The organism is Fertoeibacter niger (genome assembly GCF_009380135.2).
Lineage (GTDB): Bacteria > Pseudomonadota > Alphaproteobacteria > Rhodobacterales > Rhodobacteraceae > Fertoeibacter > Fertoeibacter niger.
Map to the genome: position 1 here is coordinate 1 of NZ_WHUT02000004.1, position 56,442 is coordinate 56,442.

General features: G+C 66.8%; 53 protein-coding genes (1 of these 53 only partly in view). 30 read left to right on the plus strand and 23 right to left on the minus strand.

Translation table 11 applies throughout. The features are described from left to right. From GEU84_RS07645 to GEU84_RS07655, 3 genes are all read right to left on the minus strand, one after another. A partial coding sequence (locus tag GEU84_RS07645; protein WP_174539386.1) for an ATP-binding cassette domain-containing protein occupies positions 1 to 365 on the minus strand: 365 nt, incomplete at its 3' end. Further along, positions 365 to 1,525, minus strand: coding sequence for an ABC transporter permease (locus tag GEU84_RS07650; RefSeq protein ID WP_174539387.1), 1,161 nt, complete (start codon positions 1,523 to 1,525; stop codon positions 365 to 367). The genes GEU84_RS07645 and GEU84_RS07650, both read right to left, overlap by 1 nt. Positions 1,526 to 1,656: 131 nt before the next feature. Beyond that, a complete protein-coding gene (locus GEU84_RS07655) occupies positions 1,657 to 2,679 on the minus strand; it encodes a sugar ABC transporter substrate-binding protein (RefSeq protein ID WP_174539388.1) in 1,023 nt (340 codons plus the stop codon). A gap of 298 nt (positions 2,680 to 2,977) precedes the next feature. Here GEU84_RS07655 and GEU84_RS07660 point away from each other — a divergent pair, with 298 nt between their 5' ends. The 10 genes from GEU84_RS07660 to GEU84_RS07705 all read left to right on the plus strand — a co-directional run bounded on the left by GEU84_RS07660 (position 2,978) and on the right by GEU84_RS07705 (position 14,251). Further along, positions 2,978 to 3,412 (plus strand): RbsD/FucU family protein, encoded by a 435-nt coding sequence (locus GEU84_RS07660; protein ID WP_174539389.1) that lies wholly within the window; start codon positions 2,978 to 2,980, stop codon positions 3,410 to 3,412. 32 nt (positions 3,413 to 3,444) lie between these two features. Next, the gene (locus tag GEU84_RS07665) at positions 3,445 to 4,671 is read left to right on the plus strand and encodes an ROK family transcriptional regulator (protein WP_420899275.1); all 1,227 of its coding nucleotides are present in this window, start codon (positions 3,445 to 3,447) and stop codon (positions 4,669 to 4,671) included. A 245-nt stretch (positions 4,672 to 4,916) separates the two neighbouring features. Beyond that, positions 4,917 to 7,778: a monovalent cation/H+ antiporter subunit A gene (locus GEU84_RS07670; RefSeq protein WP_174539390.1), complete on the plus strand. Its 2,862-nt coding sequence runs from the start codon at positions 4,917 to 4,919 to the stop codon at positions 7,776 to 7,778. Beyond that, the gene (locus tag GEU84_RS07675; RefSeq protein WP_174539391.1) at positions 7,778 to 8,134 is read left to right on the plus strand and encodes a Na+/H+ antiporter subunit C; all 357 of its coding nucleotides are present in this window, start codon (positions 7,778 to 7,780) and stop codon (positions 8,132 to 8,134) included. Before GEU84_RS07670 ends, GEU84_RS07675 begins: the two co-directional genes overlap by 1 nt. Further along, positions 8,131 to 9,639: a monovalent cation/H+ antiporter subunit D gene (locus GEU84_RS07680; protein ID WP_174539392.1), complete on the plus strand. Its 1,509-nt coding sequence runs from the start codon at positions 8,131 to 8,133 to the stop codon at positions 9,637 to 9,639. Before GEU84_RS07675 ends, GEU84_RS07680 begins: the two co-directional genes overlap by 4 nt. Continuing rightward, positions 9,636 to 10,127, plus strand: coding sequence for a Na+/H+ antiporter subunit E (locus tag GEU84_RS07685; RefSeq protein WP_174539393.1), 492 nt, complete (start codon positions 9,636 to 9,638; stop codon positions 10,125 to 10,127). Before GEU84_RS07680 ends, GEU84_RS07685 begins: the two co-directional genes overlap by 4 nt. After that, positions 10,124 to 10,393 (plus strand): K+/H+ antiporter subunit F, encoded by a 270-nt coding sequence (locus GEU84_RS07690; protein WP_174539394.1) that lies wholly within the window; start codon positions 10,124 to 10,126, stop codon positions 10,391 to 10,393. Before GEU84_RS07685 ends, GEU84_RS07690 begins: the two co-directional genes overlap by 4 nt. A gap of 7 nt (positions 10,394 to 10,400) precedes the next feature. Next, positions 10,401 to 10,808, plus strand: coding sequence for a Na+/H+ antiporter subunit G (locus tag GEU84_RS07695; RefSeq protein WP_174539395.1), 408 nt, complete (start codon positions 10,401 to 10,403; stop codon positions 10,806 to 10,808). A gap of 97 nt (positions 10,809 to 10,905) precedes the next feature. Then, positions 10,906 to 11,904, plus strand: a complete 999-nt coding sequence (gene deoC / locus GEU84_RS07700) for a deoxyribose-phosphate aldolase (RefSeq protein ID WP_241427618.1) — start codon at positions 10,906 to 10,908, stop codon at positions 11,902 to 11,904. Positions 11,905 to 11,908: 4 nt separating this feature from the next. Next, entirely contained in the window at positions 11,909 to 14,251 is a 2,343-nt protein-coding gene (locus tag GEU84_RS07705; RefSeq protein WP_174539396.1) for an aldehyde dehydrogenase family protein, read from the plus strand. 77 nt (positions 14,252 to 14,328) lie between these two features. Here GEU84_RS07705 and GEU84_RS07710 read toward each other — a convergent pair whose 3' ends face one another. After that, a complete protein-coding gene (locus tag GEU84_RS07710) occupies positions 14,329 to 14,883 on the minus strand; it encodes a YqgE/AlgH family protein (RefSeq protein WP_174539397.1) in 555 nt (184 codons plus the stop codon). Positions 14,884 to 15,020: 137 nt separating this feature from the next. On the opposite strand from GEU84_RS07710, the gene GEU84_RS07715 reads away from it, so the two are divergent. Beyond that, positions 15,021 to 15,821 (plus strand): protein-disulfide reductase DsbD domain-containing protein, encoded by an 801-nt coding sequence (locus GEU84_RS07715; RefSeq protein WP_174539398.1) that lies wholly within the window; start codon positions 15,021 to 15,023, stop codon positions 15,819 to 15,821. Positions 15,822 to 15,827: 6 nt separating this feature from the next. Here the strand turns inward: GEU84_RS07715 and moaB are convergent, their stop codons facing one another. Both moaB and GEU84_RS07725 read right to left on the minus strand, forming a co-directional pair. Further along, complete coding sequence (gene moaB, locus GEU84_RS07720) at positions 15,828 to 16,370, minus strand: molybdenum cofactor biosynthesis protein B (RefSeq protein ID WP_174539399.1); 543 nt, start codon at positions 16,368 to 16,370, stop codon at positions 15,828 to 15,830. Positions 16,371 to 16,419: 49 nt separating this feature from the next. After that, complete coding sequence (locus GEU84_RS07725; RefSeq protein ID WP_241427619.1) at positions 16,420 to 17,208, minus strand: uracil-DNA glycosylase; 789 nt, start codon at positions 17,206 to 17,208, stop codon at positions 16,420 to 16,422. Between the two features lie 174 nt (positions 17,209 to 17,382). Between GEU84_RS07725 and GEU84_RS07730 the strand changes: the two genes are divergently transcribed. The 6 genes from GEU84_RS07730 to GEU84_RS07755 are packed head-to-tail and all read left to right on the plus strand — an operon-like array spanning position 17,383 to position 22,759. After that, a complete protein-coding gene (locus GEU84_RS07730; RefSeq protein WP_174539400.1) occupies positions 17,383 to 18,345 on the plus strand; it encodes an aspartate carbamoyltransferase catalytic subunit in 963 nt (320 codons plus the stop codon). Beyond that, a complete protein-coding gene (locus GEU84_RS07735; RefSeq protein WP_174539401.1) occupies positions 18,342 to 19,931 on the plus strand; it encodes a DNA recombination protein RmuC in 1,590 nt (529 codons plus the stop codon). The genes GEU84_RS07730 and GEU84_RS07735 overlap by 4 nt, the downstream gene beginning before the upstream one ends. A gap of 58 nt (positions 19,932 to 19,989) precedes the next feature. Beyond that, entirely contained in the window at positions 19,990 to 20,580 is a 591-nt protein-coding gene (locus GEU84_RS07740) for a hypothetical protein (RefSeq protein WP_174539402.1), read from the plus strand. 45 nt (positions 20,581 to 20,625) lie between these two features. Next, positions 20,626 to 21,903: a dihydroorotase gene (gene pyrC / locus GEU84_RS07745; RefSeq protein ID WP_174539403.1), complete on the plus strand. Its 1,278-nt coding sequence runs from the start codon at positions 20,626 to 20,628 to the stop codon at positions 21,901 to 21,903. 2 nt (positions 21,904 to 21,905) lie between these two features. Further along, positions 21,906 to 22,511, plus strand: coding sequence for a glycerol-3-phosphate 1-O-acyltransferase PlsY (plsY, locus tag GEU84_RS07750; RefSeq protein WP_174539404.1), 606 nt, complete (start codon positions 21,906 to 21,908; stop codon positions 22,509 to 22,511). Further along, positions 22,508 to 22,759 (plus strand): hypothetical protein, encoded by a 252-nt coding sequence (locus tag GEU84_RS07755; RefSeq protein WP_174539405.1) that lies wholly within the window; start codon positions 22,508 to 22,510, stop codon positions 22,757 to 22,759. The genes plsY and GEU84_RS07755 overlap by 4 nt, the downstream gene beginning before the upstream one ends. A 28-nt stretch (positions 22,760 to 22,787) precedes the next feature. Here GEU84_RS07755 and GEU84_RS07760 read toward each other — a convergent pair whose 3' ends face one another. The 4 genes from GEU84_RS07760 to GEU84_RS07775 are packed head-to-tail and all read right to left on the minus strand — an operon-like array spanning position 22,788 to position 26,412. Continuing rightward, positions 22,788 to 24,152, minus strand: a complete 1,365-nt coding sequence (locus GEU84_RS07760) for a glutamate--cysteine ligase (protein ID WP_174539406.1) — start codon at positions 24,150 to 24,152, stop codon at positions 22,788 to 22,790. A 54-nt stretch (positions 24,153 to 24,206) separates the two neighbouring features. Further along, positions 24,207 to 24,755: a hypothetical protein gene (locus tag GEU84_RS07765; RefSeq protein ID WP_174539407.1), complete on the minus strand. Its 549-nt coding sequence runs from the start codon at positions 24,753 to 24,755 to the stop codon at positions 24,207 to 24,209. After that, on the minus strand, positions 24,752 to 25,597 hold the full coding sequence (locus tag GEU84_RS07770; RefSeq protein WP_174539408.1) for a GNAT family N-acetyltransferase: 846 nt from the start codon (positions 25,595 to 25,597) through the stop codon (positions 24,752 to 24,754). Before GEU84_RS07770 ends, GEU84_RS07765 begins: the two co-directional genes overlap by 4 nt. Continuing rightward, positions 25,594 to 26,412, minus strand: coding sequence for a 16S rRNA (uracil(1498)-N(3))-methyltransferase (locus GEU84_RS07775; RefSeq protein WP_174539409.1), 819 nt, complete (start codon positions 26,410 to 26,412; stop codon positions 25,594 to 25,596). The genes GEU84_RS07770 and GEU84_RS07775 overlap by 4 nt, the downstream gene beginning before the upstream one ends. 29 nt (positions 26,413 to 26,441) lie before the next feature. Here GEU84_RS07775 and ubiA point away from each other — a divergent pair, with 29 nt between their 5' ends. The 3 genes from ubiA (at position 26,442) to GEU84_RS07790 (ending at position 30,289) form a co-directional block, all read left to right on the plus strand. Next, a complete protein-coding gene (ubiA, locus tag GEU84_RS07780; protein WP_241427620.1) occupies positions 26,442 to 27,416 on the plus strand; it encodes a 4-hydroxybenzoate octaprenyltransferase in 975 nt (324 codons plus the stop codon). 61 nt (positions 27,417 to 27,477) lie between these two features. Next, on the plus strand, positions 27,478 to 29,943 hold the full coding sequence (locus tag GEU84_RS21335) for an OmpA family protein (protein ID WP_174539411.1): 2,466 nt from the start codon (positions 27,478 to 27,480) through the stop codon (positions 29,941 to 29,943). Positions 29,944 to 29,959: 16 nt separating this feature from the next. Then, positions 29,960 to 30,289 (plus strand): hypothetical protein, encoded by a 330-nt coding sequence (locus tag GEU84_RS07790; protein ID WP_174539412.1) that lies wholly within the window; start codon positions 29,960 to 29,962, stop codon positions 30,287 to 30,289. Positions 30,290 to 30,485: 196 nt separating this feature from the next. Here GEU84_RS07790 and GEU84_RS07795 read toward each other — a convergent pair whose 3' ends face one another. Further along, positions 30,486 to 31,274, minus strand: coding sequence for an alpha/beta hydrolase (locus GEU84_RS07795; protein WP_174539413.1), 789 nt, complete (start codon positions 31,272 to 31,274; stop codon positions 30,486 to 30,488). A 208-nt stretch (positions 31,275 to 31,482) separates the two neighbouring features. Between GEU84_RS07795 and GEU84_RS07800 the strand changes: the two genes are divergently transcribed. Both GEU84_RS07800 and GEU84_RS07805 read left to right on the plus strand, forming a co-directional pair. Next, positions 31,483 to 32,961 carry an NAD-dependent succinate-semialdehyde dehydrogenase gene (locus GEU84_RS07800; protein WP_174539414.1) on the plus strand — a complete coding sequence of 493 codons (1,479 nt, stop codon included), beginning with the start codon at positions 31,483 to 31,485 and terminating at the stop codon, positions 32,959 to 32,961. Positions 32,962 to 33,119: 158 nt separating this feature from the next. Continuing rightward, on the plus strand, positions 33,120 to 34,394 hold the full coding sequence (locus GEU84_RS07805) for a CNNM domain-containing protein (RefSeq protein ID WP_174539415.1): 1,275 nt from the start codon (positions 33,120 to 33,122) through the stop codon (positions 34,392 to 34,394). A 132-nt stretch (positions 34,395 to 34,526) separates the two neighbouring features. Here GEU84_RS07805 and GEU84_RS07810 read toward each other — a convergent pair whose 3' ends face one another. Both GEU84_RS07810 and GEU84_RS07815 read right to left on the minus strand, forming a co-directional pair. Continuing rightward, positions 34,527 to 35,882 (minus strand): esterase-like activity of phytase family protein, encoded by a 1,356-nt coding sequence (locus GEU84_RS07810; RefSeq protein WP_174539416.1) that lies wholly within the window; start codon positions 35,880 to 35,882, stop codon positions 34,527 to 34,529. A 158-nt stretch (positions 35,883 to 36,040) separates the two neighbouring features. After that, positions 36,041 to 37,360 (minus strand): serine hydroxymethyltransferase, encoded by a 1,320-nt coding sequence (locus GEU84_RS07815; RefSeq protein ID WP_174539417.1) that lies wholly within the window; start codon positions 37,358 to 37,360, stop codon positions 36,041 to 36,043. Positions 37,361 to 37,464: 104 nt separating this feature from the next. On the opposite strand from GEU84_RS07815, the gene GEU84_RS07820 reads away from it, so the two are divergent. The 3 genes from GEU84_RS07820 (at position 37,465) to GEU84_RS07830 (ending at position 41,018) form a co-directional block, all read left to right on the plus strand. After that, complete coding sequence (locus GEU84_RS07820) at positions 37,465 to 38,334, plus strand: LysR family transcriptional regulator (protein ID WP_174539418.1); 870 nt, start codon at positions 37,465 to 37,467, stop codon at positions 38,332 to 38,334. 126 nt (positions 38,335 to 38,460) lie between these two features. Further along, positions 38,461 to 39,000 carry an RNA polymerase sigma factor gene (locus GEU84_RS07825; protein WP_174539723.1) on the plus strand — a complete coding sequence of 180 codons (540 nt, stop codon included), beginning with the start codon at positions 38,461 to 38,463 and terminating at the stop codon, positions 38,998 to 39,000. Continuing rightward, a complete protein-coding gene (locus GEU84_RS07830; protein ID WP_174539419.1) occupies positions 38,997 to 41,018 on the plus strand; it encodes a VWA domain-containing protein in 2,022 nt (673 codons plus the stop codon). The genes GEU84_RS07825 and GEU84_RS07830 overlap by 4 nt, the downstream gene beginning before the upstream one ends. Positions 41,019 to 41,152: 134 nt before the next feature. Here GEU84_RS07830 and GEU84_RS07835 read toward each other — a convergent pair whose 3' ends face one another. From GEU84_RS07835 to GEU84_RS07855, 5 genes are all read right to left on the minus strand, one after another. Continuing rightward, a complete protein-coding gene (locus GEU84_RS07835) occupies positions 41,153 to 41,623 on the minus strand; it encodes an Hsp20 family protein (protein WP_174539420.1) in 471 nt (156 codons plus the stop codon). Positions 41,624 to 41,770: 147 nt separating this feature from the next. After that, on the minus strand, positions 41,771 to 42,574 hold the full coding sequence (locus GEU84_RS07840; RefSeq protein ID WP_174539724.1) for a trypsin-like serine peptidase: 804 nt from the start codon (positions 42,572 to 42,574) through the stop codon (positions 41,771 to 41,773). Between the two features lie 81 nt (positions 42,575 to 42,655). Beyond that, positions 42,656 to 43,987, minus strand: a complete 1,332-nt coding sequence (gene glcF, locus GEU84_RS07845; RefSeq protein WP_174539421.1) for a glycolate oxidase subunit GlcF — start codon at positions 43,985 to 43,987, stop codon at positions 42,656 to 42,658. Positions 43,988 to 44,002: 15 nt separating this feature from the next. Then, entirely contained in the window at positions 44,003 to 45,097 is a 1,095-nt protein-coding gene (locus tag GEU84_RS07850; RefSeq protein ID WP_174539422.1) for an FAD-binding protein, read from the minus strand. 66 nt (positions 45,098 to 45,163) lie between these two features. Continuing rightward, entirely contained in the window at positions 45,164 to 46,597 is a 1,434-nt protein-coding gene (locus GEU84_RS07855; RefSeq protein WP_174539423.1) for an FAD-linked oxidase C-terminal domain-containing protein, read from the minus strand. Positions 46,598 to 46,678: 81 nt separating this feature from the next. On the opposite strand from GEU84_RS07855, the gene GEU84_RS07860 reads away from it, so the two are divergent. Beyond that, a complete protein-coding gene (locus tag GEU84_RS07860; RefSeq protein ID WP_174539424.1) occupies positions 46,679 to 47,374 on the plus strand; it encodes a DUF599 domain-containing protein in 696 nt (231 codons plus the stop codon). A gap of 25 nt (positions 47,375 to 47,399) precedes the next feature. Here the strand turns inward: GEU84_RS07860 and GEU84_RS07865 are convergent, their stop codons facing one another. The 4 genes from GEU84_RS07865 to GEU84_RS07880 are packed head-to-tail and all read right to left on the minus strand — an operon-like array spanning position 47,400 to position 54,110. Further along, positions 47,400 to 49,481, minus strand: coding sequence for a glutamine amidotransferase (locus GEU84_RS07865; protein ID WP_174539425.1), 2,082 nt, complete (start codon positions 49,479 to 49,481; stop codon positions 47,400 to 47,402). Further along, positions 49,478 to 52,237 (minus strand): DUF4159 domain-containing protein, encoded by a 2,760-nt coding sequence (locus GEU84_RS07870; protein ID WP_174539426.1) that lies wholly within the window; start codon positions 52,235 to 52,237, stop codon positions 49,478 to 49,480. The genes GEU84_RS07865 and GEU84_RS07870 overlap by 4 nt, the downstream gene beginning before the upstream one ends. Beyond that, a complete protein-coding gene (locus GEU84_RS07875) occupies positions 52,237 to 53,109 on the minus strand; it encodes a DUF58 domain-containing protein (protein WP_174539427.1) in 873 nt (290 codons plus the stop codon). The genes GEU84_RS07870 and GEU84_RS07875 overlap by 1 nt, the downstream gene beginning before the upstream one ends. Further along, positions 53,106 to 54,110, minus strand: coding sequence for an AAA family ATPase (locus GEU84_RS07880; protein WP_174539428.1), 1,005 nt, complete (start codon positions 54,108 to 54,110; stop codon positions 53,106 to 53,108). Before GEU84_RS07880 ends, GEU84_RS07875 begins: the two co-directional genes overlap by 4 nt. Positions 54,111 to 54,180: 70 nt before the next feature. Between GEU84_RS07880 and GEU84_RS07885 the strand changes: the two genes are divergently transcribed. From GEU84_RS07885 to GEU84_RS07895, 3 genes are all read left to right on the plus strand, one after another. Further along, on the plus strand, positions 54,181 to 54,774 hold the full coding sequence (locus tag GEU84_RS07885) for a DUF1285 domain-containing protein (protein WP_174539429.1): 594 nt from the start codon (positions 54,181 to 54,183) through the stop codon (positions 54,772 to 54,774). Positions 54,775 to 54,875: 101 nt separating this feature from the next. Further along, positions 54,876 to 55,097, plus strand: a complete 222-nt coding sequence (locus GEU84_RS07890) for a DUF2798 domain-containing protein (RefSeq protein ID WP_174539430.1) — start codon at positions 54,876 to 54,878, stop codon at positions 55,095 to 55,097. A gap of 69 nt (positions 55,098 to 55,166) precedes the next feature. Then, the gene (locus tag GEU84_RS07895; protein WP_174539431.1) at positions 55,167 to 55,346 is read left to right on the plus strand and encodes a zinc-finger domain-containing protein; all 180 of its coding nucleotides are present in this window, start codon (positions 55,167 to 55,169) and stop codon (positions 55,344 to 55,346) included. An 82-nt stretch (positions 55,347 to 55,428) separates the two neighbouring features. On the opposite strand, the gene GEU84_RS07900 is transcribed toward GEU84_RS07895, so the two are convergent. Continuing rightward, positions 55,429 to 55,833, minus strand: a complete 405-nt coding sequence (locus tag GEU84_RS07900) for a hypothetical protein (protein ID WP_174539432.1) — start codon at positions 55,831 to 55,833, stop codon at positions 55,429 to 55,431. A gap of 193 nt (positions 55,834 to 56,026) precedes the next feature. On the opposite strand from GEU84_RS07900, the gene polA reads away from it, so the two are divergent. After that, positions 56,027 to 56,442, plus strand: partial view of a DNA polymerase I gene (gene polA, locus GEU84_RS07905; RefSeq protein WP_174539433.1) — the start only. 2,401 nt of this gene lie beyond the right edge of the window; the window shows 416 of its 2,817 coding nt (coding positions 1-416); the start codon lies at positions 56,027 to 56,029; its stop codon lies beyond the right edge, outside the window.

Genomic DNA, 56,442 nt, shown 5'->3' on the forward strand with positions numbered 1-56,442 from the left:
GGGCGGTCAAGCTGGCGGAACACCGTGCCCATGATGCCGGGCTTGCGCAATTCGCGCCCCATGAACATGTTGTCGGCGATGGACAGCGCGGGCGACATGGCGAGCGTCTGATACACCGTTTCGATGCCATGGGCCCGCGCCTCGATCGGCGTCTTGAAGGCAACCTTCTTTCCCTCGAGAAAAATCTCGCCCTCGTCGGGGATGACCGCGCCCGACATCGCCTTGATCAGCGACGATTTGCCCGCCCCGTTGTCGCCGATCACGGCAAGGATCTCGCCCGGGTAAAGCTCGAAATCGCAATGGTCCAGCGCCGTTACCTTGCCGTACCGCTTTACCAGATTGCGGCCTTTGAGAATGGGTTCCATTATGCGGCTGCCTTTCTGATCCACTGGTCCACGGCCACGGCGAAGATGATAAGAACGCCGATGAGGAAGAACGTCCATTGCGGGTCTGTGCCGACCAGACGCAGACCCATTTCAAACACGCCCACGATCAGCGCGCCAAAGAACATGCCCACGATGCTGCCCCGCCCGCCGAACAGCGATATCCCCCCGATCACCACGGCGGTGATGGACTGGATGTTGCCCAACTGCCCCGTGGAGGCGGTGGGCGAGACCGATCCGAACCGCCCGATCATCACCCAACCCGCGATGGCGCAGAACAGCCCGGCCAGCGCATAGACCTGGATCAGCACCTTTTGCGTGGGCACACCGGCCAGTTCGGCGGCCTGCGGGTCGTCGCCCGTGGCATAGACATGCCGGCCCCAGGCGGTATGGCGCAGCACATAGGCCATGACCGCCACCAGCGCGATCATCAGGAACACGGCGTAAAGCACCTTTACGCCCGTGCCCGCCGCGGCATTCGTCGTCAGGATCACGGTCTCTGCCGTCGCCAGATCGGGGCGCGATCCGTCGGGCAGCATCGGCACGCCCCAGAAGGTCACATCCCCGCCCCAGAACCCCAGCGCAGGGGCCTGCGCCTCGACATCCGAGGATCTTATGGTTTCATTGGCCGAAAAGATGAAGTTCGAGGCCAGCAGCACCTGCCATGTGCCCAGCGTCACGATGAAGGGCGGCAGTTTCATCTTGGCGATCAGAAAGCCGTTCACCGCGCCCATGGCCGTGCCAAGCACAAGACCGATGGCAATGGAAACCTCGGCCGGGATGCCGTAGCGAAAGCTCATCTGCCCCATCAGGACCGAGGAAAACACCGCAATCGCGCCGACCGACAGGTCGATGCCCGCCGTCAGCACCACGATGCTTTGGGCGCAGCCCAGAATGCCCACGATGGCGATCTGTTGCAGGATGGTTGACAGCGTGCCAGCCTTGAAGAAGTTCTCAGACAGAACGCCAAAGATGATCAGCGCAACGACCAGCACGATCATGGGCACTGCCGAGGGCGTCTGATGCAGCCAGTGTTGCAGGCGTTTCAGCAGGCCCTTGTCTTCCTTGAATTCGGCAACTTTCTCGGAGGCGCCTTTCAGCCCCTCTTCGAAACTCGATGCCGTCTTTGCATCTACAGCCATTCCGGTCCCCTCCACTTCACGCCCGCGCCACCGCCGGGCCGCAGTTATGACAAGGGCGGCGCGATGGCCGCCCTTGCGCAACAATGTTCGGTCAAGCGCCGTTGCAAATCAACCGCGCTGTTTCCGCTGCGTCAGCCCCAGCAAAGCTCGGTGCCTTTGGTGCTGTCGATGGATTCCACACCCTCGACCGGGGCGTCGGTGATCAGCGCCACGCCGGTGTCGAAGAAATCCTTGCCTTCGCTGGGGACGGGCTTGCTGCCGTCGGCGGCGAATTTGGCAATCGCCTCGATGCCCAGCGAGGCCATCAACAGGGGATACTGCTGGCTGGTCGCACCGATCACGCCATCCTTCACATCGGCCACGCCCGGGCAGCCGCCGTCAACCGAAACGATCAGCACGCCTTCCTTGCCCGCAGCCTTCAGCGCCTCATAAGCACCGGCAGCCGAGGGTTCGTTGATCGTGTAGACCACGTTGATGTCGGGGTCTTTGGCCAGCAGGGCTTCCATCGCCTTCAGCCCGCCCTCTTCGTTGCCGGCCGTCACTTCGTTGCCGACGATGCGCGGATCGGTCTCGTCGCCCCATTTGTTCGGGTCGGCCAGGTCGATGCCCATGCCTTGCAGGAAGCCCTGGTCGCGCAGCACGTCAACCGACGGCTGGCTGATGGCCAGATCCAGCAGCGCGATCTTGGCATTGGCAGCTTCGGCGCCCAGCGTGGCATTGGCCCACTGGCCGATCAGCAGCCCGGCGCGGAAGTTGTCGGTGGCAAAGGTGGCATCAGCCGCGTCGATCGGGTCAAGCGGGGTGTCCAGCGCGATGACCAGAACACCGGCGTCGCGGGCGGCCTTCACCGAATCAACGATGGCCTTGGTGTCGGAGGCGGTGATCAGGATGCCCTTGGCGCCATCTGCGACACAGGCCTCGATGGCCGCGACCTGCGATTCATGATCGCCGTCGATCTTGCCGGCATAGGATTTCAGCGCGACGCCCAGTTCGGCGGCCTTGGCCTCGGCACCCTCTTTCATCTTCACGAAGAAGGGGTTGGTGTCGGTCTTGGTGATCAGGCAGGCGGCCACGGCATGCGATTCCGCAAAGGCCGGAGCGGCGGCAAAGGCAAGCGCGGCTGCCCCCATGCACAGGGTCGTTTTCAGTTTCATTGCGTATATCCTCCCAAGTGGCGGGGTTCCCCGCCGTTTCGCTTCACTCCCGCCAGCAGTGTCCTCCCGCTGCGATGGGCACAAAAAACCCGATTCCCGGCGCTGCGTCAAGTTAATTAAATCACTCTGATTTATTATTGACAGAGGCCGCTATCCTGCGCACTCTCGGGGTTCATGATGACGCGGTGCGCGCCCCCAAGACCGGGCAAAGACCGCGCAAGGGGAGGAGACTGCCACGGGGAAAGACGGCGCAGCCATGGCAGCGCCCCTGCACCCGACGGCAAGGAAAGTTTGCAAGATGCTGATCGGACTACCATCCATTCTTGGGCCGGAATTGCTGTTCACGTTGCGCTCGATGGGGCATGGCGACGAGATTGCCATTGTCGATGGCAACTACCCCGCGCAGGAGCATGCCCGCCGTCTGGTGCGCGCCGATGGCCACGGCCTGCCGGCCCTGCTGGATGCCATACTGACGGTGCTGCCGCTGGATACCGCCACCGATCACGCGATCTTTCGCGCGGCGCTCAACAACGACCCGGCGCAAGCCGCGACAATCCACCACCGGATCGACGCAATCTGCGGGGCCCGGCATCCGGGCTTTGCGGTCAGGCCGCTGGGCGGTGCTGACCTCTATCCCCGCATCCGCGCCGCGCATACTATCGTGGCCACCTCTGAAACCGCGCTTTTCGCAAATGTCATCCTGCGCAAAGGCGTGATAGCCGACCCGACCTGACCCTGTTCCCAGCGCCCGAGGAAGCCCCGACCGTGCCCCATGCAGCGGAGACCGCCACCGACCGCCCCGCCACCGACAGCGTGGGGCTGCGCGGCTCCAACCAGTCGGGAATGCGGGCGCATAACGAGCGGCTGGTGCTGTCTTTGGTGCGTCAGCATGGCGCGCTGGCAAAATCGGATATCGCGCGCATCACCGGCCTGTCGGCGCAAACGGTGTCGGTCATCATGCGCGCGCTGGAATCCGACGGGCTGCTGCAGCGGGGCGAGCCGATCCGGGGGCGTATCGGCCAGCCCTCGGTGCCGATGTCGCTGGCGGCGGATGGCGCCTATTTCCTGGGGCTGAAGATCGGGCGACGTTCGGCGGATCTGACGCTGATCGACTTTCTGGGCGGGGTGATCACCACGCGCCGCCGCATCTACCGCTTTCCCACCCCGGGCGCGGTCATCGCCTTTGTGGCCGAGGCCCTGCCCGAGGCGCTGGCCGCCCTGCCCGAGGCCGCGCGGGGCCGCGTGGGTGGCATGGGCGTGGCCATGCCCTTTCAGTTGTGGAACTGGGTGCGCTCCATCGGTGCGCCGCAGGCCGAGATGGACGCCTGGCGCGACCGCGACATCCAGGCCGAACTTGCGGCGCTGACCGGCATGCCGGTCTATGTGCAGAACGATGCCACGGCGGCCTGCGGGGCGGAACTGGTGTTCGGCACCGGCGAGCGGCCCAAGGATTTCCTCTATTTCTATTTCGGCACATTCATTGGCGGCGGGCTGGTGTTGAATGGACAGTTGTTCACCGGGCGCACCGGCAATGCGGCGGGGGTTGGCCCCATGCCGGTGCCGGGGCCGGACGGGCGGATGCAGCGGCTGTTTGATGCCGCGTCGATGTCTGTGCTGGCAGGCATGATGGATGCGGCGGGCGAACCGTCGGACCATCTGTGGGAAAGCCCGGACCGCTGGCATGTCAGCGCGCCGATCCTGTCGGCCTGGATGGACCGCGCGGCCATGGGGCTTGCCAGCGCCACGCTGAGCGCGGCCACCCTGATGGAGCTGGAAACCGTGCTGATCGACGGCTGGATGCCAACCGACGTGCGGGCCGAGGTGACGCGGCGCACCCATGACGCGCTGCACCGGCTGGATCTGTCGGGGGTCGAGGCGCCGGTGATCCGCGAGGGCACGGTGGGGGCGCAGGCCCGGTCTCTGGGCGCGGCGGCGATACCATTGTCGCAGCGCTATCTGATCGACCAGAACGCGGCGATGCGGGAAGGTTAACGCACGACGGCCGTGCCACACCGGCGGAAAGGATTTTTCGCAGAAAAATCGTTGGGCGGGGTGCGACGATTTTTCTGCGAAAAATCTGTCAGGGCCGGTTGGCATCCGGGGTTGTTGCGGGCAAACAGGGTCACAGCGCCTTGACAGGCTTGGCCTTTGCCCCCGACAAAGGCCGGGCCCGGACCACAGGGCAACCCGCCGCGACCCGCACGACCGCACATAACCAGAACGGAAACCGCCCCGGTATGTCTCTCGCCCTGATCGCCGCGCTGCCGTTTCTTGGCGCGCTTCTTCCCGGCCTCATGATCCGCGCGGGGCGCACTGCCTGCGCCGTCAGCACGGGTGCCGTCACGGCGCTTGCCCTGCTGCTGCTGGGGCTGAACGCCCCCGCCGTGCTGCGCGGCGAGGTGGTGCAGACCCGCATCGAATGGCTGCCGCAACTGGGCCTGAACGCCAATTTCATGCTGGACGGGCTGGGCCTGCTGTTTGCGGGGCTGATCCTGGGCATCGGGCTGCTGATCATCCTTTATGCCCGGTTCTATCTGGCCAAGGCCGATCCGATGGGCCAGTTCTACACCTATCTGATGCTGTTCCAGGGCGCGATGCTGGGTATCGTCCTGTCCGACAACATCCTGCTTTTGCTGGTGTTCTGGGAATTGACCTCGCTGTCGTCGTTCCTGCTGATCGGCTATTGGAAACATCTGCCCGAGGGGCGGCAGGGCGCCCGCATGGCGCTGACCGTCACCGGCGCGGGCGGGCTGGCGCTGATCGGGGGCATGCTGATCCTGGGCAATATCGCGGGGTCTTATGACCTGTCGGTGATCCTGACGCAAAAGGTCGCCATCCAGTCATCCGACTGGTATCTGCCCGCGCTGCTGTTGATCCTGCTGGGGTGTTTCACCAAGTCGGCGCAGTTTCCGTTCCATTTCTGGCTGCCGCATGCGATGGCCGCGCCCACGCCCGTTTCCGCCTATCTGCACTCGGCGACCATGGTGAAGGCGGGCCTCTTTCTGATGGCGCGGCTGTGGCCGGTGCTGGCGGGCACGCCCGAATGGTTCTACATTGTCGCCACCACGGGCCTTGTGACGATGCTGCTGGGGGCCAAGATCGCGCTGTTCAAGCATGATCTGAAGGCGCTGCTGGCGTTTTCCACCGTCAGCCAACTGGGCCTGATCACCATGCTGCTGGGCTTTGGCACCAAGGCGGCGGCGACGGTGGCGGTGTTTCACATCATCAACCACGCCACATTCAAGGCCGCGTTGTTCATGACCGCAGGCATCGTGGATCACGAGGCGCATACCCGCGACATCCGCCGTCTGGGGGGCTTGCGCGTGCTGATGCCCGTGACCTTTGCGATTGCCACCCTCGCTGCGCTGTCGATGGCGGGCATTCCGCCGCTGAACGGGTTCCTTTCCAAGGAACTGATGCTGGAAGAGGCCGCGCATACCGTCTGGTGGCAGAACCCCTGGCTGGTGGGCGTGCTGGCGACCATCGGGGCATTGTTCTCGGTAGCCTACAGTTTCCGCTTTGTGGCGCATGTGTTCCTTGGCCCGATGCGTGACGATTACCCGCACCGCCCGCATGACCCCGGTTTTGGTCTTTGGGCGGCCCCTGCCCTGCTGGCGGGGCTGGTGGTTCTGATCGGGCTGGCGCCGATGGCGACTGCGGCCTGGCTGGTCGATGCGGCGGCGGGGGCAGTGACCGGCGCGGCGGTGGAGGTAAAGATCAGCCACTGGCACGGGCTGGAGCCTGCGGCGCTGTGGATGTCATTGGCGGCCATTGGCGGCGGGCTGATGCTGCTGGGCCTGTTCGCCCCCTTGTCGCGGCTGTGGGAGGGCACCCCCCGCCCCGAGGCCAAGCGCATCTTTGACGGGCTGGTGGAGCCCTTGGCCACCCTTTCCCGCCGCATCACCGATGCGTTGCATGACGGGGCAGTCACGCGGTATTTCGCCATCGCCACGCTGGCCATTCTGGCCGCCGGGGTCTGGGCCTTTGTCTCGGGCACCCATCAGCAGGGCGACCATGCACTGACGCCTGTAGCACTGGTGCCTGCCGCCGGCTGGGCGCTGCTGATGGTGACTACCTGCGCCATCGTCGCCCTGCACCGCCAGCGGCTGCTGGTGTTGATACTGGTGGGGGTGGTGGGGCTGATGGTGTCGGTGGGCTTTGCCTATCTGTCGGCGCCTGACCTTGCGCTGACCCAGATCAGCGTCGAGGTGGCCACGGTGATCCTGCTCTTGCTGGCGCTGAACTATCTGCCGAAAACCACGCCGGCTGAATCGGGCGGCGCGCGCCGGTTGCGCGACGGGGTGATTGCCACGCTGGCGGGTCTGGGGGCAGGCGGCCTGATCTATGCGCTGATGACGCGGGATTTCGCCTTTGACACCATCGCGGCCTATCATCTGGCCAATGCCAAGACCGAGGGCGGCGGCACCAATGTGGTGAACGTGATCCTGGTGGATTTCCGCGGCTATGACACATTCGGCGAGATCACGGTGCTGGGGATTGCCGCGCTGGTGATCTATGCGCTGACCGAATCCATCCTGCGGCCCGGCCCGGCGAATGACCGGCTGCGGCTGTGGAAGGCGGAATCGCAGGATGCGGGCGACCGTCACCCCTTGATGCTGGTGGTGGCGACGCGGCTGATCCTGCCCTTGGCCATCATGGTGGGGGTGTTCATCTTCCTGCGCGGGCACAATCTGCCGGGGGGCGGCTTCATCGCCGGGCTGGTGGTGGCGATTGCGCTGGTGATGCAATACATGGCGTCCGGTTTCGAATGGACCGCCGCGCGGCAGAAGATCGACTATCACGCGCTGATCGCATCGGGCGTGCTGGTTGCTGCTGCCACCGGCATCGGGGCGTGGTTCAACGGCCTGCCCTTCATGACCTCGGCCTATGGCTATGTGACGCTGTGGCCGCTTGAGACGTTCGAGCTGGCCACCGCCGCGCTGTTCGATCTGGGCGTGTTCCTGACGGTGCTGGGCGCGGTGATGCTGTCGCTGGCATCCCTGTCGCGCATCGCGCTGCGCGCGGGCGAGACGGTGAACCTGGCCCCTTATGACATCGACCCGGCGGCGGGCCGGACAGTGAAAGAGGAGGCCCGCTGATGGAGGCTTTGATAGCCAGCGCCGTGGGGCTGATGACGGCGGCGGGTATCTACCTGATCCTGCGGCTGCGCACCTTCCCGGTGATCGTGGGTCTGTCGATGCTGACCTATGCGGTGAACGTGTTCATCTTTGCCTCGGGGCGGCTAACGGTGGGGCTGCCTCCCATCCTTGACTCGACGGCGTCGGGCTATACCGACCCGCTGACACAGGCCTTGGTGCTGACCGCCATCGTGATTTCATTCGGTATGACGGCGGTGATCGTGATGATGGCGTTGGGGGCGTTCCTGTCGACCGGGTCTGACCGGATTGATGATGCGGCGGAAGACCGGGCCGAAACCGGGGGGCGCGCAGAGTGACCCACTGGATCATTGCCCCCGTCGTGCTGCCCGCCATCATCGGCGCGCTGATCGTTCTGGCGATGCGGCGCGACCTGCTGTTGCAGCGCATCTTCGGGCTGGCGGCGACGGTGGCGCTGCTGGCCATCGCGCTTGCGCTGCTGGTCGCGTCCAGCCGCAACCCGCCCGAAGTGTATTTTCTGGGCGACTGGCCCGCGCCGTTTGGCATCGTGATGGTGCTGGACCGGCTGGCCGCGCTGATGCTGGCGCTGACCGCCTTTCTGGCGCTGATGGTGCAGCTTTACGCCGTGGGCACCGGATGGGACGCGCGGGGTCGGCATTTCCATGCGCTGTTCCAGTTTCAGTTGATGGGCATCTGCGGGGCGTTCCTGACCGGCGATGCCTTCAACCTGTTCGTGTTTTTCGAGGTGCTGCTGATCGCCAGCTACGGGCTGATGATCCATTCCGGCGGGGCGCAGCGGCTGCGGGCCGGGGTGCAGTACATCGCCTACAACCTTGTGGGATCGACGCTGTTCCTGTTCGGGCTCGCCACGCTCTATTCCGTGACCGGCACGCTGAACATGGCCGATCTGGCGGTAAAGGCGGCCACGCTGCCTGCGGGTGACGCCGCCCTGCTGCGGGTGGCCGGGGTGCTGTTGTTGCTGGTGTTCGCCATCAAGGGCGCGCTGGTGCCGCTGCATTTCTGGCTGCCCAACACCTATGCGCAGGCCCCCGGCCCGGTATCGGCGCTGTTCGCGGTGATGACCAAGGTGGGCGCCTATGCCGTCCTGCGCATCTACACGCTGATCTTTCCGCCCGGCACCGAGGCCACCGGCACCCTGTTTGCCGACCTGCTGATGCCCGCCGCACTGGTGACGCTGGTTGTCGGGGCAATCGGCGTGCTGGGGGCGTCCAGCCTTGCGCGGCTGGTGGCCTTTGCCGCCGTCGCGTCGATGGGCACGCTGTTCATCGCCATCGCGGCCTTCACCCCGCAGGCCACGGCCGCGGCGCTGTATTACATGCTGCATTCCACGCTGGCCGCCGCCGTGCTGTTCCTGATCGCCGATCTGGTCACAGCCCGCCGTGCCGGAGACAGCCTGCACCACGCCCTGCCCGCCATCGCGCAGCAAGGGCTGATCGCGGCGCTGTTCTTTGCCGGGGCCATCGCCATCGCAGGCATGCCGCCGCTGTCGGGCTTTCTGGGCAAGTTGCTGATACTGGATGCCAGCCGGGGCGCGGGCATGGCGCTGATCTGGTCCACCATCCTGATCACCTCGCTGGTCATCATCATGGGCTTTGCCCGGGCGGGCAGCGTGCTGTTCTGGAAATCGCACGCCAGCCCGGCAGAGCCTGATGCGCGGCCAGCCGAGCCTTTGGCCTTTGTGGCGGTGTTTGCCCTGCTGGCCGGGCTGGCGGCCCTGACCATTTTCGCAGGCCCGGTGATGGAGATGATGCAGGCCACGGCGGCGCAGCTTTATGCGCCCGCAGGCTATATCGGGGCCAATGCCCTGCCCGGGGGTGTGTGATGCGCAGGCTGTTCCCCCACCCGTTCCTGACGCTGACGCTGATCATCACCTGGCTGCTGCTGGTCAACGGGTTCAAGATCGGCAGCCTGGTCATGGCGGTGATCCTGGGCACGGTCATTCCGCTGCTGACTGCCGCCTATTGGCCCGACCGCCCGCCGCTGCGCAACCCGCGCGCCGTGATCGGCTATGTGCTGCTGGTGATCTGGGATATTCTGATGGCCAATATCGCGGTGGCGAAAATCGTGGTGTTCATGCCCAAGGCGCAGCTGCGCCCGGCATGGATCACCGTGCCGCTGGAACTGACCTCACCCGAGGCGATCACCGTATTGGCGGGCACCATCACCCTGACGCCCGGCACCGTCACCGCCGACATGTCGGCCTGCGGGCGCGCGCTGCTGGTGCATTGCCTGCATGCCCCCGACCCCGACGCCGTGCGCGACGACATCAAGGCGCGCTACGAATCCCGCCTGCTGAGGATATTCGCATGATCGCCCTCGCCCTGAATTTCGCCTTTTGCTGTTTCGGCCTGGCGCTGCTGTTCAACCTTTACCGCGTGATCCGCGCGCCCGTGCTGACCGACCGGGTGCTGGCGCTGGATACGATGGTGATCAACATGATCGCGCTGCTCGTGCTGTTCGGCATAAAGCTGGGGTCGGGCATGAATTTCGAGGCGGCATTGCTGTTTGCCATGACGGGCTTCGTGTCCACGGTGGCCTACTGCAAGTTCATGCTGCGCGGCGACATCATCGAATGAGGTTCCCATGCCCCTGATCGCGGAAATTGCCATATCCGTCTTGCTGGTCGTGGCGGGCCTGTTCGGGCTTGTCGGCAGCTATGGCCTGTTGCGCCTGCCTGACGCCATGACCCGCCTGCATGCGCCGACCAAGGCCACAACGGTAGGCGTGGGCGGGGTGCTGCTGGCCTCGATGCTGTATTTTGCCGTGAATGGCAGCGTCAGCTGGCATGAGCTGCTGATCGCCCTCTTCCTGTTCCTGACCGCACCGATCACCGCAAACCTCGTCGCCAAAGCGCACATGCACCGCGAAATGTCACAGGGCGAGCTGCCCGACAGTGACACGGGCCGGGTCTGGGCCACGTTTGAGAGGCCAGGCGCGCCGATCGCGCCGGTTCTGACATCGGCGGCACCCGTGGAATCGGCGAAATCCTGACCATCCGGTAAAATTTCCAGACGCGCCGTTGCAGCGACACTTGCCCGCAAGGCCCGCGCCGTGCAAACCTGCGGCGTCATTCGGGCTGGAGGCCGCGTTGCAGACCCATCTTTCCCCCACCGCGCCGCAAGCAGCGCATCTGCCGCAGCTGGCCCACCCGCGCAACCCCGGCATGGCGCTGGATCTGGATTGGGTGGCGGCGGTGCAGGCCAACACATCGGCCATCGAGCGCCGTGCCGCGACCCTGCCCGGGCGGCGGTCGGTGAAGAAGGATTTTCAGGCGGCCTGGCTGTGCAAGGCGATCTCGCTGATCGACCTCACGACTTTGGCGGGGGATGATACCGAAGGCCGGGTGAAACGCCTGTGCGCCAAGGCGCGGCAGCCCGTGCGCGCGGAACTGCTGGAAAAGCTGGGGATGACAGGGCTGACAACCGGGGCCGTCTGCGTCTATCATGACATGGTGGAGGCTGCCGTGCGCGCGCTGGAGGGCACGCATATTCCCGTTGCCGCCGTATCCACCGGCTTTCCGGCGGGGCTGTCGCCCTACAAGCTGCGGCTGGCCGAGATCGGCGAAAGCGTGAAGGCCGGTGCGCGCGAGATCGACATCGTGATTTCCCGCCGCCATGTGCTGACCGGCGACTGGCAGGCGCTGTATGACGAGATGCAGGAAATGCGCGCGGCCTGCGGGCAGGCGCATGTGAAGGCGATTCTGGCTACCGGCGAATTGGGCACCCTGCGCAACGTGGCGCGCGCGTCACTGGTCTGCATGATGGCGGGGGCCGATTTCATCAAGACCTCCACCGGGAAAGAGGGGGTGAACGCCACCCTGCCCGTCAGCCTGACCATGATCCGCTGCATCCGCGACTATATGGACCGGACCGGGGTGAAGGTGGGCTACAAACCCGCCGGCGGCATCGCCAAGGCCAAGGATGCGCTGGTCTATCTGTCACTGATGAAGGACGAGCTGGGCCACCCTTGGCTGCAACCCGACCTGTTCCGTTTTGGCGCCTCCAGCCTGCTGGGCGACATCGAACGCCAGCTGGAACACCACCTGACCGGCCATTACAGCGCCGCCAACCGACATGCGATGGGGTAAGCCGATGAATGTGAAAGAGATATTCGACAGCATGTCCTATGGCCCCGCCCCCGAATCCAGCGCCGAGGCGATGGCGTGGATCACCCGTCACAATGGCGCGTTCGGCCATTGGATCGACGGGGCCTTCACCAAACCCGGGGCAAGCTTTGCCACCAGCAACCCCGCCACCGGACAGGTTCTGGCGCAGGTCTCGCAAGCGTCGGAGGCGGAGCTTGACGCCGCGGTCAAGGCCGCCCGTCGTGCCCAGCCAAAGTGGGCGAAACTGCCCGGCCACGCGCGCGCGAAAATCCTCTATGCCCTCGCCCGGCTGGTGCAGAAACATGCGCGCCTGCTGGCCGTGCTGGAAACGCTGGACAACGGCAAGCCGATCCGCGAGTCGCGCGATATCGACGTGCCCTTGGTGGCCCGGCATTTCTACTATCACGCCGGTCTGGCGCAGTTGCTGGGCGCGGAACACCCCGACCTGGCCCCGCTGGGCGTCTGCGGTGCGGTGATCCCGTGGAACTTTCCGCTGCTGATGCTGGCGTGGAAAGTGGCCCCCGCGCTGGCCGCAGGCAATACCGTGGTGCTGAAACCCGCCGAATACACCCCGCTGACCGCCCTGCTGTTTGCCGAAATCACCCGTGAGGCGGGCTTGCCCAAGGGCGTGCTGAACATCATCACCGGCGATGGCGATGTGGGTGCGGCGCTGGTCAACCACCCGGACGTGAACAAGATCGCCTTCACCGGATCCACGGCCGTAGGCCGCAAGATCCGGCAGGCCACGGCGGGCACCGGCAAGGCGCTGACGCTGGAACTGGGCGGCAAATCGCCCTACATCGTGTTTGACGACGCCGATATGGATTCAGCCGTCGAAGGGCTGGTCGATGCCATCTGGTTCAACCAGGGGCAAGTGTGCTGCGCAGGTTCGCGCCTGCTGGTGCAGGAAGGCATTGCCGACCGTTTCCACGCCAGGCTGAAACGCCGGATGGACGGGCTGCGCATCGGCGACCCGCTGGACAAGTGCATTGACGTGGGCGCAATCATCGACCCCGCGCAACTGGCCACGATCACCGCGATGGTCGATGCCAATGCCGAGGGCGAAACCTACCGCGCCGCCACGCCCCTGCCCGCAGGCTGTTTCTACCCGCCCACGTTGATTTCCGGCCTGTCCGCCGCATCGCCGCTGATGCAGGAGGAAATCTTTGGCCCGGTGCTGGTGTCCATGACATTCCGCACGCCGGAAGAGGCAGTGGCACTGGCCAACAACACCCGCTACGGCCTTGCGGCGACGGTCTGGACCGAGAACATAAATCTGGCGCTGGATGTGGCACCGAAACTGAAATCCGGCGTGGTCTGGGTGAATGCCACCAACCTGTTCGACGCCGCCGCAGGTTTTGGCGGTGTGCGCGAATCGGGGTTCGGGCGCGAGGGCGGATGGGAAGGCTTGCTGGCCTATCTGAAACCCGCCGCGACGGCCAAACCGCTGAAACCCGTGGCCGCATTTCCAGCCCCGAAAGACCCCGAAACCCCCGGCCTGGACCGCACGGCCAAACTCTACATCGGCGGCAAGCAGGCGCGGCCCGATGGCGGCTATTCACAGCAGGTCTGGTCGCCCAAGGGCAAGCTGCTGGGCCATGTGGGCACCGGCAACCGCAAGGATATCCGCAACGCGGTTGAGGCTGCGCATGCGGCAAAGGGCTGGGCCAAGACCACCGCCCATGCGCGCGCGCAAATCCTTTACTACATCGCCGAAAACCTGTCGGCCCGCGCCACCGAATTTGCCGCCCGCCTGCGTGACCTGACCGGGGCCAATGGCGCTTCCGAGGTGGAGGCATCCATCCAGCGGCTGTTCACCTATGCCGCCTGGGCCGACAAGTTCGACGGCGCGGTGAAAGCGGTGCCGATCCGGGGCGTGGCGCTGGCGATGAATGAACCCTGCGGTGTGATCGGTGCCCTGTGCCCCGATGACGCGCCGCTGCTGGGGCTGATCAGCCTGATGGCCCCGGCAATTGCGATGGGCAACACCTGCGTGCTGGTGCCGTCAGAACCCTTCCCGCTGGCCGCGACCGACCTCTATCAGGTGCTGGATACATCCGACCTGCCGGGCGGTGTGGTGAACATCATCACCGGCGGCCATGCCGAACTGGCGAAAACGCTGGCGGGGCATATGGATGTGGATGCCGTGTGGAGCTTCTCGTCCAGCGACATTTCGGCACTGGTCGAGCGCGAATCGGCGCAGAACCTGAAACGCACCTGGGTGAACAACGGGCTGGCGCGCGACTGGGCGGGTGCGGCGGGCGAAGGCCGGGCCTTCCTGCGGCAAGCGACCGAGGTGAAAACGGTCTGGGTGCCCTACGGCGAATAGAACCGCGTAACCCTTTGGCGCAACGCGAATTCTATCGCAAGACCTTGCACAGTCCTGCGAAGGATCCTGTGTCGCGATCAGGCCCGCCCCGCCGTGCCTGACAGTGATACCGGATCAATGCCCATGTGGCGCAGCACACCGCCCCATTTCGCGCCATTGTCGGGTGAAAACACCAGATCGGCGGGGGCGGGCGCGGTCAGCCAGTCGTTCCGGGCTATCTCGGCCTCCAACTGCCCCGGCCCCCAGCCGGAATAGCCCAGCGCCAGCAGCGCCGATGCCGGCCCCTCGCCCCGCGCCAGCGCCTGCAAGATATCCAGCGTGGCCGTCATGCCATAGCCGCCCGCCACCTGCATCGTGGCGCGGCCCGCCGAATAATCCCGCGAATGCAGCACGAAACCGCGCCCACGCTCTACCGGGCCGCCGACATGCACGTTGATGTCGCGCCCGCCCGGCGCGCGCGGGATGCTCAGCTGGTCCAGCAGCCCGGCAAAATCCAGATCAGGCGAGGGTTTGTTGACGATCAGACCCATCGCCCCCTCGGGCGAATGGGCGCAGATCAGGATCACGGCATGTTCAAACCGCGAATCCCCCATCGCGGGCATGGCCACAAGCGTCGATCCGGCAAGGTCCATCTGGCATATCCCTTTTCGCAAATATGGCGCGGTCCTGCCGCACCCTCAAGAGGTGGCCGTGCCACATCACGCAGCCATCAGCGGTCTGTCGCCGGATTGTGATTTTCGTTTTGCCGCTGTCTGCCTATGTTTGCGGCATGATCAAAAGCATCGCCCTTTCTGCCCTCCTCGGGCTTTCCGCCCTGCCCGCCTTGGCCTGGCAACCCGCCGACATCGTGCAGGCCGACCTGCTGCCGGGCTGGCGCGAGCCGGATGGCCGCCACATGGCCGCCCTGCGGCTGAGTCTGGCCCCGAAATGGAAAACCTACTGGCGCAGCCCGGGCGAGGCGGGCATTCCGCCGCAATTCGACTGGGCGGGTTCGCAGAACCTGAAGTCAGTGAGGTTTCACTGGCCGCGCCCCATCGTGTTCCATCAGAACGGCATGCAGACCATCGGCTACAGCCGCGAACTGGTGCTGCCGCTGGAACTGACGGCAATTGACCCCGCAAAGCCGATCCTGCTGCGCGGCACGGTGGATCTGGGCGTGTGCCGTGACATCTGCATGCCTGCCACGCTGGATGTGCGGGCCGATCTGCCCGCCAAAGGTGCCCCCGATGCCGCGATCAGCGCGGCTTTGCGCGCGGCCCCCACAACGGGCCGCGCCGCCGGTCTGGCGCAGATCTCGTGCCGGGTAGAGCCGATTGCCGACGGGCTGCGCATCACTGCCGTGATCGACATGCCCAGCATGGGCGGTGATGAGGTTGTGGTGGTCGAACCCGGTCAGGCATCGGTCTGGACGGCGGGCGCAGTCAGCCAGCGCGACGGCAACCGCCTGACCGCCACGACCGAAATGGTCGGCCCCGGCGGTGCACCCTTTGCGCTGGACCGTTCTGCGCTGACCCTGACCGTGCTGGGCGAGGCGCGGGCGGTGGAGATCAAGGGCTGCCCCGCACCCTGAGCGGGGTCATTTCCGGCGCAGATGCTCATCCAGCCGGGGCATGATTTCCACGAAGTTGCAGGGGCGGTGGCGGATGTCGAGCTGCCAGCGCAAAATCTCGTCCCAGGCATCGCGGCAGGCCCCCGGGCTGCCCGGCAAGGCGAACAGATAGGTGCCCATCGCCACGCCGCCGCAGGCCCGGCTTTGCACCGCCGATGTGCCGATCTTTTGCATCGAGACGATGGTGAACACCGTGCCAAAGGCGTCGATCTCTTTCTCATAGACATCACGGTGCGCCTCGACAGTCACATCGCGCCCGGTCAGGCCGGTGCCGCCGGTGGTCAGCACCACATCCACGCCCGGATCGGCGCACCACAGGCGCAGTTGCGCGGCAATCGCCGCGCGGTCATCGCGCAGGATGTCGCGCGCCGCCAGCAGATGCCCGGCCCCGGTCAGCCGTTCGACCAGCGTGTCGCCGGACCGGTCATCGGCGGCGCTGCGGGTGTCGGATACCGTCAGCACGGCGATCCGCACCGGCAGAAACTCACGCGATTCGTCGATGCGGCTCATCGGTCGGTTCTCCGGGCAAAAAGGTTGCGAAGTCGGGCGCAGGGTCCGGTCATGCCAGCCCCCGCAGCCGCGCCTTCAGCGCCAGCAGGTCGGCCCAGGCCTCGCGCTTGAAGGCGGGGTTGCGCAGCAGATAGGCCGGGTGGACCATCGGCAGCAGCGGGCGGCCATAGCCGGTTGTCCATTCGCCGCGCAGCCGGGTGATGCCCTTGCGGCCTAACACCGCCTGGCAGGGTGTGTTGCCCATCACCACGATCAGATCGGGGTCGGCAAGCTGCACATGCCGTTCCAGAAACGGCTGCATCATGGCAATCTCGGCGGGTGACGGGTCGCGGTTCTGCGGGGGCCGCCAGGGCATGACGTTGGTGATATATAGCGCCGCCGCCGGGTCGGGGCTGCTGCGCGCCAGCCCGATGGCGGCAAACATCCGGTCCAGCAACTGCCCGGCCTTTCCCACAAACGGGCGGCCCTCCATATCCTCATCCCGGCCCGGGGCCTCGCCGATCAGCATCACGCGGGCGGAAGGGTTGCCATCACTGAACACGGTGCTTTTCGCACCGCGCTTCAACTCGCACAGGTCATAGCCCTGCATCGCCGCATGCAGGCCCTCCAGCGACGCAGCCGCCGCCGCCATCTGCCGCGCCACCGCAACCGGATCGGCAGAGGCCAGTGGGGCGGGTGCCGCAGCCTGCGCAGGTCGCGGCAGCGGCGGGGCCGCATCGGCCAGATCATAGCGGTTCAAGGGCGCATCGCCCATCGCCTCGGTCGCGCCAAGGTCAACCTGCCACAGCAGCATCGCCGCCGCCGTGTGGTAATCGATGTCATGCAGAATGCTTTCCATTCCAGCAGGCTAAGCCGGGCGCGGGCCGGGGTAAAGGCTTTGCCGCCGCCGCCCCGATTGATCGTTGCCGCACCCCCCGCTATTTGCCATAAGCACCCCGGACCGCGCCGCGCCGTGACGGGCCGCAACGGCAGCGCAGGGCACGATCTGCCCCGACAGCGACAGGAGATTGCGATGACCTTCCGCGCCCGCCACCTGCTCGGCATCGAACACCTGGCCCCGGACGAGATTCGTGCCGTGCTGGATCTGGCCGACCGCTATGTCGATCTGAACCGCCGCACGGTGAAACAATCCGACGTGCTGGCGGGCATGACCCAGATCAACATGTTCTTCGAGAACTCCACCCGCACCCAGGCCAGCTTTGAGCTGGCGGGCAAGCGGCTGGGGGCCGATGTGATGAACATGTCGGTGGCGCAATCCTCGGTGAAAAAGGGCGAGACGCTGATTGACACCGCGATGACGCTGAACGCCATGCATCCCGATCTGCTGGTGGTGCGGCACGGGGCCTCGGGCGCGGTCAACCTGCTGGCGTCAAAGGTGAATTGCGCGGTGCTGAACGCGGGCGACGGGCGGCACGAACACCCCACACAGGCGCTGCTGGATGCGCTGACCATCCGCCGCGCCAAGGGCCGCATCCAGCGGCTAACCGTGGCGATCTGCGGCGACATCGCGCATAGCCGCGTGGCGCGCTCGAACCTGATCCTGCTGGGCAAGATGGAAAACCGCATCCGCCTGATCGCGCCCCCCACGCTGATGCCTCCGGGCGTGCAGGATTTCGGCTGCGAGCTTTATGACGACATGAAGAAGGGGCTGGAAGGCGCCGATGTGGTGATGATGCTGCGGTTGCAGAAGGAACGGATGGACGGCGGTTTCATCCCCTCGGAACGCGAATATTATCACCGCTTTGGCCTTGATGCCGAAAAGCTGGCCTATGCCAAGGAAGATGCCATCGTGATGCACCCCGGCCCGATGAACCGCGGGGTCGAGATTGACGGCACGCTGGCCGATGACATCAACCGTTCCGTGATTCAGGATCAGGTGGAAATGGGCGTGGCGGTGCGCATGGCCTGCATGGACCTGCTGGCGCGCAACCTGCGGGCCGAACGCGGGGCGAAACTGGCCGGGGTGATGGTGTGATCGCCGACCTGCAGGAACGGCTGCGCGCGTTTGTCGCGGCACATCCGGCGCTGTTCGACCAACCCACGCTGATCGTGGCCGGTGTGGCGCTGCTGGTGCTGATCCTGGCGCTGGTGCTGCGCGGGCGGCTGGCCGATGCACGGGCGCAGCGCGATGCGGCTTTGGCCCTGGTGGCCACGCGCGACGCGGCCCTGCGCGACGCGGCGGAACAGGCCCGCATGGCAGAGGCGCAGATTGCGCGCCTGGCTGATGCCGAGGCCGCGCGGACCGAGGAGATTTCCAGCCTGACCCACCGCCTGCGCGCCGTGGAACTGCACGGCGCGGCACAGGCCACGCTGGCCGAACAGCGTCAGAAATCTGTCGCAGAACTGACCGATGAGCGCCAGCGCCTTGGCGCTGACCTTCACGCCGAACGGGGCCGCGTGCTGGATCTGGCGCGCCGGGTATCCACCCTGACGGCCGACCTTGCCTCGGAACGCCAGCGCAGCGCCGAAAAGATCGAGCTGTTGCAAACCATCCGCAAGGATATGGAAGACCGCTTCAAGCTGCTGGCCGACGAATCGATGCGCCAGCATGGCGAGGAATTGTCAAAGCAGAACCGCGAGCGGCTGGAGGCCACGCTGAACCCGTTGAAGGAACATGTGGGCCGGTTCGAGGTGGAACTGCGCGCCGTGCATGAGGGTGCGGTGAAGGAACGCCAGCAGTTGAAAACCGAGATCGACCAGTTGACCCGCCGGTCCGAGGAAGTGTCGCGCGAGGCTCTGGCCCTGACCCGGGCGCTGAAGGGCGACAAGCAGCGGCAGGGGGCCTGGGGCGAAATGATCCTGGCCACGCTGCTGGAACGGTCGGGGCTTCAGCAGGGCGTGGAATATGAATTGCAGGCGCAGCGCATGTCGGATGAGGGCGGGCGCTACCGCCCCGATGTCGTGGTGCGCATGCCGGGCGACAAGCGGCTGGTGATCGACAGCAAGGTGTCGCTGGTGGATTACGAACTGGCTGTGAATGACGATGCCGAGGATCTGCGGCTGGCCGCGCGCAAGCGCCATGTGGCGGCCATCAAGCGGCACATCATGCTGTTGTCTGACAAGGCCTATCAGACAATGGAAGATGGCTCGGTCGATTATGTTGTGATGTTCATCCCGATTGAAGGGGCGCTGTCCGAAGCCCTGCGTGAAGCCGACGACCTGACCACCTACGCCATGGAAAGGAACGTGATGATCGGCACCCCCACCACGCTGATGATGGCGCTGCGCACCGTGTCGCATGTCTGGGCCATTGAGCGGCGCAACCGCAATGCCGAGGAAATTGCCCGGCGCGCGGGGCTGCTGTATGACAAGGTGGCGGGTTTCGTCGATGCGATGCAGGCCATGGGCAAGAATCTGGGGCAGGCGCAGAAATCCTATGGCGATGCGATGGACCGGCTGACGCGGGGCAGCGGCAATGTGCTGGGCCAGGTGGAAAAGCTGAAATCGCTGGGGGCCAAGGCCAGCAAGTCGATTGCCACCGGCTTTGACGGCGACGAGGGCGATGGCGGCTTGCCCGATCTTTTGCCCCTGACCGATACGGCACGGGGCGACGGATCATGACGCGCCCCCTGATGCACCCCGCCGCGCCACCGGGCGCCCTCACGCGATGGAGCAACCCATGACCGATGCGCTGCATGTGCCGCGCGGCGAACGCGGTATCCTTCGCGTCTTTGTCGCCGATCTGACATTGGCCGAAATGGCCCATATGCGCGACCCCGGCCCCACGCCCGGCGCGGCCTTCTCGGGCGACGATGCGCCGCAGGACAGCCACGATCCGATGGCAGCCCTGCTGGGGCTTGACCATCTGGACCCGGATTTTGTCGAACTGTTCCACAGTGATGACATCGCAGCCATCGGCCTTGCCGCCTATCTGGCCGAGGGCAATGGCGTGGCCGCGGATCAGATCGCCGCCGATCAGGCCCGGCTGGATGCGGTGCAGGGCCCCCTGCTGATCGTGTTTTCCGCTGCCTTCGCAGGCCAGCCCGCCACCCTGCGCCCCGACCCAAGGCTGACCCTGATCGGCGCTTACGCGCAGGAAACCCCGCCCGTGCGGTTCGAACCCCTGCCCGATGCCTCGGCCCGCGGCGTGACGGATCGGCCAGCGCCCCGCCCGCCCATGTCAGATGCCCGCGCGGGCGGCATGGTGGCCACGGCGGCGCTGCTGGTGATGTTCGCCCTTGTCGCCCTTGTTGTGTGGATCGCAGGTTGATGCCCACGCCCCTTTGCCGCCACCCTTTTTGCGGGACCGCCTGACATGATCACCTTCCTTGCCAATGCCCGCATCATCGACCCCGAAAGCCTGACAGAACGTGAGGGCAACGTGATCCTTGATGGCCGGCTGATCGCCGCCATCGGCTCGGCGCAGGCGCCGAAACATGCGCGGGTGATCGATTGTGGCGGCATGGCGCTGGCCCCCGGCATCGTCGATCTGGGCGTGAAAGTGGGCGAACCGGGCGACCGGCACAAGGAATCGTTCCGCTCGGCCGGGTTGGCGGCGGCGGCAGGGGGCGTGACCACCATCATCGCGCGGCCCGACACCAACCCCGCCATCGACACGCCCGAGGTGCTGGAATTCGTGACCCGCCGGGCCGAGGCCGCATCGCCGGTGCGCATCCTGCACATGGCCGCGCTGACCAAGGGCCGGGCGGGCCGCGAAATGACCGAGATCGGCTTTCTGCTGGATGCCGGGGCCGTGGCCTTTACCGATGCCGATCACGTGACCACCGACACCAAGGTTCTGTCGCGCGCGCTGACCTATGCCCGCAGCCTTGGCGCGCTGGTGATCGGGCATCCGCAAGACCCCGGCCTGTCGGCAGGGGCCGCCGTGACCAACGGCAAATTCGCCAGCCTGCGGGGCTTGCCCGGCGTGCATCCGATGGCCGAACGCATGGGGTTTGACCGCGACATGGCCTTGGTGGAAATGACCGGCGCGCGGTATCACGCCGACCAGATCACCACCGCCCGCGCCCTGCCCGCGCTGGAACGTGCCAAGGCCAACGGGCTGGACGTGACGGCGGGCATCAGCATCCACCACCTGACGCTGAACGAGCTGGACGTGGGCGATTACCGCACATTCTTCAAACTTACCCCGCCGCTGCGGGCGGAAGAGGACCGGCTGGCGATGGTTGATGCCGTGGCATCGGGCCTGATCGACATCATCTGTTCCATGCACACCCCGCAGGACGAGGAATCCAAACGCCTGCCGTTCGAAGAGGCGGCATCGGGCGCGGTGGCGCTGGAGACGTTCCTGCCCGCCGCGATGCGGCTTTATCATGCGGGGCATCTGACGCTGCCACAGTTGTTCCGCGCCATGGCGCTGAACCCGGCACGGCGGCTGGGCCTGCCGCAGGGCCGCATGGCCGAGGGTGCCCCCGCCGATCTGGTGCTGTTCGACCCCGACGCGCCGTTTCTGCTGGACCGCGCGACCCTGCGGTCAAAATCCCGCAACACCCCGTTTGACGGGCAGCGGATGGAAGGTAAGGTTCTGGCCACCTTTGTCGGTGGCGCACAGGTTTTCGGCGAAAGGGACTGACGATGCCCGAGATCACAAGCACGATGCAGATTCTGATCCTGACCGGGCTGCTGGCCTACCTGCTGGGGTCGGTGCCCTTTGGCGTGGTCATCACCCGCGCGCTGGGGCTGGGCGACCTGCGCAGCATCGGATCGGGCAATATCGGGGCCACCAACGTGCTGCGCACCGGCAACAAGGGCGCTGCGGCGGCCACACTGCTGCTGGATGCCGCCAAGGGCGGGGTGGCCGTGCTGCTGGCCCGCTGGCTGGTGGGTGAGGATGCGGCCCAACTGGCGGGACTGGCGGCGTTTCTGGGCCATCTGTTCCCGGTCTGGCTGGGGTTCAGGGGCGGCAAGGGGGTGGCCACGTTCCTGGGCATCCTGCTGGCGCTGGATTTCCCGGTGGGTCTGGCCTGTTGCGCCACATGGCTGGCCGTGGCCTTCCTGTCGCGGCTGTCGTCGCTGGCGGCACTGGCGGCGGCCTCGACCTCGACCCTGTGGATGATCGGGTTCGGCGACATGCGGATGATCGTGCTGGGCGCGGCGCTGACGCTGCTGATATTCGTGCGCCACGCTGCCAACATCGCCCGCCTGCGCGCGGGCACCGAGCCGAAGATCGGCAAGAAGTGACCTTCCGCGCGGCGCTGGATGCCATTCCTGCGGGCTATTCCGAGGGGGTGTTTCAGGGCCGCCGCTACCGCATCGAAAAGACGCTGCTGGCGGGCGGGCGCAGCGTGAAGCTGGTGGCATGGGAACTGGGCGGGGCCGATTACATCAGCCTGAACGTCTACGCTCTGGCCGCTGGGGATGCGCTTAGGCCCTGCGAGATGCCGGAGGACAAGGTTCGGGATTTTGTGTCAGGCGTGGCGATCGGATAGAAACCGGGCACGGCTGCCCGGTTGCCCATCAATAACTCATCTCGGCATAGACCCGCGTCAGATCGCCGCCCCACTCACCCTCATACCGGGCCACCAGATCATCGGCCAAGGTCCGCCCCGAGGCCACGCTTTCGGCCAGCACGTCCAGATAGCCGCTTTCATCCGCCATCCCGGCCCCGGGCCGGGCGCGCGCCTTCAGGCCGGCCTGTGACAGCGCCAGCACCTCGCGCGCCAGATCCAGCATCTTGACCCCGCCCGCCTCGGCCCTGAGGCCAGAAACCGAGGCTGCCACACGCAACCCCTCGCGCGTTTCCGCATCCCAGCCCTTTGCCAGATCCCAAGCGGCATCCAGCGCGTTCTGGTCATACATCAGCCCCACCCAGAAGGCGGGCAGCGCGTTCAGGCGGCTGACCGGGCCGGCATCCGCGCCGCGCATCTCGATGTATTTCTTCACCCGCGCTTCGGGGAATACCGTGGTCATGTGGTCGGCCCAGTCGGAAAGCGTGGGCTTTTCGCCGGCCAATGCGGGCAGTTCACCCTTCAGGAAATCGCGGAAGCTTTGCCCCAAAGCGTTGATGTAATGCCCGTCGCGGTAGACGAAATACATCGGCACATCCAGCACATAGTCAACGTAGCGCTGAAAGCCGAAACCATCCTCGAACACGAAGGGCAGCATGCCGGTGCGCACATCATCCAGCCCCCGCCAGATGCGGCTGCGCCACGACTGATGCCCGTTCAGCCGCCCCTCAAAGAACGGCGACGAGGCGAACAGCGCCGTGGCCACGGGTTGCAACGCAATCGCTACGCGCATCTTCTGCACCATGTCGGCCTCGGACGCGAAGTCGAGGTTCACCTGCACCGTGCAGGTGCGATACATCATCTGCGTGCCATGGGTGCCGACACGGCCCATGTAATCGGTCATCAGCCGGTAACGGCCCTTGGGCATCACCGGCATCTGGTCATGCGTCCATTCGGGTGCCGCCCCCAGCCCCATGAACCGCGCGCCGATCCGGTCGGCCACCACCTTGACCTCGGCCAGATGGGTGGCCAGTTCCGCCGCGGTCTGGTGCATGTCATCCATCATGCCACCCGAAAGCTCAAACTGCCCGCCCGGCTCCAGCGACACATTGGCACCGTCGCGTGTCAGGCCGATGATCTTGCCCTGCTCCTCCACCGGGGCCCAGCCGAAACCGTCACGCAGCCCTTCCAGCATGGCACGGATGCTGGCGGGGCCTTCATACGGCAGCGGCAGCAGGGTGTCGGGGGTGTAGCCGAACTTTTCATGCTCGGTCCCGATGCGCCACTGGTCCCTGGGCTTGCTGCCCGAGGCCATATAGGCCGCCAGTTGGTCAAAGCTTTCGATCAGCCCGCCGCCGGATTGTGGAATGGACATGCGTGCTCCGATCGAGGGCTGTTTACGGCTGCAAGACCTGTCCCGAAGTGCGGGTCAAGTCAAGGCCACCTTCGCAGCGCGGTGCCAGATCACCGGGCCGACGACCGAGCCTTGCGCTGGCAATCCTGCAATGCCGGGTGCGGCGGGCGACAGTGCCGCCACCAGCGCCTGCGTATCCATGCCGGGCAGCGTGGCAAAGGCATCGAACAGCCGTTCCGCCCCCGCCGCCGCCACGGGGATCAGCAGCACCTGGCCATCCTGCTGTTTCAGCCGCCACATCCGCTGGCCGTGCAAGGTCAACAGGCGCAGTTCGGCCAGGTCGGGCAAGGCCACGAACCCGCCAAAGCTGGGCCCCATGTAGCCGATCTGGCCTTCGTCCACCTCTACCAGCCCCGGCGCTGTCGTGGACTGGGCAAAACGCATGCGGCGCAGGGCCAGCAGGCCATAAAAGGCCGCCAGTGCCGCCAGCGCCAGCCCCAGCGGAATCAGCAGCAGACCGCCCTGGCTGGCCAGCCAAAGACCCAGCACGGCCACCACCGCAGCCGCGATCACCTCGCGCCAGCGGTGAAGGGTGGCCAGGGCCTCGGGGCGCAGCACGGTCATGCGGTGATCCTTTGCGGGGCGTGAAACTGCACGATGGCCATGCTGCCCTGCCGCTGAAAGCCGATGGCGCGATAGGCCGCCGCCGCAGCGTCATTGGCGGCAAACAGCACGGCGCGCTGCGCGCCCTGCGCGCGCGCCCAGGCCAGATGGCCCCCGACCACACGCCGCGCCAGCCCCTGCCCGCGCACCGCAGGCGGGGTATAGACGCCCCCCACCTGCACCACGTCCGGCAGACGGGCGTTGAAGCCGGACATGGCCAACGCAACGCCGCCCCGCATCAGGATGCAGTGGCTGCGCTTTTCGATCCAGCCATCCACGTCTTTTGCCGCCTGCGACGCGGCTTCGTCGGCGGGCAACGCGAAAAGCTCGGTCAGATAGGCCGCGCGCCACGGCAGCACGACAGCCCTGTGCGCCACAGTCAACGGTTCGACGGTGCTTCCGTCAGGTTCGGGCAGGATCAAATCTGCCAGATCCAGCTGATAGCCCGGTTCTTCGTCATCGTGGCGGGCGGGCACAGCTTCCAGCCCCAGCGCCCTGCGCAGCAAGGGCACCTGTGCGCCGCGCCCGACAATCATGGTCACGTCATGGCCCGCCAGCGCGGCACGGACACCGGCCCAATCGCTTTGCGGCCATTGCGGCAGCAGGCCGCCCGCCCGTGTCAACCCCAGCATGCCCACGACCGTTCCGCCCTTTTCGGCAAGCCAGACGCGCATGCCATGCAAGCCGTTGGCAGAAAGCCCTTCCGCCGCCAGATTGGCCAGAGGGAACATCGAACCTGCCACGTCGGCATGCAACAAGGCCAGCAGCGCCGGAAGATCGTCAGGCGTGGCAGCGCGCATCATATCCAGTCCCCCAGGGTCATCTGCCACAGGGTCAGCGCCGCCACCGCCGCCGTATCAGCGCGCAGGATGCGCGGACCAAGACGCACCGGCACGATCTGCGGCATCGCGCGCAGACGCGCCTGTTCGGGCGCTGAAAACCCGCCCTCGGGGCCGATCAGCACGGCCCAGGGGCCGCGGGGTTCCCCGAATCCGCTTGTCAACCCTGACGGGTCGCCACGCTGCCCCCCCGCGATGTCGCCCGTCAGTGCGGAAGAGCCACCTGCCCCAGCGATGTCGCCCGTCTGGGCAAAAGGGCGGCCTGCCAGCGCCTCATCCGCCCACATCAGCCGCCGTTCGGCGGGCCAGGTGGCCAGAACGCGGTCGAGGGGGGCCAGATCCGCCACTTCGGGCACTGCGGTGGCGCCGCATTGTTCGGCTGCCTCCATCGCATGCGCCTGCAGCCGGTCCTGCCTGATTCGGTCAGCGTTGGTGTGCTGGGTCTGCACCGGCATGATGCGGGCCACGCCCATTTCGGTGGCCTTTTCCACGATGAAATCGGTGCGCGCCTTCTTGATCGGCGCGAACAGCAGCCACAGGTCGGGCGGCGGGCACAGGGGCGCCGTTTGCGTCTCGCAAACCAGCATGCCGCCGCGCTTGCCCGCCTCGGCCACCACCGCGCGCCATTCGCCGTCCCGCCCGTTGAACAGCAGCACCGCAGCCCCCGGCCCCAGCCGCATCACGCCAAACAGGTAATGCGCCTGATCCTGCGTCAGCGGAACAGGTTGCCCCGCAGCCAGCGGGTGATCTACAAACAGCCGTATCTTCGCATCTGCCATGAGGGCAATCTATGACCCCGCCGCCCCGAATGCCAGACCCACGGACCGCAGACCCCCACCCGCAGGGTTCCGTCGCCGATGCCGCCCCCGGCAACTGGGTGGACCGCTTTGCGCCACGCGCCACGCGCGGCTATCTGCGCCTGTCGCGCGCTGACCGGCCCATCGGCACATGGCTGCTGCTGATCCCCTGTTTCTGGGGCGTGGCGCTGGCCGCCATTGCCGATCCGAACGGGTTCAAACGCTGGGATCTGTGGATCGCCGTCTCTTGTGCCATCGGCGCTTTCCTGATGCGCGGCGCGGGTTGCACCTGGAACGACATCACCGACCGCGATTTTGACGCCGCCGTGGCCCGCACCCGCAGCCGCCCGATCCCTTCAGGGCAGGTGACACCCCGGCAGGCGGCGGTGTGGATGGTGGCGCAGGCGCTTGTCGCAGCCCTGATCCTGTTCAGCTACAATACCGCCACCATCGCTCTGGGCCTTGCCTCGCTGCTGCTGGTGGCGATCTATCCCTTTGCCAAACGGTTCACCTGGTGGCCGCAGGTGTTTCTGGGCCTTGCCTTCAACTGGGGTGCGCTGCTGGCCTGGACGGCGCATGCGGGCCGCCTGTCTGCGGCCCCGGTGGCGCTGTATCTGGCCGGCATTGCATGGACGCTGTTCTATGACACGATCTATGCCCATCAGGACAAGGAAGATGACGCGCTGATCGGCGTCAAATCCACCGCGCGGCTGTTTGGCAACCATACCCGCCTCTGGCTGCGCGGCTTTCTGGTGCTGGCGGTGGTGCTGATGACGCTGGCCGTGCTGCTGGCGGTGCTGCCCGGCGGGCGGGTGCTGCCGCTGGTTCTGGCGCTGGCTGGCGTCTGGGGCTTTGGCTGGCACATGGCCTGGCAACTGACCCGGCTGGATACCGAAGACCCCGCGCGTTGCATGCATCTGTTCCGGTCGAACCGCGACGCGGGGCTGATCCCTGCGCTGTTTCTTGCCGCTGCGGCGGCGGTCTGATTGAACCTGCCCCCCGAACCGCCTAAGCAACAGGCTTTGCGACCCAAGGAAAGCCCGACCCATGCCGATGAAACGCGCCCTGCTGGCCCCTGCCGCCTTTCTGTGCGCGGCCGCGCTGGCCTTGGGCACGGCGCAATGGGCCGCCGGTGCGATCGAGGAACGGTCGGTCGCGGCGGTCAACTCGCGGCTTCTGGCTGATGGCATCACCTTTGCCGATGTGTCCTCCGACGGGCTGGAGGTCTGGCTTAAAGGCACCGCGCCGAACGAGGCCGCGCGCTTTCGTGCCGTGAACCTGGCGGGCAGCGTGGTGGATGCGGCCCGCATCCGCGACGGGCTGGAGGTGATTCCCGTCCGCGCCATCGAGGCACCGCGATTCTCGGTGGAAATGCTGCGCAACGACGATGGCATCTCGCTGATCGGCCTTCTGCCCGAAGCGGGCGGCAATGCGGGGCTTGCCGAGGCTGCTGCGGCGCTTGGGCAGGGGCTTGAGGTGGCCGACATGCTGGAAACCGCCGCCTTCCCCGCGCCGGAAGGGTGGGATGCCGCGCTGGCTTACGGCCTTGAGGCGCTGAAACTGCTGCCACGCTCCAAAATCTCGGTGGCTGCCGACCGGGTGGCGATCACCGCGATTTCCGACAGCGAAAGCGAAAAGCGGCGGCTGGAGGGTGAGCTGGCCCGCAAAGCGCCCCCCGGGCTGACGCTGGCCATCGACATTTCCGCCCCCCGCCCGGTGCTGACCCCCTTTACCCTGCGCTTTGTGCGGGATGAGGCCGGGGCGCGGTTTGACGCCTGTTCCGCCGATACCGACAGGGCGCGCGACCGGATTCTGGCGGCGGGCGTTGCCGCGGGGGCCGAGGGGCGCACGCCCTGCACCGTGGGTCTGGGCGTGCCTTCGCCCCGCTGGTCCGAGGCAGCCGAGGCCGCAATAAGGGCTGTCGCCGAACTGGGCAACGCATCCGTCACCTTTTCCGATGCCGATGTGTCGCTGCTGGCGGGCGATGACGTGCCGCAAGAGGATTTCGACCGGGTGATCGGCGAATTGCAGACGGCACTTCCGGCGGTGTTCTCGCTTGCGGCAACCCTGCCGCCCAAGGCCGCCACCGTGCCGCAGGGCCCTGCCGAGTTTACCGCCACACTGGCCGAGGATGGCCAGGTGCAACTGCGCGGGCGGCTGACGGATGAGATGCAGCGCGCCGCCGTCGATGTTTACGCCCGGGCGCAATTCGGGGCCGCCAATGTCTATATCGCCACGCGGATGGATGCCGACCTGCCCGAAGGCTGGCCCGTGCGGGTGCTGGCGGGACTCGAATCACTGGCCCAACTGACCTCGGGCAGCCTGCGGGTGCGGGCCGACACGGTGGAAATCACCGGCGTGACCGGCGCGCAAGAGGCGCGGGCCCGCATCGCGCAGGTGCTGTCGGACAAGCTGGGGCAAGGCCAGACCTTCAAGGTTGATGTGCGCTATGACGAACAGCTTGATCCGCTGGCCGCCCTGCCCACCCCCGCCGAATGCGTGGCGGATGTGAATGCGGCGCTGGCGCTGCAAAAGATCAGCTTTGCCCCGGGTTCGGTGGAAATCGACGCATCGGCGCGCGAAACGCTGGATGCGCTGGCAAAAGTGCTGGGCGAATGCCCCGACGTGAAATTCGTGGTGGGTGGCCATACCGACAGCCAGGGCAGCGAAGATGGCAACCGCGCGCTGAGCCAGGCCCGGGCCGAGGCGGTGGTGCTGGCCTTGCAGGGGCGTCGCGTTTCGGTCGCGGGGCTGACGGCGCTGGGGTTCGGCGAGGCGCGGCCCGTGGCCGACAATGCCACCGAAGAGGGGCGCGAGGCGAACCGCCGCATCGAATTCACCCCGGTGGACCTGCCGGTGCAGGCCGAAGCCCCGGCCCGGCAATCGGGCGGTGCGGACGGCGCCGATGCCACGGCAGAGGCCGAGGCGGTGGAACCGGCAGCAAAAGAGGCCAGCGGCGAGAGCGCCGCAGATGCCGCGACCGAAGCCCCTGAGGCCGACGCCCCGGCTGCCGATACGCCCGCATCCGATACGCCCGCATCGGAAACGACCGGGTCTGAAACCGGGCAGCCCTATGGCGCAGAGGCTGGCGCAGCCACAGAGGGCGATGCGCCCGATGCCGATGCCGCCGCCCCGGCGGCTGCCGCCCCCGATGTCGCCCCCGCCCTGCCCGATGCTGATCAGCCGGTGGCCGGCGCTTCTGATGCCGCGCCGGAGTCCGAGACTGCCGATACGTCCGCAGAAGCGCCCGCAGCCATTGCCGAAGGCGCCCCCGCTGACGAAGCCCCGGCAGAGGCCGCAACCGAAGCAACCGAAGCCGAGGCCACGGCGGATACCACGGCCACAGGCGCAGAAGGTGGCACCGCGCCGGATGCAACCGCCGAAGGTGCGGCCGATGCAGCCACAGCCGATACCGCCCCAGAGGGCACCCCCGGGGTTGCCGCCGATGACGGCCCCTCTTTCGCGCCTACCGAAAACACCGTAAAGCCGCAACGTCGCCCCGCAACCGACTGACGCAGAAGGCCCGGCCATGAACCGCACCGAATTCATCATCGCCACGGCCATCATCCTGTTCCTGGCTTTCGGGCTGGGCTGGTTTGCCTGCTGGCTGGTCAGCCGGTTTTCCCGTATCGGCGGCGCGGACATGAGCGAGGTTGACCGGCTGGCCCAGCATCTGCACGAGGCCGAGGAAACCCGCGACCAGGCGCTGCTTTACATCGAGCAGCGCGAGGCGGAACTGACAAACCAGATCAGCCAGACCGAAGCCGAACTGCGCGCTGCGATGGAAGGCCTGCGCGACGCGCGCCACGAAGCCGAGGAAATGCGCCTGTATATCGAGCGCACCCGTTCGGGCACCTGACGGGCGCCTGCCGGTCAGGCGACGCGTTGGCCTGCGATCTTTCTGCGAAAGATCAGGGGGCTGTCTGCCCCCTCGGCGCTGCGCGCCTCACCCCCGAGGATATTTGACCATTGAGAATGCAAGCCGTGGGTCGGCCTAGCCCGCATTGTTCCGGGCAGTAGATTGCCAGAACGTGCTGCGTCGGCGCGGCAGCCTTTCACAGCCTGTCAAGCAGCACGGCCATCAGGGCGCTGCCGGGGTCGGCCAGATCGTCGATCACGTCGAAATGGTGGCGGTCCGGGGCTATGGTCCAGGGGCAGGCCCATTCTTCGGACAAAAGCCGGGCCTGCCACAGAAAGGCGGGGCGTTCCTGCGCGCCCACCCAGACATGGGCGGCACAGCCCGGGCGGCGCGGCAGGAAGGCCGGGCTTTCCGCTGCAACCTCTTCGGCATCCAGATCGAGTTTCGCGTTCATCGCGGTCTGCATCAGCGGTGCGAGGTCGGCCAGGGGCGAGATCGGCACCACGCGCTGCACCCGTTGCGCCACGTCGGGCGGCAGCGGCGCATCGGCGCAGCCCATGCGCGCGGCCAGATGCCCGCCCGCCGAATGGCCCGTGACCACCACCGGCCCGGGCACCCGGCCCGCGGCCGCCGCAACCGCCGCGCCAATTTCCTGCGTCATCGCGGAAATCCGGGCCTCGGGGGCCAGCGTGTAGCTGGGCATGGCCACGGCCCAGCCCCGCGCCAGCGCCCCCGCCGCCAGATGCGACCAAAGCTCGCGCCCGAAGGCCAGCCAATATCCGCCGTGGATGAACACCATCAGACCCTTTGGCGCATCCGCCGGATGAAACAGGTCGAACCGCTGGCGTGCGCCCGGGCCATAGGCCAGCCCCGGCTCACAGCGCCCGTCATCCCGAAACGCGGCAGCCGCCGCCGCCCAGCGCGGCGGATAAAGATCAGCCCCCGCGATGAAAGGGCCGTTCGCATAGGCACGGTCCAGATCCATGTTGTCTCCGATTTGATACACATCTTAAGCATACGGCGCGAGGCTGACAGAACTGGACACGCCCACCCACCCGTGCTTTCCATAGGCGTCCAGTCTGCCCCGACGCCGCGCCCAAGGCAAACCCGCGCGACGCCCCGGCAGGTTTTCCGCGTGTCACGCACGCAGACCCAACCCGGCGCCGCCCGCGCCCATCCGACCAGAGGCCCCCATGCTCGATTCAATCACCGACCTGCGTTCGCTGCTGAAAGACCCCAGCCTGCTGGAAACCCGCGCCTATGTGGCGGGCGAATGGATCGCCGCCGACACGGGTGCGACTTTCGAGGTCACGAACCCCGCGCGGGGCGATGTGATCTGCACAGTGCCCGATCTGGGCCGGGCCGAAACCGCCCGCGCCATCACCGCCGCCCATGCCACGCAGAAGCTGTGGCAGGCCCGCACCGCCAAGGACCGCGCCAATGTGTTGCGCGCCTGGTTCAACCTGATGATGGAAAACCAGCAGGATCTGGCGCTGATCCTGACCGCCGAAATGGGCAAGCCGGTGGCCGAGGCCAGGGGCGAGATCGCCTATGGCGCGTCCTATGTCGAATGGTTCGCCGAAGAGGGCAAGCGGGTGTATGGCGAGACCATTCCCGGCCACATGCCCGACAAGCGCATCACCGTGCTGCGCCAGCCCATCGGTGTCGTGGGCTCGATCACGCCGTGGAATTTTCCCAACGCGATGATCGCGCGCAAGGTGGCACCGGCGCTGGCGGCGGGCTGCGGCTTTGTCGGGCGGCCAGCGGCGGAAACCCCGCTGTCGGCGCTGGCGCTGGCGGTGCTGGCCGAACGCGCGGGCATCCCCAAGGGGTTGATGTCCATCGTCACCTCCACCCAATCCTCGGCCATCGGCAAGGAGATGTGCGAAAACCCGCTGGTGCGGAAGCTGACCTTCACCGGGTCCACCGAGGTGGGGCGCATCCTGCTGAAACAGGCCGCCGATCAGGTGCTGAAATGCTCGATGGAACTGGGCGGCAATGCGCCCTTCATCGTGTTCGACGATGCCGATCTGGATGCCGCCGTGGCGGGCGCGATGGCGTCGAAATTCCGCAACAATGGGCAGACCTGCGTTTGCGCCAACCGCATCTATGTGCAGGCCGGGGTCTATGATGCCTTTGCCGAAAAGCTGTCGGCGGCGGTGGCAAAGCTGAACATCGGCGACGGGCTGGTCGCCGGGGTGGACACCGGGCCCTTGGTGAACACCAAGGCGCTGACCAAGGTGGAGGATCATATCGCCGATGCGCTGTCCAAGGGCGGCGCGGTGCTGACGGGCGGCAAGCGGCATGCGCTGGGGGGCTCGTTCTTTGAACCCACGATCATCACCGGCGTGACGCAGGACATGGCCGTGGCCACCGAGGAAACCTTTGGCCCGGTGGCCCCCCTGTTCCGGTTCGAGACCGAGGAAGAGGTGATCGGCTATGCAAATGCAACGATCTTCGGCCTTGCCAGCTATTTTTACGCCCAGAACATCGGCCGCATCACCCGTGTGCAAGAGGCGCTGGATTATGGCATGGTGGGGGTGAACACCGGCATCATATCCAACGAGGCCGCGCCCTTTGGTGGCGTCAAGCAATCCGGTCTGGGCCGCGAGGGGTCACGGCACGGGCTGGAGGATTATATGGAGCTGAAATACATCTGCCTGTCGGTCTGAACGGCGCCGGCGCGACCCTGCGGCTGATTGTGCGGGATGATGTTTTCTGGCGGCGGGTGTGAGGCGGTCACACCCGCCGTTTCTTTTGGCGGGGGGAGTTGCACGGCCGCAAAGGAATGCCTAACTCGCGGCATCCGCAACAGCCAGAAGGCGACCCCGTGCTCACCGAAATCCTGATTGTCGCCGCGCTGATCCTGATCAACGGCGGATTGGCCATGTCGGAGCTTGCGGTTGTCTCGGCCCGCCCTGCCCGCCTGAAACCGCTGGCCGATGCCGGAAACCGGGGCGCGGCCAAGGCGCTGCGGCTGGGCGAAGACCCCGGGCGGTTCCTGTCATCGGTGCAGATCGGCATAACGCTGGTGGGTGTGCTGTCGGGGGCGTTTTCAGGTGCCACACTGGGCGCGCGCTTTGCCGATTATCTGGCCTTGCAGGGCGTGCCCGCCGAATGGGCGCATACCTTTGGTGTGGGCGCGGTGGTGGTGCTTTTGACCTATCTGTCGCTGATCGCGGGCGAGCTGGTGCCCAAGCAGATCGCATTGAAGAACCCCGAGCGTGTGGCGGCCCGCGTGGCCGGGGTGATGGTGCTGATCTCACAGGTGGCGGCCCCACTGATCTGGCTGCTGGACTGGTCTGGCCGCATCGTGCTGGCGCTGCTGGGTGTCGCGCGCGAGGGCAAGGCCCGCGTGACCGAGGAAGAGGTGCGCACCCTGCTGGCCGAGGCGCATGTGGACGGCGTGATCGAGGCCGAGGAACGGCAGATGCTGTCAGGCGTCATGCGGCTGGCCGACCGTTCGGCCACCGCCCTGATGACCCAGCGCCGCGATGTGGAAATGCTGGAGCTTGAGGCCAGCCATGCCGAAACCCTGACCGCCATGCAGAAAAGCGGGCGGTCGCGCCTGCCGGTGCGCAGCCGGGTGTCGGGCGATGTGGTGGGCGTGGTGTTTCTGACCGATGCCTTTGCCGCGCTGGCACGGGGCGAACTGCTGGATGTGGCCAAGCTCATGCGCGATGTGCCGGTGGTGTCGGATCTGGCCGATGCCTTGCAGGTGGTCGAGATCCTGCGTGCCTCGCCGCATGACATGGCGCTGGTCTATGACGAATATGGCGCGTTCGAGGGCATCATCACCACGGGTGACATTCTGGAGGCGATCACCGGCACGCTGACCGAAACCAGCGATGACGAGCCCTCGATGGTGGAGCGTGAGGATGGCAGCTGGCTGGTGGCGGGCTGGATGCCGGTGGATGAATTCTGCGAAAAGCTGCATCTGCCGCGCGATATTGCGGGCGACTATGAAACCGTGGCGGGGATCGTGCTGCACCAGATGCGGCAGATGCCGGGGCTTGGCGATCATTTCACCCACAGCGGCTGGCGGTTCGAGGTGATCGACCTTGACGACCGCCGCATCGACAAGGTGCTGGTCAGCCGCGCCTGAAATTCTTCGGGAAAAGCAAAGCCCCCGCCGTTACAGCGGGGGCTTTTTGGTAGGCGGGCATCGCCGCTCATCAAGCCTGCGGCCATCTTCGCTGCACGGGTGCCGCACAGCGAAAAGCGGCGCGTGACAGCGTTACTTCGCCGCCAGCAGTTCCGGCACGCTCAGCAGGATGAATTCGTTGTCTGCCGCTGCATCCAGTTGCCGGCCCGAGGAATAGGGCAGGTTGTTGTCGTTGGCGACCATGATATGCGTCTCGTCCACCAGCATCACATCCTCGATGGTGAAGAAGGGGAAGGTCATCTTGCCGGTCAGGTCGCGGTTGGCCACGGTGGGCAGGCGGTTCAGCCCCTGCGGGTCTGCGATATCCATCAGGTCGATATGGCCGATGCGGCGCACGAAACCATCGGCATCCACGGTGGCCGTGTCGATCAGCACGATCCGCTTCAGCATCGCGGGGGCGGGGAAGCAATCCGGCGCAGGATCGCCCGCGCATTTCAGGCTGGGGTCGCCCTCGCCATTGTCACGCTCGATCACCAGCGCGCGGGTGGCGTCGATGAAGTTGAAGTCGCCGATGGCGGTCGCCCCTTCGGCCAGCGCGAATTTGAAGCTTTGGCCTGTCCATGCCGCAGCAGCCGGGTCAAAGGCCAGCACTTGCAGGAAGTTGCCTTCGGGTTTGCCATCGGCACCCAGCAGCGGCTTTTCCAGCATGCCCCACAGCAGGCCGGTTCCGGGTTGCAGGGCCATGCCCTCAAACCCGCCGGACCGCGGCACGGTCCAGTCGGTACCCGCCACCGACAGGGCGCTGATACCCTGCGAATCGGGGCTTTTCAGCACGGTCTCGCCCATCATCGTGGGGTAGACGCCGGTGATGCGCCCGTCCAGCGTGGCGCTGAGCAGATAGGGGCCGAATTCCTCGCCGATCCAGACGGTATCACCGTTGATCTGGATGCTTTCGGGATCGAAATCGGCGCCGGTCAGATAGCGCGCCTCGGTGCCTTCATAGGCGATGCGGAACGGCACTTTCATGTCGGGGTCGTGCAGATAGATGGTGTCCTGAATGGCCACCGTGCCCGCCGCGAAATCGGGCAGCAGGCGGTGGAAGAACAGCAGCGCGTCGGGGCTGTTGCCCTTGGTGCCAAAACCGTTGTCGGTCAGCGCATAGATCGCGCCATCCTCGGCACGGTTCATGGCAAAGCCCGACATGCCCTGAAACGGCTGGCCGATGAAGGGCAGGCTGATGCCGGTGGCGCGCTTGCCATGGCTAGCGCCGGTGTCGCCCATCACGGTCATCGGCTGGGCGTTGCGGGCCGCGCCGGTGAACTTGCCGCTGATCCAGGCATCTTGCGGGGCATCGGCGGGCGGTGCCAGCAGGGTAAAGGCCGGGATCACGGCATGGCCCGCCAGCGTGGCAGGAAACAGGTCTTCGGCATGGGCGCTTGCGGCCATGGGCAGCAGGGCCACGGAAAGCAACAGGGCGGATCGGGTCATTGTCATACTCCTGCGGGGGGGGGCGGTCAGACCCGGACCTTCCGCCGCAACCGCAACGCGGCAATGACGCTGGCTTGACGCTTTGGCGACAGGTGACGGCGGAAAGGCCCGCCACCGCCGCCGGGCTGTGGCGCAGGCGGGTTGCAGCCGCTGGCCTGCTATCTGCGGATGTAATGCAGCCGGTCAAATCCCGCCCTCAGCGCCGCCACGCGGGGCGCCAGCGTTTCAGGTGCGTTTGACCGCAGCGCCTCGGCGATCAGCGCGGCAAGGGCGGGTGCATCCGCTTCCGTCACGCCCCAGCGCACCAGTTCGGGTGTGCCGATGCGCAGCCCGTTCAGGTCGCCCGCAACCGGGGCGATGGGCAGGCCGATGCCGCAAGCCAGAAACCCGGCGCGGCGCAGGGTTTTCGATGCCGCCTGCCCGCCGCCGAAGCCCGCCGCCACAACCGCGAACTGGTGCGATGTGGTATAGCCCCTCTCTGCCGCAAACACCGGCAGGCCCTCATCCGCCAGCGCCTTTGCCAAAGCCTGCGCCACCGCCACCATTTTCGCCCCGTAAGCCCGGCCATGTTCGCGCCAGTCCAGCAGGGTGATGGCCAGCGCGGCCGATTTGGCCGCGTCGAAATTAGCCGTCATGCCGGGGTAGGCAATCGCATCCAGCCGTTCGGCAATCGCCGCATCGCGTGTCACGATCACGCCACCCGCCGGGCCACCAAGGCTTTTGTAGGTGGAAAACGTCATCAGATGCGCGCCTTGGTCCAGCGGGTTGGCCCAGACCCCGCTGGCGATGATGCCGCACTGGTGCGCCGCGTCGAACAGCACCTGCGCGCCCACCTCATCGGCAATGGCCCGCACCGCGCGCACCGGATGGGCGAACAGGTTCAGGCTGCCACCCACGGTGATGATCTTGGGCCGCACCCGCACCGCCAGTTCGCGCAAGGCCGGAATATCCAGCGTATAGCCATCGGCATCCACCGGGGCGTTGTGCGTGACCAGCCCGTAAAGCCCGGCACAGCCCGCCGCGTGGTGGGTCACATGGCCGCCGATGCTGGCAGGCGGCGCGATGATCGCATCACCGGGCTTGGCCAGCGCCATGAAGCCATAAAGATTGGCCATCGCGCCCGAGGCGCAGCGAATCTCGGCGTGGGTCGCGCCAAAGATCTCGCAGGCCAGTTCGGCGGCAATCACCTCGATCTCCTCGATCGCCTCCAGCCCCATTTCATACTTGTCACCGGGATAGCCCAGCGACGGGCGCGACCCCAGACCGCGCGCCAATGCCGCCTCGGCCACCGGGTTCATCACATTGGTGGCCGGGTTCAGGTTGAAGCAATCGCGTTCGTGGATCTGCTGGTTCGCCACGATCAGCGCCTCGATCCGCGCGGCCACCGCATCGGACGGGGCGGCAACACGGGCGGCGATGCCCTGCATGTAGGTTTCGCAGGCAGCGGGCACCCAGGGGCGGGGGGCAAGGTGAGTCATGTTCGGCACTCCAGAAGGCGATGATTGCGGGCATCATCCGCATTGCGCCTTGCCCCGGCAAACCAGTTTTGCAAAACTTTAGGCGTAGAAAATCTGAGGCTGCCATGCCCGTCGCCCCGCCCCGCCCCAAACCCCCTGCGCTGAATGCCCTCAGGGCCTTCGAGGCTGCCGCGCGGCTGGGCGGCTTTGCAGCGGCGGCGGATGAGCTGGGCGTGACCCCCGGCGCGGTGGCGGCCCATGTCAAGGCGCTGGAGGATGATCTGGGGGCCATGCTGTTCCAGCGCCAGCCGCAGGGCGTCACGCTGACGCCATTGGCCCGCCGCGCCCTGCCCGGACTGTCGGAGGCGTTCGACCGGCTTGGGCTGGCGGTGCAGGGGCTGCGGGCCGAGGCGGCCCCCAGAACCGTGCATATCGCCACCCTGCCCGCCATCGCGCAACTGTGGCTGTCACCCCGCCTGCCCGCGATCCGCGAGGGCTTGCCCGGCATCACCGTGTCGATCACGGCACTGGAGGCCCCGCCCAACCTGAAACGCGCGCCCTATGACCTGAGCCTGTTCTACCGCCCGCCAAGCGAGGGCCGCATTCTGGCGCAGGATGTGATCTTTCCGGTCTGCGCCCCCGCCATGGCCGCGCGTCTGCACAGCCCCGCCGACCTGCTGGCCGTGCCCTGCCTGACCGACACCGCCTGGGCGGGTGATTGGGCGGCCTGGGCCGCCATCGCCCTGCCGGGGCAGGAATTTGCCCCGCGCGGGCCGGTGTTTTCGCTCTACGCGCTGGCTTTGGCCGAGGCGGTGAATGGCGCGGGCGTGCTGATCGGGCATGAGGCGCTGGTGCGCCCGGCGCTGGATGCCGGAACGCTGGTCGCCCCCTTTGCCCAGCGCGCGACCCTGCCCTGCCCCCTGGTGCTGTGGTCGGCCCGCCCGCCGCGCATTGGCAGCGCCGCGGCGCGGGTGGCGGCTCTGCTGGGCGGATAGCGCGGCCCCACGACGCCGCGATGAAAGCCGCGCAGGCTTGAAAAATGCCCTGCGGGCGCAAACGCAAAAGATTCACGCCACGCCAAGGATTGCCCCGCCCCCTGCGTCCAACCTATCGTGATGCTCATGGAAACGCCCGATGAATCCCTTGCCACAGCTGCCGCATCGGGCGACCGCGCGGCTTTCGGCGCGCTGCTGGCGCGGCATTACGACCGGGTGTTCGGGCTGGCCTACAGGCTTACCGGCAGCCGGGCCGAGGCCGAGGATCTGACGCAGGACATCTGTGCGGCCCTGCCCGCCAAGTTGCGGTCATGGCGCGGCGAGGCGCGGTTCACCACATGGCTTTACCGTGTCACGGTGAACGCAGCCCATGACCGGCGGCGGCGCATGGCCACGCATCTGCGGGCGGCAAATGGCTGGGGCGATTGGGAAATCGCCCGGCAGGACGAAATGCACGAGGCCCGCGCGGCACAGGATTGGCTGGCCAGCGCCATGGCCCGCCTGCCGCCCGACCTGCGCGACACGGTGGCGCTGACGCTGGGCGAGGAGCTGACACAGGGCGAGGCCGCCCTTGTGCTGGGCGTGTCCGAGGGCACGGTGGCCTGGCGCATGTCAGAGGTCAGGAAACGCCTGCGGGCCATGGCGGCAGAGGAGACCGGGACATGACCGATGATCTTGACGCCCTGCGCGCCGCATTGCGCGCCACACCCGCCCCCGATGCCGGGGCAAAGGCGGCGGCGCTGCGGCTGGCGATGGAAAATTTCGACCGGATTTCCAAGGCCGGGCTCCAAGAATCAACCCATGTCTCGCGTCCCAATCAGGACCGCCCTTCGCGGGCGGGGTTTCTGAAAGGATTGCAGACCATGTTTGACACCCTGACCTCGCGCGCCGCCCTTGCCGCCACCACATCGGTCGCGGCGCTGTGCCTTGGCCTTGTCGTCGTCTTGCCGCTGGCCGACGGGCCGCAGCCCACGGCCCCGGCGCTGCCCGAAATCGCCACCCTGCCCCAGCCCGCACCCGAACCGCAGGCCGATGCGGGCGCGGCCCGCAGCCGCATGGCCGCCGCCCCTGAATCGGAAGCCCCTTCCGCCGACATGCAGGCCACCGACTTGCAGGCCGCCGAAAGCGTGGTGGTGGGCGAAGTGGCCCCTATGGCTGCCGCCCCAGCCCCGCCGCTGGCAAAGCGCGGCGCCCCCGCACTGGCGCAGGACAGCGGCACCGGGGCTTTCATGCCCGAGGGCCGCACCATGGCCGCGCCGGATGGCATCGCCATGCCGATGCCCGAGGATACCGAGGCTTTCGCCAATGCCGATGCCAACCCGGTGAAGGTGACGGCGGAACAGCCTGTATCCACCTTCGCCATCGACGTGGATACCGCCAGCTATGCCATCATCCGCTCCAGCCTGAACGCGGGGGCGCTGCCGCCGCCCGATGCCGTGCGGGTGGAGGAGATGGTGAATTACTTCCCCTACGCCTATCCGGCCCCAGCCCCGGGCGAGGCCCCCTTTACGACCACCGTCACCGTGCTGCCCGCGCCCTGGAACACGGGCAAGCAACTGGTGCATATCGGGCTGCAAGGCCGCCTGCCCGCACAGGACGACCGCCCGCCGCTGAACCTGGTGTTCCTGATCGACACCTCCGGTTCGATGGACGAGGCCAACAAGCTGCCACTGTTGCAGCAATCGTTGCGGCTGATGCTGCGGCAATTGCGCCCCGAGGATCAGGTGGCCATCGTCGCCTATGCCGGGTCGGCGGGGCTGGTGCTGGAACCCACGGCGGCCAGCGAAAGTGCCACCATCATGGCCGCGCTGGACAGGCTGGCAGCGGGCGGATCGACGGCGGGGGCCGAGGGGCTGGAACTGGCCTATGCCACGGCCGCCAGGATGGCGGGCGCGGGCGAGGTCAGCCGTGTGCTGCTGGCCACCGACGGCGATTTCAACGTGGGCCTCAGCGACCCTGCGGCGCTGACCGATTACATCGCCCGGCAGCGCGATACCGGCATCTACCTGTCGGTGCTGGGTTTTGGTCGCGGCAATCTGGATGATGCCACGATGCAGGCGCTGGCGCAGAACGGCAACGGGCAGGCCGCCTATATCGACACCCTGTCCGAAGCCCGCAAGGTGCTGGTGGACCAGTTGACCGGCGCGCTGTTCCCCATCGCGGGTGACGTGAAGATACAGGTGGAATGGAACCCCGCAACGGTCGCCGAATACCGCCTGATCGGGTTCGAGACCCGCGCCCTGCGGCGTGAGGATTTCAACAAAGACGCCGTGGATGCGGGCGAGATCGGCGCGGGCCATTCCATGACCGCGATCTATGAGGTGACGCCGGTGGGCAGCCCTGCCCTGCTGAACGACCCGCTGCGCTATGCGGCGGAAACTCCCGCCGGAGACGCCAGCGAACTCGGCTTTCTGCGGCTGCGCTACAAGGCCCCGGGCGAGGAGACTTCGGCGCTGATCGAAACGCCGATCCTGCCCGAAACCGGGCCTGCAACCGACGACGTGCGTTTCGGCGTGGCGATTGCCGGCTTTGGCCAGTTGCTGACCGGGGCCACCTATCTGGGCGATTGGGGCTGGGATCAGGCGATTGCGCAGGCACTGGCGGCGCGGGGAGACGACCCCTTCGGCTATCGAATCGAGGCGGTGAACCTGATGCGGCTGGCGCAGGGGCTGGACGGGCGCTGATACGCAAAGGGCGCGCCGGAGTTGGCGCGCCCTGCACAACTTGTCTTGATGGCACGCTCATCAAACCTTGGCGGTTTTCATCGCTGGCTTGGCGAAGATTGACCGCCGGGGGATGATGAGCGCCGCCCGAAGCCTTACACCGTCACCGTCTGCGCCACGCCGTCAATCGCCTTGGGCTGATCCGGGCGGGCGATCTCGATCCGCCGGGGTTTCAGCGCCTCGGGGGTTTCGCGCACAAGGTCGATGTGCAGCATGCCGTGCTCATGCGCGGCACCCGTCACGCGCACATGATCGGCCAGCGCAAAGCGGCGCTCAAAGGCGCGGGTGGCGATGCCACGGTGCAGATAGCTGCGGTTCGCCTCGTCAGCCGCCTTGCGGGCGGTGATGTGCAACGTGCCTTCCTTGACCTCGACGGTCAGTTCATCCGGCGTGAAACCGGCCACGGCCACCGAGATGCGATAGGCATGTTCGGCCGTCTTTTCAATGTTGTAGGGCGGATAGGTGGGCTGGGCGACATCATTGGTCAAAACCCGGTCCATCAGATCGGCGATCCGGTCAAAACCCACGGTCGCACGGTAAAGCGGTGCAAAATCATAGCTGCGCATGTCATCCTCCAGGAGCGATGTCTGATGCCCTCCCGTCACGGGCAGGGCGGTTGTCCGGGCCCGTCATGGCACCCGGATACCGCTGATTTGGGAAACTGCGCCACAGGTTTCAAGAGGGAGGATGCCAGCGAAAGCGCGCCACCCCGGTCAGGGCTGGCCGGGTTTAACGAATTTCGCGCCGCCCTGCGCATTGCCCGCCAGACCGCCCGACAGGGTGCGCACCCCCGGCACTGCCCGCGCCGCCACGCCCCCGCCCCCTGCCAGTTCGGCCATCAGCACGGCCAGCGGCTCTTCCAGCGCGGTGCCCAGCGCCACCGGCTTGCCATCCACCTCGGCCTTGGCCGACACGACAGAAACCACCCGCGCCACACCGTCGCGCACCGCAAAGATCGGCGCGCCTGACGACCCGAAATCCACCGTGCAGGACAGCACCAGAACGCCCGGCTGGCGGCCCAGCACATGACAGACCTGTTGCAGGCTGGGCGCCTCGGACCGGTCCTGCGCATAGCTGACAACGCCCACCTCGTCGCCCTTCTGGGGTCGGGCATCGGTGTCAAACGGAATGACCGACGGCAGGCGGATCGGCTGATCCAGCTCCAGCAGCGCCAGATCGAACGCCACGCGGTCCAGCTTTTCCAGCCCGCCATAGACATATTCCGGGTGCGCCACGGCGCGGCGCACCTGGCGATAGGCAGCAGCCCGGCCGTTGCGCCATCCCGCCAGAAACTCGATCTCTGCCGCGTCGATGCGCGCGCCGGTCTCCTTGTCGAACAGGCAATGCGCCGCCGTCAGCACCAGTTGCGGCGCGATCAGCGCCCCGGTGCAAAACCCCTTGCGCCCCAGCGTCAGCTTGCCTACCGCTTCCCAGCCCCGGCTGTCATCGCCGGTCTGCAACGCGCGCAGCGCGGTTTCCTGTGCCTGAACCGGGGCCACCATCAGCGAAAGAACCATCAGCAACATACTGCACCGCACACGCAATTTCTGGCAACCTCCGCTGGACCAGCCCTTCACTAGGCCGGGTATACGGCGGATTTATGGCCTGTGGCCAGCAGCTTGTGGGCCAGCCGCGGCCAGTGCCCGGGGGCGCGGCCCGCCCGTCGCCCAGTCCAGCAATTCCACCGTATGCACCACCGGAATGCCGGTGCCCGAGCCGATCTGCATCATGCAGCCGATATTGCCCGCCGCGATGATGTCGGGGGCTTTGGCCTCCAGCGTCTGCACCTTGCGCGCCTTCAACTGCTGCGAGATCACGGGTTGCAGCAGGTTATAGGTGCCCGCCGAGCCGCAGCACAAATGGCTGTCGGCAGGTTCCACCACGGTAAAGCCCGCCCGTTTCAGCAGGTCTTTCGGCGCGGTTTTCACCTGCTGGCCGTGTTGCAGCGAACAGGCCGCGTGATAGGCCACCTTCACGCCCTTCGCCGTGCCAGATACAAAAGACTCGGGCGGGATACCCAACTTTGCCAGCAATTCGCTGATGTCCATCGCCATGCCCGCCACCATGGCCGCATCCGCCGCCAAGGGATCGTTGCGGAACATGTGGCCGTAATCCTTCACCGTCGTGCCGCAGCCGCTGGTGTTGATGACCACGGCATCCAGCCCCGCCGCCCGCTTTTCCGCCATCCATGCCGCGATGTTCGCCGCCGCCGATGCATGGGCCTGCGCCGCCTTGCCCATGTGATGCGTCAGCGCGCCGCAACAGCCCATGCCCTTGGCGATCACCACCTCGCAGCCCAGCCGCCGCAACAGCCGGATCGTGGCATCGTTGATGTCGGTGTTCAGCGCCTTTTGCGCGCAGCCGGTCAGCAGCGCCACCCGCATCCGGCGCGGGCCTTGCGCCGCAAACACCTGCGGGTCATCGTTGCGGCTGACCGGGGGGATGGTTTTCGGCGCCATCGCCAACATCGCCCGCAGCCGCGCATCGGGCATCAGCCGCGCAAAGGGACGACCCATTTTCGCCCCCAGCAGCGCCAGCCGGAACCGCGTGGGGTGCGGGATCACCAGCGCCAGCACCCAGCGCAGGGCGCGGTCGGTGAAGGGCCGCCGGTAGGTTTTCTCGATATATTCCCGCGCATTATCGACCAGATGCATGTAATGCACACCCGAGGGGCAGGTGGTCATGCAGGCCAGACACGACAGGCAGCGGTCGATATGTTTCACCGTCTGGGCATCGGCGGGGCGGCCTTGCTCCAGCATGTCCTTTATCAGGTAAATCCGCCCGCGCGGGCTGTCCAGTTCGTCACCCAGCACCTGATAGGTGGGGCAGGTCGCCGTGCAGAACCCGCAATGCACGCAGGACCGCAGAATTTCGTTCGACCGCTGGATGGCGGGGTCTTTCAACTGTTCGGGGGTAAAGGTGGTCTGCATGATGCCCTCCGGCGTTCAGGCCATCAGGCCGGGGTTCAGGATGCCGCGCGGGTCGAACTTGGCGCGCAGACCGGCGGTCAGCGCCGCCACTCCGGCAGGCTCCGGGTGGAAGGGTGCTACATGCGCCCGCGTCACCGCGGATGCCCTTAGCAGCGTCGCATGCCCCTGAAACGGCCCGACAACCGCTCGCAGATCGGTGCCTTCAGCCACCAAGGCCCAGACCAGCCCGCCACCCCAGTCATAAAGCACGTCACCCGGCACACGCGCGGCGATGCCCGCCGCATCCGACGGCTTCACCGACAGCCGCCACACGTCGCCCGCCCTCCCGTGAAACGGCGCCACATCGCGGATGCCGGGCCAGCGCGCAGCGCCCTCCTCCACCGTCACATCACCAAACGCCGCCAGCACATCTGCCAGCCGCCCGGCCCGGTAGGCAACCGATGCCGCAAAGCCCTCGATCCGCAGAAACGTGCCCTGCCCCGGCCAGTGCGCCGCGCCCGTCACCTCATAGGGTGATCCCAGCGCCGCCGCCATCGCCACCACCGCCTGCGCGTCGCCCAGCCCGTCCAGCACCAGCGTCGCCGCCGTCTCGGGCACCGGCAGCGTCTTGAAGGCCACCTCCGACAGAACCCCCAGCGTCCCCCATGACCCCGCCATCAGCTTGACCAGATCATAGCCGGTGACATTCTTCATCACCCGCCCGCCGTTTTTCACCACCATGCCCATGCCATCGACAAACCGCACCCCGATCAGGCTGTCGCGGCAGGCCCCCTGCAACCGCCGCGGACCCGAGGCATTGGCCGCCACCACCCCACCCAGCGTGCTGTCTCCCGCAGTGCCCAGCAGCCCCCGCATGTCCGGCACCTCGAACGGCAGACGCTGCCCCTCTGCCGACAGAGCCGCCTCCACCTCCGCCAAGGCTGTGCCCGCCCCCGCCACCAGCGTCAGCGCCCCCGGTTCATACAGCGAAATCCCGGCCAGCCCGCAAGTCTCCAGCACCTCGCCCGCCACCGCCCGCCCGATGCCGCGCGTGCCGCCCCCGACAATGCGCAAGGGGCCATTTGCCCCGCGCACCGCCTCGGCCAGTTCAGCCTCTGTCCCTGGCCGCATCCCACTTCCTCATTTTCTGTCTGAAAATATCCTCGGGGGTCCGGGGGCAGACAGCCCCCGGCGCTCTCAGGCTGCGCGCCGCCCGGCGGTCACGCCCAGCGGAAACACTTTTGCCGGGTTCAACAGCCACGCCGGATCGAACACATCCTTCACCCGCAACTGCGCCTCCATGTCATCGGCGGCAAACTGCACCGCCATCAGGTCGCGCTTCTCGATGCCCACGCCATGTTCGCCGGTCAGGCAGCCGCCGACCTCCACACACAGGCGCAAGATATCGGCCCCCATCGCCTCGCACAGTTCCAGATCCCCGGGCTTGTTGGCGTCGAACAGGATCAGCGGGTGCATGTTGCCATCGCCCGCGTGGAACACATTGGCCACGTCCAGCCCGTATTCCTTTGACAGCTCACCGATGCGCCGCAGCACAAATGGCAGCGCCGTGACCGGGATCGTGCCATCGAGGCACATGTAATCATTGATCTGGCCCATCGCGCCAAAGGCCGATTTGCGGCCCAGCCAGATGCGTTTGGCCTGATCTTCATCCGCCGCTTCGCGAAACTCCACCGGGTTGTGGCGCAGGGCGATGGCCTTGATCAGCGCCAGTTGCTCGTCGATCTCGGCAGGTGAACCTTCAACCTCGACAATCAGCAGCGCCTCGCAATCGGGATAGCCCGCCTTGGCAAAGGCCTCGCAGGCGCGGATGCAGGGGCGGTCCATGAATTCGATGGCCACGGGCAGCACGCCGGCCTTGATGATGTCCGACACGCAGGCCCCCGCCACCTCGTTGGCGTCAAAGGCGATCAGCACGGGCCGCGCGCCTTCGGGCTTTGGCAGAATGCGCAGCGTCGCCTCTGTCACCACGCCCAACTGCCCTTCGGACCCGCAGATCACGCCCAGCAGGTCCAGGCCCGGCGCATCCATATGCGCGCCGCCGATGTCCAGCACGGTGCCATCCATCTGCACCAGCGTCACGCCCAGCAGGTTGTTGGTCGTCACACCATATTTCAGGCAATGCGCCCCGCCCGAGTTCATGGCGATGTTGCCCGCAATGGCGCAGGCCAGTTGGCTGGACGGATCAGGGGCGTAAAAGAACCCATCAGATTCCACCGCACCCGTCACCGACAGGTTGGTGCGCCCCGACTGCACCCGAATGAAACGGTTGGCATAATCCGTCTCGATCACGCCGTTCATGCGCGCCACGCCCAGAATGACGCAATCGGCGGTGGGCAGCGCCCCGCCCGCAAGGCTGGTGCCCGACCCGCGCGGCACCACCGGCACGCCTTCCTCGAAACACACTCGCAGCACCGCCGACACCTCGGCCGTCGTGCGCGGCAGAACTGCGGCCAGCGGCGGGCAGCGGTATGCGGTCAGCGCGTCGCACTCATAGGCCCGCACCTCGTGAGGTTCATGGATCACCGCGTCAGCGGGCAGCACCGCCTGAAGGCGAGCCACGATCTGCGCCTTGCGGGCGATGATGGCGGGGTCTGGCTGTGGCATATCCATGGCGCAACTCCTCTATTGGTCAACTAATATAACCAATTTTGCCATTTGGCAAGCTACACCTTTCGCGCCTATGGTCGCGGCATGAACATGCTGCCCCTGCTTGGCCCGCTGGGCCCCCGCGACGCGCTGGCCTTTGGCCTGCTGGTTCTGGCCTGGGCCGGGATCGGCTGGATCATCGAACATCCGCCCGCCCGCCGCAAATCGGTGTCGGTGCTGATGACCGACTACCGCCGCGAATGGATGCGCCAGTTCGTGACCCGCCAGCCGCGCATATTCGATGCCAACGTGATCGACAGTCTGCGGCAGGGCACGGCGTTTTTCGCATCTGCCACCATGATCGCCATCGGCGGCGGCATCGCGCTGATCGGCAATTCCGAAAGGCTGGTGGGGCTGGCGCAGGATCTGACGCTGGCCGCCGAGGCCGTGGTGATCGAGATCAAGGTGATCGTGGTCCTGCTGTTCGTCGCCAATGCTTTCCTGAAATTTGTCTGGGCGCACCGGCTGTTTGGCTATTGCGCCATCCTGATGGCCGCCGTGCCGAATGATCCCGCCGATCCGCTGGCCTATATCCGCGCGGCGCAGGCGGCCGAAATAAACATCACCGCCGCGCGCAGTTTCAACCGTGGGCTCCGGGCGGTGTATTTCGCGCTAGGGGCTCTAGGCTGGCTTTTGGGCCCCGAGGCGCTGATCCTTGCCACGCTGGCCACCAGTGCCGTGACCCTGCGGCGCGAGTTCGCGTCGGTTTCGCGCCGCGTGATGCTGGGCGAGGGATTGTAACCCCGCGGCTGCGGCGCAGGGCGACTTAGCCCGGCCGCCCCGCCTTGCCGCCAAAACGCCCTTCGCGCAGCCATGCGGCCAGTGCCAGGCCTGCAGCCAGCAGCAGCCACGCCCAGCCGGGCAGAATCGCCGCCACGCGGATATCCTGCGTCACATAGGCCCCGCGCGGGGTGATGCCGATCCAGCCGCGGCCTGCCGCCACCCGTCCCTCGCCCACCGCGCGGATATCGGGCGCGCCGTCCTCCAGCCGCAGGATGCCGCCGCCGGTGGGTTCGGTCACGGGTTCCAGCTTTTCCCCGCTGGCGATGGTTTCCTCGAATTCCTTCGGCGCACTTGGCCCCACGGCAACGACAGCCGACAGATCGCCCTGCGCCAGCCGGTAAAGCCCGATCTCGGGCGCGTCCCAATCGGCGGCATAGCGGCCCGGGCTGACCTCGGGCATCGGCAGCACGGTTTCCGTGCCATCCGGCCCGGTGATTGTCACATCACCCGGGGCGTCCTTGATGGTGCGGCGACTGATGGTCAAGCTTTGCCCGGTGGCCAGCGCGGTCAGCGCCTCTTCCTCCAGCTCGGGTTCCTTCATCATCCAATGCGCCAGCCTGCGCAGCAGCTCCAGCTGCGGCCCGCCCCCTTCATACCCTCGCCCCCACAGCCAGGCATGGTCAGACGCCAGCACCGCCACCCGGCCTTCGCCCTCGCGCGCCAGAACCAGCAGCGGGGCATCGCTTGCGCCCTGCATCACCACCTGCCCGCCCTCTTTGGCCGAGATCTCGATCTGGCGGAACCAGCGGCCCCAGCCACCCTCCGGGGCCAGATCGTCCAGCCCCTCGGTGACGGGGTGGCGGCGGCCAAGGTCGGTCAGCGCCGGGCGGAAACCTTCCTCGATCACCCGGCTGGTCGCCTCCACCGGCAGGATATCGGCAAGGGGGCTGCGATACAGGCTGTCGGCCGAGCCGAACTCCGGTCCCGCCGCCACCAGAACCGTGCCGCCGTTGGTCACATAATCCCGCACGTTTTCAAGGTAGGATGTCGGCAGGATGCCCCGCAGCCGGTAGCGGTCAAAGATGATCAGATCGAATTCCTCGATCTTTTCCACAAACAATTCGCGCGTGGGAAAGGCGATCAGGCTCAGCTCGCTGACCGGAATGCCATCCTGCTTTTCCGGTGGGCGCAGGATGGTGAAATGCACCAGATCCACCGCCGCATCGGATTTCAAAAGGTTGCGCCAGACCCGTTCCCCCGCATGCGGTTCGCCCGAGACCAGCAGCACCCGAAGCCGGTCACGCACGCCGTTGATCTGCACGACGGCGGCATTGTTGCGGTCTGTCAGTTCGCCGTCGGTCACGGCGGTCTGGAATTGCAGCACGTTCATGCCGCCATGCGGCAGAGTGACGGGCAGTTCCATATCCTCACCCACCGGCACGCGGTAGGTCTGGGGTTCCGCGCCATCGATGGCAATGGTCAGGTCCGCCTCGGACCCAAGGGCTGCGGGCACTGCGCCCTGATCCTCGATGCGCAGGGTCAGGGTCACGGGTTCGCCGATGATGGCGAAGGCAGGTGCGTTGCGGATGATCAGGCGGCGGTCCCAATCGGCCTCGCGCCCCGTCAGCAGCACATGCAGGGGGGCGGGCATCTGCGGGGCCAAGGCCATGTCATGCGCCTGGCCGTCGGTGATCAGGATGGCCCCGGCCACCCGGGCGCGGGGTTCTTCGGCCAAAGCCTCGGCCAGCGCCGTCATCAGTTCGGTGCCGCCGTCGCCCTCGGCATCGCCAAGGCGCACCACGCGCAGCTCGGTATTTTCCAGCGATGCCACCTCTGCCTCGACCCGCGCCAATGCGGCTGCCGCCTGATCCGGCCGGTCGCCGATACGCTGGCTGGCGCTGTCATCCACCACGGCGATCACGATGTCGGTCAGGGGCTGGCGGTCTTCCTCCTGCAACGCAGGGTTGGCCAGCGCCAGCAGCAGCACCGCCAACGACAGCCCCCGCAGCCACCAGCCCGACAGGCCGCGCCAGATGGCAAAGGCCAGCATCAGCGCACCAAGCACGGCCAGCACGCCCAGCACCACCCAGGGCAGCAGCGGGTCGAAGATCACCGTTCCGGTCATTGGCCCAACCTTTCCAGCAGGGCGGGCACATGCACCTGATCGGATTTGTAGTTGCCCGTCAGCACATGCATGATCAGGTTCACGCCAAAGCGATAGGAAATCTCGCGCTGCCGCTCGCCCGCATAGCCGCGCCCCACGGGGAACATCGGCACGCCACGGTCATCCACCGCCCAGGCCGCGGCCCAGTCATTGCCACCGATCACCACAGGCGTCACACCGTCATTGAGGTTGCGGAATGGCATGCCTTCGGCCTGTTCGGCATCCGGCGGGGCGGCCTCGACCCACAGGGCGGGGCTGGTGTAGCGGCCCGGGAAATCCTGCAACAAATAGAACGTTCGCGTCAGCACATGGTCGGCGGGAATCGGTTCCAGCGGCGGCACATCCAGCCCTGCCGCCAGCCGCTGCAACTGCCGCCCCTCGGGTGACGCGCCGCCAAGGCCCGCCACATCGCCATCGCGCGTGTCGAACAGGATCATCCCGCCGGTGCGCAGATAATCATTCAGCTTGCTGTAGGCGGTGGGCGAGGGCAGCGGCTGCGTGGCTGTCACGGGCCAGTAAAGAAACGGGAAAAACGCCAGCTCATCGGATTCGATGTTCACCCCGATCGGGTTGGCAGGTTCCACCGAGGTGCGTTCGAACAGCCGCATGCCGATGCCGCGCAGCCCTGCGGCGGCAATGTCATTGACGCGCCCGTCATCGGTCATCACATAGGCCAGTCGCACCTCGGTCGTCGCCTCCAGCGCAAAGGCATCGTCCGGCAGCGGGGCTTCCTGCGCGCCGGCCTCGGGCATAGGCAGCAATGCCAGCAGCAGCAGGGCCACACCCACTTGCCGCCCCAGCCGCCCCGACACCCACAAAGCCGCCAGAATATCCAGCAGCAGCAACCCCAGCCCGCCCGCAAGGAACGCGCCCTTAAGCGCCTGTTCCTGCGGCGCTTCCAACCCTTCGATCACCACCTGCTGCGGCCAGTCGGCGGCGGCCAGCACCGTATCGGCCCCGATCACGTTCAGCGCCACCCGGCGATCCTCGCCCGCGTATAGCCCCGGCATCAGCCCCGGCCCCAGCGGCCCGCTGGCCAGCAACGTGCCATCAACCCCCGGCATGTCACCCGCATCCGAAAGCAGGCCAAAGGCATCCAGCACCACCTGCGGCGCCCAGATTTGCCCGGCCAGATCGGCTTCGTCCAGCGCAGCGGTGCGAGTCGATACCGCCAGCCGTTCCAGCATCTGCACGAACAGCCCCGACAAGGGCAGCGTGGACCATTCGGCATTGGCCGTCACATGCACCAACACCACCTGCCCCTGCCCCACCTCGTTGCGCGTCACCAGGGGCGTGCCATCGGCGAGTGCCGCAATGGTGCGCGAGGCCAGTTCCGGGTCGGGCTGGGCCAGCACCTGAGCGGTCACGGAAACCTCGTCCGGCACGGGCAGGCCAAAGAAGGGCGAGCCTTCGGCAAAGGGGGCCAGGGCCTTGGGCTCACCCCAGCTCATCGCGCCGCCCACGGTGCGCCCACCCTCGCGCAGCCTGACCGGCATCAGCGGATCGGCGGCATCGCGCGCCAGATCGCTGGCCGCCAGACGCGGCCCGGCAAAGCGCAAGAGCAACCCGCCCTCATCCAGCCAATCCAGTATGCCATCGGTTTCGGCCTGGCTCAGCCGCGCCACATCGGCCAGCACGATCACATCAGGGCTGGCCAGCAGCACATCGGCCAGCGATCCGTCGATCAGTTCGGCCACAGGCTCCAAAGCCTGCCGCAGGTAATGCGTGGGCGACAGCAGTTGCAATTCCTCGCGGTCGTCCCGGCCCGCGATCAGCGCAACCTTGCGGCGTTTCAGGCTGTCATCGGTCAGGCTGATGGCCCCGGCCGACCGGATGCCCGCGACTTCAAAGCGCGCGATGCGGTTGCGCAGTTCGGGAGGCAGCGACAGCGCCGCCTCAGCCTCGCCCGCGCCTGCCGTAAAGTTCAGCGGCACCCGGGCCAGTTCCCGCTCGATCCCCGCCGGGTCAAGGCCGCGCGCCGCCACATCCACCGTCACCGCATCGCCCGCAGGCAGGCGCAGCGCCGACAGTTGCACCTCGCCATCGGCAAAACCGGCGGGTTTCAGCGCCAGAACCGGGCGGGGGCTTTCAAACACCGTAACGGCACCGCGCGATTCCAGCGCGGCCAGCAATGTGTCGCGGCCCGGATGATCCACACCATCCGACAGCCAGAAGCTGCTGAAACCGCCCTCCGGCAGGGCTTCGGCCCAATCCGCCAGATCGGCAGGCGCCCAGGGGTTCGGCACCAGCCCCGCCAGCCGTTCACCCCAGGCATTCGCCGCCTGGAACACCGGCACCTCGGGCGCATCGGTCAGGCGGATGACGGCGACCGACCGGCCCTCGCGCCCCGCCTCGTCCACCAGCGCCTGCGCGCGGTCGATCCGGCGCGGCCAGTCGCGGGCATCGGCCCATGACGCATCGAACAGGATCAACAGCGGCCCGTCGCCCGCCTGCCGTTCCTGCGGGTTCAGCACCGGCCCGGCAAAGGCGATGATCGCCGCCGCCACCGCCAGCGCGCGCAGCAGCAAAAGCCACCATGGCGTCTTGTCGGTTTCCGTTTCGTCATCGGTCAGGCCCAGCAGCAGCGCCACCCCCGGAAAGCGCCGCCGGATCGGCGCGGGCGGCACGGCGCGCAGCAACAGCCACAGGATTGGCAGGGCGATCAGCCCCAGCAAAACCAGCGGCGCAGTGAAACCAAGGGGCCCGAGCATCCACATCAGCTTGTGCGCTCCAACGCCCGGTAAAGCCACAGCAGCGCAGGTTGCGCCCCAAGGCCGGTGTGATGGCAGTGATAGTGCCAGCCGGATGCCCGCGCGAGGGTTTCCAGCCGTGCTTTGCGTTCGGCGAGCCGTGCCATGTAGCGCCCGCGCAGGTCGCCCGCCCGCAGCGTTTCATGCCTGAGGCTGCCACCCATCGATTCGAATATCGTGCGCCCGTCAAACGGGAAATCTTCCTCGGCCGGGTCCAGCACCTGGACCAGCGCACCGCGCACGCCCTTGTCAGACGCCGCAGCAATTGCCGCCTCGACCCCCGCCAGATCGCCCAGAAAATCGGAAATGAACACCGCGCGCCCATGCGTCACCATGCCGGTGGCATCGGGTGCGCCGTAATCTGCCGTGCCGTCCTGTTCCAGCGCATCGGCCAACCGCAAGACCTGACCGCGCCCTGACCGTGCAGGCACCACCTGCCCCGCCAGCCCCACACGCTCGCCCCCGCGCAGCAGCAGCACGGCCAGCGCCAGCGCCAGCAGCCGCGCGCGGTCGGCCTTGGATGCGCGCGCCCTGTCGCCGGTAAACCCCATCGACCGCGCGGCATCGACCCACAGCGTCACCGTCTGCGCCGCCTGCCATTCGCGTTCGCGCACGAAATGCGCATCAGACCGGGCCGAACGCCGCCAGTCGATCATCCGGGCGCTGTCACCCGCATGGGCAGGCCGGTATTGCCAGAATTCGTCACCCATGCCCGCACGCCTGCGCCCGTGATCGCCAAGGATCACCGTGGCCGCCAGATGGTCGGCAGAAGCCAACAGGGGCGGCAAAGCCTGCCCCAAAGCCTCGGCCCGGGGGCGAAGGGAAAGGGTTTCGGTCACGCGGCGGCCTCAAGCCGCATCACGCGGGTCACAACACGGTCGATCACGCCGCCCAGATCTTCGCCCCGCGCCCGCGCGGCAAAGTTCAGCGCCATACGGTGCACCATCACCGGCCGCGCCATCGCCGCCACATCGGCAACCGACGGGGCCAAACGCCCGTCCAGCAGCGCCCGCGCCCGCACCATCAGCATCAGCGCCTGCGCCGCGCGCGGCCCGGGGCCCCAGGACAGCACATCGGCCAAAGCCGCGCCTTCGGGTTCGCCCGGGCGGCAGGCGCGCACCAGATCAAGGATCGCCTCGACCACCGTATCGCCCACCGGCATCCGCCGCAGCACCGCCTGCCCGGCAATCAGTTCCTCCCCCGCGAACACCTGATGCACCTGCGCATCCTCGGCCCCCGTGGTGGCGATCAGGATGTCACGTTCGGTCGCGCGGGTGGGGTAATGCACATCGACCTGCACAAGGAAACGGTCCAGCTGCGCCTCGGGCAGCGGATAGGTGCCTTCCTGTTCGATGGGGTTCTGGGTCGCCAGCACATGAAACGGGCGGCCGAGCGGGCGGTGCTGGCCCGCAATCGTCACCTCACGCTCCTGCATGGCCTGCAGCAGCGCCGACTGGGTGCGCGGGCTGGCGCGGTTGATCTCATCCGCCAGCAGCAACTGGCAAAAGATAGGCCCTTCGATGAACCGGAAAGCGCGGGAACCGTCGGCTGCGGAATCCAGCACTTCTGACCCCAAGATATCGGCGGGCATCAGATCGGGGGTGAACTGGATGCGGCTGCCTTTCAGCCCCATCACCGTGGCCAAAGTATCGACCAGCCGCGTCTTGCCCAGGCCCGGCAGACCCACCAGCAGCGCATGCCCGCCGCACAGCATGGCGCCAAGCACAAGGTCAACTACTGTTTCCTGCCCGATGAAGCGGCGGTTTATGCTGGCCTTGGCCGCGCCCAGCTTTTCGCCCAGTGCTTCGATCTCGGCGACCAGTGTGGCGGGTTCGGCCATGACAATTCTCCTCGTCAGGTTATATCCTTATCAGACCAAACTATGACGCCCGGCACAAATGGCAAAAAGCATGAGCGGACAAATGATCGTGAAACCCTCGGCAGAAAACCTGCTTGCCTCGGTGCAGGCCGCAAAAGCGGGCAAGGATGGCGGCGCGCCGGTGCATCTGTGGAACCCGCCCTATTGCGGCGAGATCGACATCCGCATCGCGCGCGATGGCACATGGTTCCATGACGGCACGCCGATTGGCCGGATGGGGCTGGTCAAACTGTTCTCCTCGATCCTGAAACGCGAGGGCGACAGGTTCTATCTGGTCACGCCGGTGGAAAAGGTCGGCATCGTGGTGGAAGACGCGCCGTTTGTGGCGGTGGATTTCGATGTGGCCGGGGCGGGGGATGCGCAGGCGATCACCTTCAGCACCCATGTGGGCGACCGGGTGACTGCCGGCCCCGATCACCCGATCCGGGTGGAACGCGACGCGGCAACCGGCGAACCTTCGCCCTATGTCATGGTGCGGGCGGGGCTGGAGGCGCTGATCGACCGCAAGTCGTTTTACCGGCTGGTCGACATCGGGGTGCATGACGCGGCGGGCGGCGACGCATGGTTCGGCCTGTGGTCGGGCGGCACGTTCTTTCCGGTGATCCCCTCGGCAGACCTTGGCTGAGGCCTGCCTTTCCGGACATCCCGCCACCATTGACCTTGGCTGCCTTGGCCACTACCCCTCGACCACGTATTTCGTCTGTTGGCGACCAAGGAGGATGCCGCATGATCCCCGCCCGTTTCGCGCCCGTGCTGTTTGGCCTGATCCTGTCGGGCCTGATGTCCTGTGTGGTGTCCGGCATCGCCACGGCACGCGCGCTGGGGCTGGGCGAGGGCTTTGTTGCGGACTGGTTCTTTGCCTGGCTGCCCTCATGGGCCGTGGCCTTTCCCACGGTGCTGCTGGTGGCACCTTTCACACGGCGCATCGTGGCGCGCCTGACACGCTGAGCGGCCCTTGCCGCATCTGCGCAACTCGCTATCATGCAGCCACCAGCCACGCCGCCAGAGGACGACCCCATGCCCATCGCCGCGCCCGAAACCGAAACCGTCTCCACCTGGAAAGTCGCCTGTGACGGTGGGGCGGGCGGGCATCCGCGTGTCTGGCTGACGATCCCTGCCGACAAGGGATGGGTCGAATGTGGCTATTGCGACAAGCGCTATGTGATCGACCGCGCCCATGCGGGTGACGACCACTGAGCCTTGCCTGCCCTGCCCGACAGGGTGGCACGGGGCTGCGCAGGCAGATGCCCTGCGCCCCGTGCCAGGCAACCGCGGCAGATCAGTAAGGATAAGCGCGCAGCTGCCAGACCTGATCGGGCGCGTTGAAACATTCGCCCATGTTCGCCACGAATCCCGACGGATAGGCGCGGCTGTCAAACCGCAAGGTGAACCGGCCCCAATTGGTTGACTGGATGCCATCCGGTCCCGTCAGCGATGCCGAACAGCTCCCGTCGCTGCCAGGCGCTATCCAATACCCTTCGTGGATGCCCCGCCGGTCAAAATTGCCGATCAGGTTTTCGATATACATCTCGGCGCGGCCCGGGGCGAAGGGGAAGGAAAACACCACAATTTCGCCGACGTCGCGCTCATAGATGATTTCACCCTGGTCCGAGGACCACATTTCATCGGCAACAGCAGGCCCGGTGCACAGCAGGGCCAGCAGCGCGGCGGCAATTTTCTTCATGTGTTTTCCATTTTATATTCGGCATTTAACTGCCACCGACTGTAGCCGGCCCGGACACTGCGTCAACCTGACCTTCAGGCGAAAGCCTGCGCTGACAGCATTTGTCATCTGCGCATGGCCACGCTGCAAGCTGGAAGCCGGGCACAGAACATGGCAAGACAGGCACAGGACCACAGCGGCAGGAGCATCGGGCATGACCACCACCTTCGGCAAGGGCCACCACCTGCACCTGATCGACGGTTCGGCCTATATCTTTCGCGCCTATCACGCGCTGCCGCCCTTGACGCGCAAGTCTGACGGGCTGCCGGTGGGGGCTGTCGCGGGGTTCTGCAACATCCTCTTCCGCTACCTTGAACGGAACAAGTCAGGCGATGCGCCCACGCATGTGGCGGTTATCTTTGACCATTCGTCGAAAACCTTCCGCAATGACATCTACCCGGCCTACAAGGCCAACCGCCCCGAACTGCCCGAGGATCTGCGCCCGCAATTCCCCCTGACGCGCGAGGCGACCCGCGCCTTCAACATCGCCTGCATCGAAACCGAAGGGTATGAGGCCGATGACATCATCGCCAGCCTGTCGTGCAAGGCGCGCGATGCGGGCGGGGCGGT

Bases quoted from the DNA above. Each gene is read 5' to 3' on its own strand.
- GEU84_RS07895 (WP_174539431.1), top strand. From the start codon at position 55,167: ATGCCCATCGCCGCGCCCGAAACCGAAACCGTCTCCACCTGGAAAGTC.
- plsY (WP_174539404.1), top strand. From the start codon at position 21,906: ATGCCCGAGATCACAAGCACGATGCAGATTCTGATCCTGACCGGGCTG.
- GEU84_RS07730 (WP_174539400.1), top strand. From the start codon at position 17,383: ATGACCTTCCGCGCCCGCCACCTGCTCGGCATCGAACACCTGGCCCCG.
- GEU84_RS07800 (WP_174539414.1), top strand. From the start codon at position 31,483: ATGCTCGATTCAATCACCGACCTGCGTTCGCTGCTGAAAGACCCCAGC.
- GEU84_RS07840 (WP_174539724.1), bottom strand. From the start codon at position 42,574: ATGGTTCTTTCGCTGATGGTGGCCCCGGTTCAGGCACAGGAAACCGCG.
- GEU84_RS07670 (WP_174539390.1), top strand. From the start codon at position 4,917: ATGTCTCTCGCCCTGATCGCCGCGCTGCCGTTTCTTGGCGCGCTTCTT.
- GEU84_RS07885 (WP_174539429.1), top strand. From the start codon at position 54,181: ATGAGCGGACAAATGATCGTGAAACCCTCGGCAGAAAACCTGCTTGCC.
- GEU84_RS07715 (WP_174539398.1), top strand. From the start codon at position 15,021: ATGATCAAAAGCATCGCCCTTTCTGCCCTCCTCGGGCTTTCCGCCCTG.
- GEU84_RS07890 (WP_174539430.1), top strand. From the start codon at position 54,876: ATGATCCCCGCCCGTTTCGCGCCCGTGCTGTTTGGCCTGATCCTGTCG.
- GEU84_RS07650 (WP_174539387.1), bottom strand. From the start codon at position 1,525: ATGGCTGTAGATGCAAAGACGGCATCGAGTTTCGAAGAGGGGCTGAAA.
- GEU84_RS07855 (WP_174539423.1), bottom strand. From the start codon at position 46,597: ATGGATATGCCACAGCCAGACCCCGCCATCATCGCCCGCAAGGCGCAG.
- GEU84_RS07795 (WP_174539413.1), bottom strand. From the start codon at position 31,274: ATGGATCTGGACCGTGCCTATGCGAACGGCCCTTTCATCGCGGGGGCT.
- GEU84_RS07825 (WP_174539723.1), top strand. From the start codon at position 38,461: ATGGAAACGCCCGATGAATCCCTTGCCACAGCTGCCGCATCGGGCGAC.
- GEU84_RS07725 (WP_241427619.1), bottom strand. From the start codon at position 17,208: ATGGAAAGCATTCTGCATGACATCGATTACCACACGGCGGCGGCGATG.
- GEU84_RS07695 (WP_174539395.1), top strand. From the start codon at position 10,401: ATGCCCCTGATCGCGGAAATTGCCATATCCGTCTTGCTGGTCGTGGCG.
- GEU84_RS07815 (WP_174539417.1), bottom strand. From the start codon at position 37,360: ATGACTCACCTTGCCCCCCGCCCCTGGGTGCCCGCTGCCTGCGAAACC.
- GEU84_RS07655 (WP_174539388.1), bottom strand. From the start codon at position 2,679: ATGAAACTGAAAACGACCCTGTGCATGGGGGCAGCCGCGCTTGCCTTT.
- GEU84_RS07765 (WP_174539407.1), bottom strand. From the start codon at position 24,755: ATGACCGTGCTGCGCCCCGAGGCCCTGGCCACCCTTCACCGCTGGCGC.
- GEU84_RS07830 (WP_174539419.1), top strand. From the start codon at position 38,997: ATGACCGATGATCTTGACGCCCTGCGCGCCGCATTGCGCGCCACACCC.
- GEU84_RS07870 (WP_174539426.1), bottom strand. From the start codon at position 52,237: ATGTGGATGCTCGGGCCCCTTGGTTTCACTGCGCCGCTGGTTTTGCTG.
- GEU84_RS07880 (WP_174539428.1), bottom strand. From the start codon at position 54,110: ATGGCCGAACCCGCCACACTGGTCGCCGAGATCGAAGCACTGGGCGAA.
- GEU84_RS07675 (WP_174539391.1), top strand. From the start codon at position 7,778: ATGGAGGCTTTGATAGCCAGCGCCGTGGGGCTGATGACGGCGGCGGGT.
- GEU84_RS21335 (WP_174539411.1), top strand. From the start codon at position 27,478: ATGCCGATGAAACGCGCCCTGCTGGCCCCTGCCGCCTTTCTGTGCGCG.
- GEU84_RS07710 (WP_174539397.1), bottom strand. From the start codon at position 14,883: ATGGACCTTGCCGGATCGACGCTTGTGGCCATGCCCGCGATGGGGGAT.
- GEU84_RS07760 (WP_174539406.1), bottom strand. From the start codon at position 24,152: ATGTCCATTCCACAATCCGGCGGCGGGCTGATCGAAAGCTTTGACCAA.
- ubiA (WP_241427620.1), top strand. From the start codon at position 26,442: ATGCCAGACCCACGGACCGCAGACCCCCACCCGCAGGGTTCCGTCGCC.
- moaB (WP_174539399.1), bottom strand. From the start codon at position 16,370: ATGAGCCGCATCGACGAATCGCGTGAGTTTCTGCCGGTGCGGATCGCC.
- GEU84_RS07850 (WP_174539422.1), bottom strand. From the start codon at position 45,097: ATGCGGCCAGGGACAGAGGCTGAACTGGCCGAGGCGGTGCGCGGGGCA.
- GEU84_RS07835 (WP_174539420.1), bottom strand. From the start codon at position 41,623: ATGCGCAGCTATGATTTTGCACCGCTTTACCGTGCGACCGTGGGTTTT.
- GEU84_RS07660 (WP_174539389.1), top strand. From the start codon at position 2,978: ATGCTGATCGGACTACCATCCATTCTTGGGCCGGAATTGCTGTTCACG.
- GEU84_RS07790 (WP_174539412.1), top strand. From the start codon at position 29,960: ATGAACCGCACCGAATTCATCATCGCCACGGCCATCATCCTGTTCCTG.
- GEU84_RS07690 (WP_174539394.1), top strand. From the start codon at position 10,124: ATGATCGCCCTCGCCCTGAATTTCGCCTTTTGCTGTTTCGGCCTGGCG.
- GEU84_RS07820 (WP_174539418.1), top strand. From the start codon at position 37,465: ATGCCCGTCGCCCCGCCCCGCCCCAAACCCCCTGCGCTGAATGCCCTC.
- pyrC (WP_174539403.1), top strand. From the start codon at position 20,626: ATGATCACCTTCCTTGCCAATGCCCGCATCATCGACCCCGAAAGCCTG.
- GEU84_RS07740 (WP_174539402.1), top strand. From the start codon at position 19,990: ATGACCGATGCGCTGCATGTGCCGCGCGGCGAACGCGGTATCCTTCGC.
- GEU84_RS07810 (WP_174539416.1), bottom strand. From the start codon at position 35,882: ATGACCCGATCCGCCCTGTTGCTTTCCGTGGCCCTGCTGCCCATGGCC.
- glcF (WP_174539421.1), bottom strand. From the start codon at position 43,987: ATGCAGACCACCTTTACCCCCGAACAGTTGAAAGACCCCGCCATCCAG.
- GEU84_RS07860 (WP_174539424.1), top strand. From the start codon at position 46,679: ATGAACATGCTGCCCCTGCTTGGCCCGCTGGGCCCCCGCGACGCGCTG.
- GEU84_RS07900 (WP_174539432.1), bottom strand. From the start codon at position 55,833: ATGAAGAAAATTGCCGCCGCGCTGCTGGCCCTGCTGTGCACCGGGCCT.
- GEU84_RS07705 (WP_174539396.1), top strand. From the start codon at position 11,909: ATGAATGTGAAAGAGATATTCGACAGCATGTCCTATGGCCCCGCCCCC.
- GEU84_RS07770 (WP_174539408.1), bottom strand. From the start codon at position 25,597: ATGATGCGCGCTGCCACGCCTGACGATCTTCCGGCGCTGCTGGCCTTG.
- GEU84_RS07775 (WP_174539409.1), bottom strand. From the start codon at position 26,412: ATGGCAGATGCGAAGATACGGCTGTTTGTAGATCACCCGCTGGCTGCG.
- GEU84_RS07865 (WP_174539425.1), bottom strand. From the start codon at position 49,481: ATGACCGGAACGGTGATCTTCGACCCGCTGCTGCCCTGGGTGGTGCTG.